Source organism: Serratia sp. CY32780 (assembly GCF_052169135.1).
Taxonomy (GTDB): domain Bacteria; phylum Pseudomonadota; class Gammaproteobacteria; order Enterobacterales; family Enterobacteriaceae; genus Serratia; species Serratia sarumanii.
On record NZ_JBJNLI010000001.1, the window covers coordinates 2,757,681 to 2,801,861 of the forward strand.

At 60.8% G+C, this 44,181-nt stretch carries 45 protein-coding genes (1 of these 45 cut by a window edge); 18 read left to right on the forward strand and 27 right to left on the reverse strand.

The window, feature by feature from the left end; translation table 11 throughout:
- Positions 1-80, reverse strand: the start of a protein-coding gene (eutC, locus tag ACJ8HH_RS13325; protein WP_060430410.1) for an ethanolamine ammonia-lyase subunit EutC. It extends 712 nt beyond the left edge of the window; the window shows 80 of its 792 coding nt (coding positions 1-80); it begins with the start codon at positions 78-80; its stop codon lies beyond the left edge, outside the window.
- Positions 77-1,462: an ethanolamine ammonia-lyase subunit EutB gene (locus ACJ8HH_RS13330; protein WP_060451750.1), complete on the reverse strand. Its 1,386-nt coding sequence runs from the start codon at positions 1,460-1,462 to the stop codon at positions 77-79. Before ACJ8HH_RS13330 ends, eutC begins: the two co-directional genes overlap by 4 nt.
- Positions 1,463-1,621: 159 nt before the next feature.
- Between ACJ8HH_RS13330 and ACJ8HH_RS13335 the strand changes: the two genes are divergently transcribed.
- Both ACJ8HH_RS13335 and ACJ8HH_RS13340 read left to right on the forward strand, forming a co-directional pair.
- The gene (locus tag ACJ8HH_RS13335) at positions 1,622-2,170 is read left to right on the forward strand and encodes a nucleotidyltransferase family protein (RefSeq protein WP_060437707.1); all 549 of its coding nucleotides are present in this window, start codon (positions 1,622-1,624) and stop codon (positions 2,168-2,170) included.
- Between the two features lie 52 nt (positions 2,171-2,222).
- Positions 2,223-2,690: a FlxA-like family protein gene (locus tag ACJ8HH_RS13340; RefSeq protein ID WP_033649835.1), complete on the forward strand. Its 468-nt coding sequence runs from the start codon at positions 2,223-2,225 to the stop codon at positions 2,688-2,690.
- Position 2,691: 1 nt separating this feature from the next.
- Here ACJ8HH_RS13340 and ACJ8HH_RS13345 read toward each other — a convergent pair whose 3' ends face one another.
- Positions 2,692-3,612, reverse strand: a complete 921-nt coding sequence (locus tag ACJ8HH_RS13345; RefSeq protein ID WP_060451752.1) for a LysR family transcriptional regulator — start codon at positions 3,610-3,612, stop codon at positions 2,692-2,694.
- Positions 3,613-3,708: 96 nt separating this feature from the next.
- Here ACJ8HH_RS13345 and ACJ8HH_RS13350 point away from each other — a divergent pair, with 96 nt between their 5' ends.
- The gene (locus ACJ8HH_RS13350) at positions 3,709-4,707 is read left to right on the forward strand and encodes a bile acid:sodium symporter family protein (RefSeq protein ID WP_048321860.1); all 999 of its coding nucleotides are present in this window, start codon (positions 3,709-3,711) and stop codon (positions 4,705-4,707) included.
- 26 nt (positions 4,708-4,733) lie between these two features.
- Here ACJ8HH_RS13350 and ACJ8HH_RS13355 read toward each other — a convergent pair whose 3' ends face one another.
- From ACJ8HH_RS13355 to zipA, 3 genes are all read right to left on the reverse strand, one after another.
- Complete coding sequence (locus ACJ8HH_RS13355; RefSeq protein WP_004936441.1) at positions 4,734-4,949, reverse strand: DUF3820 family protein; 216 nt, start codon at positions 4,947-4,949, stop codon at positions 4,734-4,736.
- Positions 4,949-6,970 (reverse strand): NAD-dependent DNA ligase LigA, encoded by a 2,022-nt coding sequence (ligA, locus tag ACJ8HH_RS13360; RefSeq protein ID WP_033654989.1) that lies wholly within the window; start codon positions 6,968-6,970, stop codon positions 4,949-4,951. The genes ACJ8HH_RS13355 and ligA overlap by 1 nt, the downstream gene beginning before the upstream one ends.
- A 79-nt stretch (positions 6,971-7,049) precedes the next feature.
- Positions 7,050-8,066, reverse strand: coding sequence for a cell division protein ZipA (zipA, locus tag ACJ8HH_RS13365; RefSeq protein WP_033649840.1), 1,017 nt, complete (start codon positions 8,064-8,066; stop codon positions 7,050-7,052).
- Positions 8,067-8,287: 221 nt separating this feature from the next.
- On the opposite strand from zipA, the gene cysZ reads away from it, so the two are divergent.
- The 5 genes from cysZ (at position 8,288) to crr (ending at position 13,189) form a co-directional block, all read left to right on the forward strand.
- Positions 8,288-9,046, forward strand: a complete 759-nt coding sequence (gene cysZ, locus ACJ8HH_RS13370; RefSeq protein ID WP_033635453.1) for a sulfate transporter CysZ — start codon at positions 8,288-8,290, stop codon at positions 9,044-9,046.
- Between the two features lie 185 nt (positions 9,047-9,231).
- On the forward strand, positions 9,232-10,200 hold the full coding sequence (gene cysK, locus ACJ8HH_RS13375; protein WP_033635454.1) for a cysteine synthase A: 969 nt from the start codon (positions 9,232-9,234) through the stop codon (positions 10,198-10,200).
- A gap of 398 nt (positions 10,201-10,598) precedes the next feature.
- Positions 10,599-10,856 carry a phosphocarrier protein Hpr gene (gene ptsH / locus ACJ8HH_RS13380; RefSeq protein WP_033635455.1) on the forward strand — a complete coding sequence of 86 codons (258 nt, stop codon included), beginning with the start codon at positions 10,599-10,601 and terminating at the stop codon, positions 10,854-10,856.
- Between the two features lie 46 nt (positions 10,857-10,902).
- Positions 10,903-12,630 carry a phosphoenolpyruvate-protein phosphotransferase PtsI gene (ptsI, locus tag ACJ8HH_RS13385; RefSeq protein ID WP_015378671.1) on the forward strand — a complete coding sequence of 576 codons (1,728 nt, stop codon included), beginning with the start codon at positions 10,903-10,905 and terminating at the stop codon, positions 12,628-12,630.
- Between the two features lie 49 nt (positions 12,631-12,679).
- Positions 12,680-13,189 carry a PTS glucose transporter subunit IIA gene (gene crr, locus ACJ8HH_RS13390; protein WP_004936467.1) on the forward strand — a complete coding sequence of 170 codons (510 nt, stop codon included), beginning with the start codon at positions 12,680-12,682 and terminating at the stop codon, positions 13,187-13,189.
- 75 nt (positions 13,190-13,264) lie between these two features.
- Here crr and ACJ8HH_RS13395 read toward each other — a convergent pair whose 3' ends face one another.
- The 10 genes from ACJ8HH_RS13395 to ACJ8HH_RS13440 form a co-directional block, all read right to left on the reverse strand.
- Positions 13,265-14,590 (reverse strand): ATP-binding protein, encoded by a 1,326-nt coding sequence (locus ACJ8HH_RS13395; protein ID WP_041036181.1) that lies wholly within the window; start codon positions 14,588-14,590, stop codon positions 13,265-13,267.
- 6 nt (positions 14,591-14,596) lie between these two features.
- Positions 14,597-15,277 (reverse strand): response regulator transcription factor, encoded by a 681-nt coding sequence (locus tag ACJ8HH_RS13400; protein ID WP_033635459.1) that lies wholly within the window; start codon positions 15,275-15,277, stop codon positions 14,597-14,599.
- Positions 15,278-15,534: 257 nt separating this feature from the next.
- Positions 15,535-16,416: a cysteine synthase CysM gene (gene cysM, locus ACJ8HH_RS13405; RefSeq protein WP_048322112.1), complete on the reverse strand. Its 882-nt coding sequence runs from the start codon at positions 16,414-16,416 to the stop codon at positions 15,535-15,537.
- A gap of 81 nt (positions 16,417-16,497) precedes the next feature.
- Positions 16,498-17,586 carry a sulfate/thiosulfate ABC transporter ATP-binding protein CysA gene (gene cysA, locus ACJ8HH_RS13410; protein ID WP_033635460.1) on the reverse strand — a complete coding sequence of 363 codons (1,089 nt, stop codon included), beginning with the start codon at positions 17,584-17,586 and terminating at the stop codon, positions 16,498-16,500.
- On the reverse strand, positions 17,576-18,451 hold the full coding sequence (gene cysW, locus ACJ8HH_RS13415) for a sulfate/thiosulfate ABC transporter permease CysW (protein WP_033635461.1): 876 nt from the start codon (positions 18,449-18,451) through the stop codon (positions 17,576-17,578). The genes cysA and cysW overlap by 11 nt, the downstream gene beginning before the upstream one ends.
- Complete coding sequence (cysT, locus tag ACJ8HH_RS13420; RefSeq protein WP_019453852.1) at positions 18,451-19,290, reverse strand: sulfate/thiosulfate ABC transporter permease CysT; 840 nt, start codon at positions 19,288-19,290, stop codon at positions 18,451-18,453. Before cysT ends, cysW begins: the two co-directional genes overlap by 1 nt.
- The gene (locus ACJ8HH_RS13425; RefSeq protein ID WP_033635463.1) at positions 19,291-20,313 is read right to left on the reverse strand and encodes a sulfate ABC transporter substrate-binding protein; all 1,023 of its coding nucleotides are present in this window, start codon (positions 20,311-20,313) and stop codon (positions 19,291-19,293) included. It abuts the gene before it with no gap.
- Positions 20,314-20,513: 200 nt separating this feature from the next.
- Positions 20,514-21,413 (reverse strand): Dyp-type peroxidase, encoded by a 900-nt coding sequence (locus ACJ8HH_RS13430; protein WP_033649846.1) that lies wholly within the window; start codon positions 21,411-21,413, stop codon positions 20,514-20,516.
- Between the two features lie 182 nt (positions 21,414-21,595).
- The gene (locus ACJ8HH_RS13435; protein ID WP_033649847.1) at positions 21,596-22,183 is read right to left on the reverse strand and encodes an RpoE-regulated lipoprotein; all 588 of its coding nucleotides are present in this window, start codon (positions 22,181-22,183) and stop codon (positions 21,596-21,598) included.
- Positions 22,184-22,339: 156 nt separating this feature from the next.
- Positions 22,340-22,804, reverse strand: a complete 465-nt coding sequence (locus ACJ8HH_RS13440) for a DUF2919 domain-containing protein (RefSeq protein ID WP_033649848.1) — start codon at positions 22,802-22,804, stop codon at positions 22,340-22,342.
- A gap of 178 nt (positions 22,805-22,982) precedes the next feature.
- Here ACJ8HH_RS13440 and ACJ8HH_RS13445 point away from each other — a divergent pair, with 178 nt between their 5' ends.
- The gene (locus tag ACJ8HH_RS13445) at positions 22,983-23,381 is read left to right on the forward strand and encodes a YgiW/YdeI family stress tolerance OB fold protein (protein WP_004936500.1); all 399 of its coding nucleotides are present in this window, start codon (positions 22,983-22,985) and stop codon (positions 23,379-23,381) included.
- A gap of 42 nt (positions 23,382-23,423) precedes the next feature.
- Here ACJ8HH_RS13445 and ACJ8HH_RS13450 read toward each other — a convergent pair whose 3' ends face one another.
- Positions 23,424-23,849 carry a GNAT family acetyltransferase gene (locus tag ACJ8HH_RS13450; protein ID WP_004936504.1) on the reverse strand — a complete coding sequence of 142 codons (426 nt, stop codon included), beginning with the start codon at positions 23,847-23,849 and terminating at the stop codon, positions 23,424-23,426.
- 204 nt (positions 23,850-24,053) lie between these two features.
- On the opposite strand from ACJ8HH_RS13450, the gene amiA reads away from it, so the two are divergent.
- From amiA to ACJ8HH_RS13465, 3 genes are all read left to right on the forward strand, one after another.
- Positions 24,054-24,935, forward strand: a complete 882-nt coding sequence (gene amiA / locus ACJ8HH_RS13455) for an N-acetylmuramoyl-L-alanine amidase AmiA (protein ID WP_033654993.1) — start codon at positions 24,054-24,056, stop codon at positions 24,933-24,935.
- 65 nt (positions 24,936-25,000) lie between these two features.
- Complete coding sequence (gene hemF / locus ACJ8HH_RS13460; RefSeq protein WP_047571066.1) at positions 25,001-25,921, forward strand: oxygen-dependent coproporphyrinogen oxidase; 921 nt, start codon at positions 25,001-25,003, stop codon at positions 25,919-25,921.
- Positions 25,921-26,376 (forward strand): YaiI/YqxD family protein, encoded by a 456-nt coding sequence (locus ACJ8HH_RS13465; protein ID WP_041038074.1) that lies wholly within the window; start codon positions 25,921-25,923, stop codon positions 26,374-26,376. Before hemF ends, ACJ8HH_RS13465 begins: the two co-directional genes overlap by 1 nt.
- Before the next feature lie 22 nt (positions 26,377-26,398).
- Here ACJ8HH_RS13465 and ACJ8HH_RS13470 read toward each other — a convergent pair whose 3' ends face one another.
- The 4 genes from ACJ8HH_RS13470 to ACJ8HH_RS13485 form a co-directional block, all read right to left on the reverse strand.
- Complete coding sequence (locus ACJ8HH_RS13470; RefSeq protein WP_442520236.1) at positions 26,399-28,660, reverse strand: TonB-dependent receptor domain-containing protein; 2,262 nt, start codon at positions 28,658-28,660, stop codon at positions 26,399-26,401.
- Between the two features lie 122 nt (positions 28,661-28,782).
- A complete protein-coding gene (locus tag ACJ8HH_RS13475) occupies positions 28,783-30,909 on the reverse strand; it encodes a S9 family peptidase (protein WP_080289013.1) in 2,127 nt (708 codons plus the stop codon).
- Between the two features lie 54 nt (positions 30,910-30,963).
- On the reverse strand, positions 30,964-31,767 hold the full coding sequence (locus ACJ8HH_RS13480; RefSeq protein ID WP_060451754.1) for a TonB family protein: 804 nt from the start codon (positions 31,765-31,767) through the stop codon (positions 30,964-30,966).
- Positions 31,768-31,869: 102 nt separating this feature from the next.
- Positions 31,870-32,709: a ChaN family lipoprotein gene (locus ACJ8HH_RS13485; protein ID WP_060451755.1), complete on the reverse strand. Its 840-nt coding sequence runs from the start codon at positions 32,707-32,709 to the stop codon at positions 31,870-31,872.
- A gap of 177 nt (positions 32,710-32,886) precedes the next feature.
- On the opposite strand from ACJ8HH_RS13485, the gene mmuP reads away from it, so the two are divergent.
- Both mmuP and mmuM read left to right on the forward strand, forming a co-directional pair.
- Positions 32,887-34,296, forward strand: a complete 1,410-nt coding sequence (gene mmuP / locus ACJ8HH_RS13490) for an S-methylmethionine permease (protein ID WP_033649855.1) — start codon at positions 32,887-32,889, stop codon at positions 34,294-34,296.
- Positions 34,286-35,224: a homocysteine S-methyltransferase gene (mmuM, locus tag ACJ8HH_RS13495; RefSeq protein WP_060451756.1), complete on the forward strand. Its 939-nt coding sequence runs from the start codon at positions 34,286-34,288 to the stop codon at positions 35,222-35,224. The genes mmuP and mmuM overlap by 11 nt, the downstream gene beginning before the upstream one ends.
- Positions 35,225-35,274: 50 nt before the next feature.
- On the opposite strand, the gene maeB is transcribed toward mmuM, so the two are convergent.
- From maeB to ACJ8HH_RS13520, 5 genes are all read right to left on the reverse strand, one after another.
- Entirely contained in the window at positions 35,275-37,554 is a 2,280-nt protein-coding gene (gene maeB, locus ACJ8HH_RS13500; RefSeq protein WP_033635475.1) for an NADP-dependent oxaloacetate-decarboxylating malate dehydrogenase, read from the reverse strand.
- Between the two features lie 212 nt (positions 37,555-37,766).
- Complete coding sequence (lysC, locus tag ACJ8HH_RS13505; protein ID WP_195903932.1) at positions 37,767-37,940, reverse strand: Rz1-like lysis system protein LysC; 174 nt, start codon at positions 37,938-37,940, stop codon at positions 37,767-37,769.
- Positions 37,921-38,301 carry a DUF2570 family protein gene (locus tag ACJ8HH_RS13510; protein WP_033635477.1) on the reverse strand — a complete coding sequence of 127 codons (381 nt, stop codon included), beginning with the start codon at positions 38,299-38,301 and terminating at the stop codon, positions 37,921-37,923. The genes lysC and ACJ8HH_RS13510 overlap by 20 nt, the downstream gene beginning before the upstream one ends.
- Positions 38,298-38,699 carry a M15 family metallopeptidase gene (locus ACJ8HH_RS13515; RefSeq protein WP_021505638.1) on the reverse strand — a complete coding sequence of 134 codons (402 nt, stop codon included), beginning with the start codon at positions 38,697-38,699 and terminating at the stop codon, positions 38,298-38,300. The genes ACJ8HH_RS13510 and ACJ8HH_RS13515 overlap by 4 nt, the downstream gene beginning before the upstream one ends.
- Positions 38,689-39,015 carry a phage holin, lambda family gene (locus ACJ8HH_RS13520; RefSeq protein ID WP_004936551.1) on the reverse strand — a complete coding sequence of 109 codons (327 nt, stop codon included), beginning with the start codon at positions 39,013-39,015 and terminating at the stop codon, positions 38,689-38,691. The genes ACJ8HH_RS13515 and ACJ8HH_RS13520 overlap by 11 nt, the downstream gene beginning before the upstream one ends.
- A gap of 289 nt (positions 39,016-39,304) precedes the next feature.
- On the opposite strand from ACJ8HH_RS13520, the gene ACJ8HH_RS13525 reads away from it, so the two are divergent.
- Complete coding sequence (locus ACJ8HH_RS13525) at positions 39,305-40,804, forward strand: glycosyl hydrolase family 18 protein (protein ID WP_033635479.1); 1,500 nt, start codon at positions 39,305-39,307, stop codon at positions 40,802-40,804.
- A gap of 86 nt (positions 40,805-40,890) precedes the next feature.
- Here ACJ8HH_RS13525 and ACJ8HH_RS13530 read toward each other — a convergent pair whose 3' ends face one another.
- Complete coding sequence (locus tag ACJ8HH_RS13530) at positions 40,891-41,832, reverse strand: LysR family transcriptional regulator (protein ID WP_033635481.1); 942 nt, start codon at positions 41,830-41,832, stop codon at positions 40,891-40,893.
- Between the two features lie 404 nt (positions 41,833-42,236).
- On the opposite strand from ACJ8HH_RS13530, the gene ACJ8HH_RS13535 reads away from it, so the two are divergent.
- The 3 genes from ACJ8HH_RS13535 to ACJ8HH_RS13545 form a co-directional block, all read left to right on the forward strand.
- The gene (locus ACJ8HH_RS13535; RefSeq protein ID WP_033635482.1) at positions 42,237-42,830 is read left to right on the forward strand and encodes a lytic polysaccharide monooxygenase; all 594 of its coding nucleotides are present in this window, start codon (positions 42,237-42,239) and stop codon (positions 42,828-42,830) included.
- Between the two features lie 257 nt (positions 42,831-43,087).
- On the forward strand, positions 43,088-44,038 hold the full coding sequence (gene tal / locus ACJ8HH_RS13540) for a transaldolase (RefSeq protein WP_033649859.1): 951 nt from the start codon (positions 43,088-43,090) through the stop codon (positions 44,036-44,038).
- Positions 44,039-44,056: 18 nt separating this feature from the next.
- On the forward strand, positions 44,057-44,181 hold a 125-nt coding region (locus ACJ8HH_RS13545; RefSeq protein WP_144334738.1), incomplete at its 3' end, for a hypothetical protein.

Consider the following 44,181-nt stretch of genomic DNA (forward strand, 5'->3'; position numbering starts at 1 on the left):
CCGGTGCGCCCCAGCGCGATGCGCGCATCGGTAAAGGCGCGCAGCGCGTCCCAGCTGTTGGCGTGAACCGGTTTGCTCATGTGCGTTCTCCCTGCAGCGCCAGCAACAGCGGATGATTGGCGGCAGCATCGCGCAGCCGCCCGCGTTCGTCGGTGATGTTCATCGCCGCCAACCAGGCGGCGAACTCTGGCGCGTGCTTCAGTTCCAGCAGCTCGCGGATATAGAGCGCGTCATGGAACGACGTGCTTTGGTAGTTGAGCATGATGTCGTCCGCGCCCGGCACGCCGATCAGGAACGTCAACCCGGCGGCGGCCAACAGCGTCAGCAGCGTGTCCATGTCGTCCTGATCGGCTTCGGCATGGTTGGTGTAGCAGACGTCGCAGCCCAGCGGCAGCCCGAGCAGCTTGCCGCAGAAGTGGTCCTCCAGCCCGGCGCGGATAATTTGCTTGCCGTCATACAGGTATTCGGGGCCGATAAACCCTACCACGGTGTTGATCAGCAGCGGCGAGAAATGGCGCGCCACCGCATAGGCGCGCGCCTCGCAGGTTTGCTGATCGACGCCGTGATGGGCGTTGGCCGACAGGCAGCTGCCCTGCCCGGTTTCGAAATACATCACGTTGTCGCCCAGCGTGCCGCGCCTGAGGCTCAGCGCCGCCTGCTGCGTTTCCTCCAGCAGCGCCAGATTAATGCCGAAGCCGCGATTGGCCGCTTCGGTACCGGCGATCGACTGAAACACCAGATCCACCGGCGCGCCGCGCTCTATCAGCCGCAGCGTGTTGGTCACGTGGGTCAGCACGCAGGATTGGGTGGGAATGGCAAAGCGCTGGATCACGTCGTCCAGCATGTAGTTGAGCTTTTCCAGCAGCGGCAGGCTGTCGCTGGCCGGATTGATGCCGACCACCGCGTCGCCGCTGCCGTACAACAGGCCGTCCAGCATGCTGGCGGCGATGCCCTGCAGGCTGTCGGTCGGGTGATTGGGCTGCAGCCGCACGCTGAGGTGGCCCGGCAGGCCAATCGTATTGCGAAAGCGCGTCACCACCCGGCACTTCTTGGCCACCAAAATCAGATCCTGATTGCGCATGATCTTGCTCACCGCCGCCGCCATCTCCGGCGTGATGCCGGCCGCCACCTGCGCCAGCATGGCGCTGTCCGCTTGCTCGCTCAACAGCCAGTCGCGAAAATCGCCGACCGTGAGGTGCGAGATGGGCTCGAAGGCGGCGGCATCGTGGCCGTCGATAATCAGGCGCGTCACCTCGTCCTGTTCGTACGGCACCAGCGCCTGCTGCAGGAACGTCTTGAGCGGCAAGTCCGCCAGCGCGATGCGCGCCGCCATGCGCTCTTCGGCGCTGTGCGCCGCCACCTCCGCCAGATAATCGCCGGAACGCGCCGGCGAAGCCTTCGCCATCAGCTGACGCAGATCGCCGAAGCGATAGCCGCGTTGGCCCACCGTTGCCTGATACATAGCCCCCTCCCTTGCCCCGAGTGACGAGATAAAAGCCCTGCACCAAGTGTAGTCAGTGAGAGAAGAAAATTAATTTGCCTGCGATCGCCGTCATCGCGCTTCCCGCCATTTCACCCGCCGCCGCTTCGGGTTACAGTAGCCGCGAAAACAGGAGGGGTGATGGATCCGCAACGGCAAATTATCGACTGGCTGCAACAAGATGACGCGCGCATGGCCGCCCTGCGCACCGTGCGCCGGCTCGGCCTGAATGACTGGTGCCTCGGCGCCGGCTTCGTACGCAATCTGGTGTGGGATCGGCGCCACGGCTATGTGGAGCCCACGCCGCTCAACGATATCGACGTGATCCACTTCGATGCGGAGCGTGCGGACGCCGAGCGCGATCGCATGCTGGAGGCGCGGCTGCAGCAATGGCTGCCGCAGCCGTGGTCGGTCAAGAATCAGGCGCGCATGCATCTGCGCGGCGGCCGGGCGCCTTACCGCAACAGCGAAGAGGCCATCAGCTTCTGGACCGAAGTGGAAACGGCGATCGGCGCGCGCCTGAACGCCGACGACAGCCTCACGCTGGTGGCTCCCTTCGGGCTCGCGGCGCTGTTCGGCGACACCATCACCTTCAACGTGAAAAACGGCGATCGCGCTGCCTATGCCCAGCGGGTGCTCGACAAAGGCTGGCTGCAGCGCTGGCCGCACCTGCGGCAGGTAAAGATTTAGCCGCCGCTGCCGATACCCTGAACAGCGATATACCGACTCAGGGAGAGCATCCATGTCGACCAGCATCACCATGATCGTACCGATCAAAAATACCGTTCCCGGCGTCAGCAACGTCTTCAGCGCGCCGGGCCATCAGGGCGAATTGCTGATGGCCAAACCGGTCAACAACCAGCCGGAAGGCGGCAAGGCGAAGAAAAGCGAAGGCGCCAACGGCAATGACGAACCGGCAAATCTCAACGAAAGCCGCGCCTCGGCACGCATCAAGGCGCTGAACCGGCAGATTCAGGCTCTGCAGCAAAAGCTGGTGGAGCTGAAGGACTCCAGCGCCGATCCCAAAGAGATCGAGAAGCAGAAACAGCTGATCGAAGCGCAGATCAAGATGCTGCAGGCCGAGATCGCGCGCATCCAGAAAGAAGAAATGGAAAAGCAGCAGCAGGAGCAAATGGAAAAAGCCGCGGCGCAAGCCGGCGACGGCGTAAACCGCCCGACGCCGCTCAACGCGGTGGACGTCTATATCTGAGTCAATATTCCGCGTTTTCCTGCCGGCGCTGGTGCAGCAGCGCCGCCTGCTGACGCGCGACCTGCCAGATGGCCTCCGCCGCCGGCGTCAGCGAGCGATTTTTACGCCGCACCAGCATCAGCGCGCGATTGATCTCCGGCACCAGCCGCCGCACCCGGAGCCGCCCCCCTTCCGGCAGCGGCAGCGCCAACGCCGGGAAGATGCTGATGCCAATCCCTTCCGCCGCCATCGGGAACAGCGTGGCCGGATGGCCGATTTCCTGCACCACCTGCGCCTCGACGCCCTGCTGCCTCAGCGCGCTGTCGATCAACGGCCGGCTGCCCGACGCGTAATCCTGCAACACCAGGCGGCAGCCGTTTAACGCCGACCAACGCACCTCTTGCTGCGCAGCAAACGGGTGGTCGTCGCGGCACAGCAGCAGGAACGGTTCATGCAGCACCGCTTCGCACTCCAGATCCACCGCCTGCACCGGATCGACCACGATGCCGAAATCCACCTCGGCGTTGCGCACGCTGTGCAGTACCTGCTGCTGCGCCTGATCGCGCAGCATGATGCGGATCTCCGGGTATTCGCGTTCGCCGGCGGCGATGCACTGCGGCATCAGATGGGCGGAAATGGTCTGGCTGGTCGCCACCCGCACCGTGCCGCTGCGCTGTACGCCAAAGCTGCGCGCATCCAGCAACGCGGCCTGCAGTTCGTCCAGCAGCCTTTCGACCCGGTTGGCCAGCCGCAGGCCGGCGTCGGTCAACACCACTTCACGCGTAGTGCGATCCAGCAGGCGCACGCCGACCTCCGCCTCCAGCTCTTTCACGCTGTGGCTGACCGCCGATTGCGTCAGGCCGATCGCCTCGCCGGCGCGGCTGAAGCTGCCGTGGCGGGTGACAGCGACGAACACCCGCAGCTGTTTGAGTGAGTAATTCATGTGTTATATTCATAGATGAATTAAATAAATCAATTTAATTATTATATGCCCACGCGGGAGAATAGCCCCATCGATTTTCTACCCGAGCGCATCGCCATGAGATTCCTGCCCGATCGTTTTACCCTGACGCTGATCGCCACCGTGCTACTGGCGTCGTTCCTGCCGGCACGCGGCGAGTTCGTCGGCTGGCTCAACGCCCTGACCATCGCCGCTATCGCCCTGCTGTTCTTCATGCACGGCGCCAAGCTGTCGCGCGAGGCCATCCTGGCCGGCAGCAATAACTGGCGGCTGCATCTGTGGGTGATGTTCAGCACCTTCATCATTTTTCCGGCGCTGGGGATGCTGTTCGCCTGGTGGGCGCCGATCGACGTCAGCCCCGAGCTGTACGCCGGTTTCATCTACCTGTGCATTCTGCCCGCCACCGTGCAGTCGGCCATCGCCTTCACCTCGCTGGCGGGCGGCAACGTGGCGGCGGCGGTGTGCAGCGCCTCCGCCTCCAGCCTGCTGGGGATCTTCGTGTCGCCGCTGCTGGTCGGCCTGCTGATGAACGTGCACGGCGATACCGGCAGCCTGCGGCAGGTGGGCTCGATCGTGCTGCAGCTGCTAGTGCCGTTCGTCGCCGGCCACCTGCTGCGGCCGCTGATCGGCGGCTGGATCGAGCGTCATCGCCCGCTGATCGGCAAAACCGACCAGACCTCGATTCTGCTGGTGGTGTACGCCGCCTTCAGCGAGGCGGTCACACACGGCATCTGGCATCAGGTGGGGATCGGTTCGCTGGCGTTTATCGTCGGCGGCAGCATCGTGCTGCTGACGATCGTGCTGGTGGTGAACACCTATATGGCGCGCTGGCTGGGATTCAGCAAGGCGGACGAGATCACCATCGTGTTCTGCGGTTCGAAGAAAAGCCTGGCAAACGGCATTCCGATGGCCAATATCCTGTTCCCGGCGGCGACGGTGGGGATCATGGTGCTGCCGCTGATGGTGTTCCATCAGGTGCAGCTGATGACCTGTGCGGTGCTGGCGAAAAGGTATCAGCGCAAGCAGCGGGCGCAACAGGCGGTACCCAACGCCAACGCGCAGGCGTCGCGCGGGTAAAAAAAGACGGGCCGGGGCCCGTCAGTTCAACTTTTCTTCAGCGGCTTGACCAGGTGGTCAAGCCCTTCGATTTTAATCGCCAGCGTCATCTCCATCAGCATGCCGAGCTTGCCTTTGGGGAATTCGCCCTTGCGGGCGAACCACAGCAGGTACTCTTCGGGCAGATCGATCAGCACCCGCCCCTGGTACTTGCCGAACGGCATCACGGTATTGGCGATCTCCAGCAGGTTTTCCTTTTCCATCAGTCACCCAGCAGGCGGATCATCTCCGCTTCGTCGATCACGGCGATACCCAGCTCCTGCGCCTTCGCCAGCTTGGAACCGGCCGCTTCGCCGGCGATCACCAAATCGGTTTTCTTCGACACGCTGCCGCTGACCTTGGCGCCCAGCGCCGTCAGGCGATCTTTGGCCTCGTCGCGCGACAGCTGGCTCAGCGAGCCGGTCAGCACCACGGTTTTGCCGGCGAACGGGCTGTCTATCTCTTCGGCGACCACCACCACCGGTGCCGGCCAGTGAATGCCGATCTCGGCGCCCACCAGCTCGTTGATCACCTGCTGATTGAGCGCTTCATCAAGGAAATTGCGGGTGTGTTTGGCCACCACTTCGCCGACGTCCGGCACCTCTTTCAGCGCCTCGATATCGGCGGCGAACAGCTTCTCGAGCGATCCGAAATGCGCCGCCAGATTGGCGGCGGTCGCTTCGCCGACCTCGCGAATGCCCAGCGCATACAGGAAACGGGCGAAGGTGGTCTGCTTGGATTTCTCCAGCGCATTGACCAGATTCTGCGCCGATTTCGGCCCCATGCGATCCAGGCCGGTCAGAATGCCGGCGGACAAGCGGAACAGATCGGCCGGATTCTTCACGTACTCTTTGTCCACCAGCTGCTCGATGATCTTGTCGCCCATGCCTTCAACGTCCAGCGCGCGGCGGGAAACGAAGTGCTTCAACGCCTCTTTGCGCTGCGCGCCGCAGATAAGACCACCGGTGCAGCGCGCTACCGCCTCGCCTTCCACGCGCTCAACGTCGGAGCCGCACACCGGGCAGTGCAGCGGGAACACCACTTCGCGCGCATCCTGTGGCCGGCGGTCTTCCAGCACCCCCACCACCTGCGGGATCACGTCGCCGGCGCGGCGCACGATCACCGTATCGCCGATGCGCAGCCCCAAACGCTCAATTTCATCGGCGTTGTGCAAGGTGGCGTTGCTGACGGTCACCCCGGCCACCAGCACCGGCTCAAGGCGCGCCACCGGCGTAATCGCGCCGGTGCGGCCAACCTGAAACTCCACTTCGCGCACTACGGTGATCTGCTCCTGCGCCGGGAATTTGAACGCCGTCGCCCAGCGCGGCGCACGCGCCACGAAGCCCAGCGTTTCCTGCAGATCGATGTCGTCAATCTTGATCACCACGCCGTCGATGTCGAAACCGAGCTGCGCGCGGTCCTGCTCGACCTGGCGATAAAACGCCAGCACTTCCTCGCTGCCGGTGCGGCGCTGGGCGCGATCGCTGACTGGCAGGCCCCAGGCCTTGAACTGCATCAGGCGCTCAAAGTGGCTGCGCGGCAGTTCGCCGCCTTCCAGCAGGCCGACGCCGTAGCAGAAGAAGGTCAGCGGGCGTTTGGCGGTAATGCGCGGATCGAGTTGGCGCAGCGAGCCGGCGGCGGCGTTGCGCGGGTTGGCGAACACCTTGCCGTCTTTGCGCCGGGCTTCTTCGTTCATCTGTTCAAAACCGGCCTGCGGCATGAACACTTCCCCGCGCACTTCCAGCCGGCGCGGGATGTTGTCGCCGGTCAGGCGCAGCGGAATGGCGCGAATGGTGCGCACGTTGGAGGTGATGTTTTCGCCGGTGGTGCCGTCGCCGCGCGTCGCCGCGCGCACCAGCTCACCGTCTTCGTACAGCAGGCTGACCGCCAGGCCGTCCAGCTTCAGCTCGCAGCAGAAGGTCAGCGGATCGCTGCTTTTGAGCCTGTCCTGCACGCGCTTGTAAAACGCCAGGAAGCTTTCTTCGTCGAACACGTTGTCCAGCGACAGCATCGGCACTTCGTGGCGCACCTGGTCAAACGCCGCCAGCGGTGCGGCACCCACGCGCTGGGTCGGCGAATCGGCGGTGATCAACGCCGGATGCGCGCTCTCCAGCTCGCGCAGTTCGCGCATCAGGCGGTCATATTCCGCATCCGGCACTTCCGGCGCATCCAGCACATGATACTGGTATTCATGATGGCGCAATGTGGCTCGTAGTTGATTGATTTGTTGGATTATCGATTCCATGGCTCACCATCAAAGATAAAAAACCCCCGGCTAGCGGGGGCTTTGTTGTTACGGATGTTCTGTGCGCGCGGCAACCCGGTCAGGCGTTGTTTTCCAACACTTCACGGATGCGCGCTTTGTAGGTTTCCAGCTTCTGCGGCGTCATCATGCGGCGCTCGTCGTCCAGTACCACGCCGCCCACGTCGTCGGCGATGCGCTGTGCCGACTGCAGCATCAGCTTGAAGTTCTGATTGGCGTCGCCGTAAGACGGCACCATCATGAACATCGACACGCCCGGCGTGGAGAAGTCGGACATCATGTCAGGATCGAACGATCCCGGCTTGACCATGTTCGCCAGGCTGAACAGCACCGGGCCGCTGCCGGCCGGGCTGATATGACGGTGGAAGATGCCCATTTCGCCAAACTGGAAACCGGCCTGCAACACGCTCTGCAGCAGCACTTCGCCGCCGATCACGCCGCCCTGGTGGGCCGCGACGTGCAGCACCAGCACGGTCTCTTTCAGTTTAGCCTGAATTGGCGCAGCCGCCGGCTGCGGTGCAGGTTCCGGCGCAGGCTTCACTTCCGGCGCTGGCTGCACAGGAGCCGGCTCGGCGTGGAATGCCGGTTCCGCCCCCTGCGGCGCCTCATGTTCATGCGGCAGATCGTCGACGCGCGGCTCACGGCGCGCGGCCGGTTGCGGTTGCTGCGGTTCGGCCGGTTCTTCGTCCGGCGCGTAGTTGTTCAGCAGGATGTCATCATACTCCGGCCGCTGAGACAGCGGAGGCGGCGTCTGATGGGCAGCCGGCTGAACGGCGCGGGGCGCCGGCGCAGCCGCCGGAGCGGGCTTCGGCGCGGCCACGGGTTCTTCGCGTGCGGCATCGAAATGGCCGAATGACGGCTCGTCTTGCGGGTGAGCGGCGCGTACGCGCACCTCACCGACGCCTTCTTCAAGATCGTCGATCGGAGTTTGTTCACGTTCCTTTTGGGAACGTTTGGCTGGGCGATCGCGGAAGAGCGCTGACCGTTCTTTGCGACTGGTCCACAGACCGTGCAATAACAGCGCTATTATGGCGATCGCGCCAACAACGATTAATATCAGACGCAAATCCTGCATCATTGCTATCTCTGTTGTTCCAATACATTGCCACCGCGGCAAACATTCACTCTTTAACTCTATTTGCCCGCGCACACAAGTGCAAGTCCGTGCTGAACTTTATGCCAATAAAGATGATTATACTGCCTTTTTCTGCTGGTTTTTCAGCCAACCCTACCCTAGCCAGTGGAAAATCATCCCTATATGATAATGATGCCTGTTCAGACAACGAGATAACTTAAGATATGTCCTATACGCAGCCCCCTTCCCGTTCGACCAGCGGCATTCACTATTTCGCCGAGGGTTGGCGCCTGATTTCGCGCCCGGGGATTAAACGCTATGTGGTCCTGCCGTTGCTGGTCAACGTGCTGCTGATGGGTTCCGCTTTCTGGTGGCTGTTCAGCCAACTCGGCGACTGGATCCCGGCGATGATGAGCCACGTTCCCGACTGGCTGCAATGGTTGAGCTACCTGCTGTGGCCGCTGGCGGTCATTTCGGTGCTGTTGGTGTTCAGCTATCTGTTCAGCACCATCACCAACCTGATCGCCGCGCCGTTCTGCGGCCTGCTGGCCGAGCAGCTCGAAGGCAGCCTGACCGGCAAACCGCTGCCGGACACCGGCCTGCTCGGCATCGCCAAAGATTTGCCGCGCATCATGGCGCGCGAATGGCGCAAGTTGATGTATTACCTGCCACGCGCGCTGCTGCTGCTGGCGCTGTACTTCGTGCCCGGCATCGGCCAGACGGTGGCGCCGGTGCTGTGGTTCCTGTTCAGCGCCTGGATGCTGGCGATCCAGTATTGTGACTATCCGTTCGACAACCACAAGGTGAGCTTTGCCGACATGCGCCGCGCCTTGCGCCAGCACAAACCCGCTAACCTGCAGTTCGGCGCGCTGGTCAGCCTGTTCACCATGATCCCGATCCTCAACCTGGTGATCCTGCCGGTCGCCGTCTGCGGCGCCACCGCCATGTGGGTCGATCGCTACCGCTCACAGTTCGTCCGATAACCGCCGCTTTTTACCGCCGATAGCGCGGGAATTTTCGACAGGGCGCGCATTTCGCGCCCTTATCATTGTGCTTAAAACTTATTTCCTAATAACATATAGATATACCAATTCTTTACTTCCCTGCCGGTACTGTTAGCGTATGCTTTCGATGTTCCCCACATTTTCATAGAGTTAAAGGACGGGCTATGAGCAAGATATATGAAGACAACTCATTAACAATCGGCCATACGCCGCTGGTTCGTCTGAACCGTATCGGCAACGGACGCATTCTGGCCAAGGTTGAATCACGCAACCCGAGCTTCAGCGTCAAATGCCGCATCGGTGCCAATATGATTTGGGATGCGGAACAACGCGGCGTGTTGACCGCCGGCAAAGAGCTGGTGGAGCCGACCAGCGGCAACACCGGCATCGCGCTGGCCTTCGTTGCCGCCGCACGCGGTTACAAGCTGACGCTGACCATGCCGGAAACCATGAGCATCGAGCGCCGCAAGCTGCTCAAGGCGCTGGGTGCCAATCTGGTACTGACCGAAGGGGCGAAAGGCATGAAAGGCGCCATCGCCAAAGCGGAAGAGATCGTCGCCACCGACCCGAATCGTTACCTGATCCTGCAACAGTTCAGCAACCCGGCCAACCCGGCGATCCATGAAAAAACCACCGGCCCGGAAATCTGGGAAGACACCGACGGCGACGTCGACGTATTCATCTCCGGCGTCGGCACCGGCGGCACGCTGACCGGCGTCAGCCGCTACATCAAGAACACCAAAGGCAAGGCCATCACCACCGTGGCGGTCGAGCCGACCGACTCGCCGGTCATCAGCCAGGCGCTGGCCGGTGAAGAGCTGAAACCGGGCCCGCACAAGATCCAGGGCATCGGCGCCGGCTTCATTCCGGGCAACCTCGATCTGGATCTGGTGGATCGCGTCGAGAAAGTCTCCAACGATGAGGCCATCAGCATGGCGCGCCGCCTGATGGACGAAGAAGGCATCCTGGCGGGCATTTCCTCAGGCGCAGCGGTCGCGGCGGCGGTGAAACTGGCCGAAGAACCGGCGTTCGCCGACAAGACCATCGTGGTGATCCTGCCCTCTTCCGGCGAACGTTACCTGAGCACCGCGCTGTTCGCCGATCTGTTCACCGAGCAGGAATTGCAGCAGTAATTCCGCCACTGCACAAATCGCTAAAAAAGCACCCTGCGGGGTGCTTTTTTGTGGACTGGATCAAACTTTATAGCAGTCCAAGATTGCTTTTGCCCGCCGGCTTTAGTATTTAACGGTGCATTATTTCGATGCGCAAAATTAATCCCCCCTGAGCCCGGTCAAGGCTGAATCGATTTACTCATCTGTCGCCGACGCGGCGAATCGGGCATAATGGGGAGCGGATTGGAACGACGTCTAAAGCCGAGTTTTTTGATCTGAAGTGCCTAACGCGTCGTTTTCTGTTGCATCAACGTTCGCCCCTGTCCATAGTCAGGCGCTATAACCAGACAAGCTAAAGTCAGGCCCCTGGGCTAAACTTTAGCTCCACAACATTAATCCAATAAGTTGGGGAAACATCAATGTTCCAGCAAGAAGTTACTATTACCGCTCCGAATGGTCTGCATACTCGCCCTGCCGCTCAGTTCGTTAAAGAAGCCAAAGGCTTCGCGTCTGACATCACCGTGACCTCCAACGGCAAAAGCGCCAGCGCTAAAAGCCTGTTCAAACTGCAAACTCTGGGGCTGACTCAAGGGACCGTAGTGACAATCTCCGCTGAAGGTGAAGACGAGCAGAAAGCCGTTGAGCACTTGGTAAAACTGATGGCAGAGCTTGAGTAATCGGCCCGTCTTTTTAGTTAACACCAGTCAAGAGTAAGGTAGGGTTATGATTTCAGGCATTTTAGTATCACCGGGCATCGCTTTTGGTAAGGCTCTCTTGCTGAAAGAAGACGACATCGTCATCAACCGGAAGAAAATCTCTGCTGATCAAGTAGAGCAGGAAGTCTCGCGTTTTCTGGCCGGCCGCGCGAAAGCGTCCGAACAGCTGGAAGCGATCAAGACCAAAGCTGGCGAAACCTTCGGCGAAGAGAAGGAAGCTATCTTCGAAGGCCACATCATGTTGCTGGAAGACGAAGAGCTTGAGCAGGAAATCATAGCCCTAATCAAAGACGATCTGGCCTCCGCAGACGCCGCCGCCTACACCGTGATCGAAGGTCAGGCGAAAGCGCTGGAAGAGCTGGACGACGAGTACCTGAAAGAACGCGCCGCCGACGTGCGCGACATCGGTAAGCGCCTGCTGCAGAATATTCTGGGCATGCCGATCGTCGATCTGGGCTCCATTCAGGACGAAGTGATCCTGGTGGCCACCGATCTGACCCCGTCCGAGACCGCGCAGCTGAACCTGGACAAAGTACTGGGCTTCATTACCGATCTCGGCGGCCGGACTTCCCACACCTCTATCATGGCGCGCTCCCTGGAGCTGCCGGCGATCGTCGGTACCAGCGACGTGACCAAGCAGGTGAAAAACGACGACTACCTGATTCTGGATGCGGTTAACAACAAAATTTACGTTAACCCGACCGCTGACGTTATCGATCAGCTGAAAGCCGCCCAGAACCAATACATCACCGAGAAAAACGATCTGGCCAAGCTGAAGGACCTGCCGGCGATTACGCTGGACGGCCATCAGGTTGAAGTCTGCGCCAACATCGGCACCGTGCGCGACGTCGCGGGTGCAGAGCGCAACGGCGCGGAAGGCGTCGGCCTGTATCGTACCGAGTTCCTGTTCATGGACCGCGACTCGCTGCCGACCGAAGACGAGCAGTTCCAGGCTTATAAAGCCGTGGCGGAAGCCATGGGCTCGCAGGCCGTGATCGTCCGTACCATGGACATCGGCGGCGACAAAGACCTGCCGTACATGAACCTGCCGAAGGAAGAGAACCCGTTCCTCGGCTGGCGCGCCATCCGCATCGCGATGGACCGCCGTGAAATCCTGCACGCCCAGCTGCGCGCCATCCTGCGCGCCTCGGCGTTCGGCAAACTGCGCATCATGTTCCCGATGATCATCTCCGTGGAAGAAGTGCGCGATCTGAAAGGCGAAATCGAGACGCTGAAAGCGCAGCTGCGCGAAGAAGGCAAGGCGTTTGACGAGAGCATCGAAGTGGGCGTGATGGTGGAAACACCGGCTGCGGCGGTCATCGCTCACCACCTGGCGAAAGAAGTCGACTTCTTTAGTATTGGGACAAACGATCTAACCCAGTATACTCTGGCGGTAGATCGCGGCAACGAGCTGATTTCTCATCTCTATAACCCGATGTCCCCATCAGTGCTAGGCCTGATCAAACAGGTTATTGATGCATCTCACGCGGAAGGCAAGTGGACCGGCATGTGCGGCGAACTGGCTGGCGATGAGCGTGCTACACTGTTGTTATTGGGCATGGGGCTGGATGAGTTCAGCATGAGTGCGATTTCAATCCCGCGCATCAAGAAAATTATTCGTAACACGAATTTCGAAGATGTGAAGGCGTTGGCAGCGCAGGCCTTGGCACAGCCAACGGCACAAGACCTGATGAATTGCGTCAATAAATTCATCGAAGAAAAAACGCTCTGCTAAACTTCCACGACACTGGAACGCCGCCCAATTTAATGCTTAGGAGAAGATCATGGGTTTGTTCGATAAACTGAAATCTCTGGTTTCTGATGACAAGAAAGACACGGGCACTATCGAGATCGTCGCTCCCCTTTCTGGCGAAATCGTCAATATCGAAGATGTGCCGGACGTAGTGTTCGCTGAAAAAATCGTTGGCGACGGTATCGCCATCAAACCGGCCGGCAACAAAATGGTTGCTCCGGTTGACGGCACCATCGGCAAGATTTTCGAAACCAACCATGCATTCTCTATCGAATCCGACAGCGGCATTGAGCTGTTCGTCCACTTCGGCATCGATACCGTAGAACTGAAAGGCGAAGGCTTCAAACGCATCGCCGAAGAAGGCCAGCGCGTCAAGAAAGGTGACGTGGTTATCGAGTTCAACCTGCCACTGCTGGAAGAGAAAGCCAAGTCTACCCTGACGCCGGTCGTTATCTCCAACATGGACGAGATCAAAGAGCTGATCAAACTGTCCGGCAGCGTGACCGTTGGCGAAACCCCGATTATCCGCATCAAGAAGTAAGCGCGGATGAGCAAGAAAAACGGCGCCCTCGGCGCCGTTTTTTTATCCCCTTCGTCGTATCCCGATTTCGCTACGTTATGACGGCCAGCGCGGGATGCGCAGGGTAATGACAAGCCCCTCTTTATCGCCGTTGCGCGCCTCAACCTGGCCGCCGTGCGCCAGCACCACTTTGCGGGTAATCGCCAGCCCCAGGCCGTAGCCCTTGCCCGACAGCGCCGACTTCACGCGCACGAACGGATCGAAGATGCTCGACAGCTTCGCCTCCTCGACCCCCGGCCCCTGATCGCTGACCGCGATCTGAAACTGGTTATCGACGCGCGTGAGCGCCACCGTCACCCGCTGGCCGTGGCTGGAAAAGCGCAGCGCATTACGCACGATGTTGTCCACCGCTCGCCGCATCAGCTCCGCATTGCCCTTGACGGTGTACTCCACGTCCGACTCGGCCTGCAGCACGATATCCACGCCGGGCACCTGCGCCTCGTAGCGCGCATCGCTCACCACCGCATCCACCAGGCCGTACAGATCGAAATACTCCTCGTCCGGCAGGCTGCTGTGTTCGGTACGCGACAGCGCCAGCAGCTCGCCGATCATTTTGTCCAGCCGCCCCGATTCGTGTTCGATGCGCTTGAGCGAGGTTTCAACGTTGCCGGCATTCTGCCGCGCCAGGCCGATCGCCAGCTGCAGGCGCGCCAGCGGCGAACGCAGCTCGTGCGAAACGTCGTGCAACAGCTGCTCGCGGGCGCTGACCAGCAGTTCCAGCCGCTCGGCCATGGTGTCGAAATCGCGCGCCACGTCGGACAGCTCGTCATGGCGGCGCCGCATCTTCGGGAACAGCCGCACCGACAGATCGCCCTGCGCCACCCGATCCAGACCGCCGCGCAGCTGACGCATCGGCCGGGTCAGGTTCCAGGCCAGCACGGCGCTGAACAGCAAACCGCCCAGCCCGCCGACCCACAGCATCGGCGCAGGAATGTTGAAGAAGTGGGAACGCCGCTCCGGCCGATACTCTTCCCGCAACGCGCGCACGTTATAACTCAGCCAGTATCCCTGCCCTTCCCCGGTCTGCACCCAGGCAGAGATCTCTTTCGGCATCCGCCGCCCTTCAAACGCCGGCTCTTCCGGCGCGGGCGGCGGCGGTTGGGTCATCGGCGTCACGGACAGCAAACGCCTGTCGTCCTCGGGCCAGTCGCGCATCAGGGCTTCCAGCGCCGGCATGCCACCGCTGCGCAACTGGGTGGCGGCCGAGGCCAGCTGCAGGCCGATCACCCGCCGCGCCATAGCGTTCTCCGGCGGCACATAGCGATCGCCATAGAGAGAAAACGCCACCCACAGCGCCTGTGTCATGATGATGAAGGTCAGCCAAAAGCCGAGTAAAATTTTCCAGAACAGTCTTCCGCGCATGTCAGATTACCGAATGCGATAGCCGATGCTGCGCACCGTCTCGATAATGAGCTTACTGCCGGCCAACGCGCTCAGCTTCTGGCGGATATTGCTGATGTGCACGTCCACGCTGCGGTCATAGGCCTCGCGCGGGCGCCCCAGCCCCTTCTCGGACAGTTCGTCCTTCGACACCACGCGATCCGGCGCGCGCAGCAACAGCTCCAGCAGATTGAATTCCGAAGCGGTCAAATCAAACGCCTTGCCGCGCCATTCGCTGCTGCGGGTTGAAGGGTTCAGCGTCAGCTCGCCGAAGCTGATGGCGGCCTCGTCGTCCGCCTCTTGCGGCCGCTCTTCGAACCGGCGCAGCACCGCGCGCAGACGCGCCACCAGTTCGCGCGGGTAGCACGGCTTGGGCATGTAATCGTCGGCGCCCATCTCCAGGCCAATCACCCGATCGATGTTGTCGCCTTTGGCGGTCAGCATGATGATCGGCAGCCGGCTCTTTTTACGCACGTCGCGCAGCACGTCGATGCCGCTCATGTCCGGCAGCATGATATCGAGGATCATCGCGGTATAGTCGCCCGACAGCGCGCCCTCTACTCCCGCCTTGCCGGTCAGCACCAGCGTGGCGTCGAAGCCTTCGCCCGTCAGGTATTCGCTCAGCATGGTGCCAAGCTCCAGGTCATCGTCGACCAGTAAAATTTTCATGCCTTGCTCCTTCACCGATTTTCGTTATTTTCCCGCCAATTCCGCCGGCCCGCAGCCGGTTTTACTCAATCCTTACACATCGCCGTTCGCGTCTCGCCACCGTTAGTGTGGCTGCTGTCGCACGATTTCTCTACTTCTGTCAGGGCATTGGCATGCAGGCAGGCGCCAGCCGCCATGCTGGCGGGGCGGATATGCCGTCGGTCAAAAGGGAAGTGAGAGGGGGTTTCCCGGCGGAACGCGCCGCCGGGACGGAGCGCTCAGTCGAACACGCCGGTGGAGAGGTAACGGTCACCGCGATCGCAGACGATCGCCACCACGACGCTGCCGGGATGGGCCCCCGCGACGCGCAGGGCACCGGCCACCGCGCCGCCGGAGCTGACGCCGCAGAAGATGCCTTCACGCTGCGCCAGCTGGCGCATGGTCTGCTCGGCATCGCGCTGCTCGATATCCAGCACCTGATCCACCAGCTCCGGGCGGAAAATGCCCGGCAGGTAAGCGGGCGCCCAACGGCGAATGCCGGGGATGCTGCTGCCTTCAGCCGGCTGCAGGCCGATGATCTGCACCTGCGGATTCTGGCTCTTCAGGTAACCGCCTACGCCGGTAATGGTGCCGGTGGTGCCCATGCTGGAAACAAAGTGGGTGATGCGCCCTTCGGTCTGGCGCCAGATCTCCGGGCCGGTGGTGGTGAAGTGGGCGTAGGGGTTGTCGAGGTTGTTGAACTGGTCCAGCACCTTGCCCTGCCCCTGACGCTGCATCTCCAGCGCCAGATCGCGCGCCCCTTCCATTCCCTGCTCACGGCTGACCAGGATCAGCTCGGCGCCGTAGGCGCGCATCGCCGCCTGCCGCTCCAGGCTCATGTTCTCCGGCATCAGCAGCTTCAGCGTATAGCCTTTGAGCGCGGCGATCATCGCCAGCGCAATGCCGGTGTTGCCGCTGGTGGCCTCGATCAGCACGTCGCCGGGCTTGATCTCGCCGCGCAGCTCCGCCTGCTGGATCATCGCCAACGCAGCTCGATCCTTCACCGAGCCCGCCGGGTTATTGCCTTCCAGTTTGACCCATACCTCGCTGCCCGCCTGGGCGGCCAGCCGTTGCAGTTGTACCAGCGGGGTATTCCCGATGCATTGTTCGAGCGTTGTCACGATCTTTGCCTGTGTGTTGGTGTGCGTAAAGTAAAAAGGCAACCCGGGGGTTGCCTTGAATAAAAGGGCAGCTAAAACCTATCAGGCGCTTTTGGCTAACGCAACAGGTTGCAGCAGTTGATCGCCGGCATACAGCCGCGCATTGAGGCTGCCGACGTAATAACGGCCGCCGCGCACCGGGGTTGGGTTGCCTTCCGGCAACACCACGCCGATCGGCTCCTGATGCCAGCCGATTGGCTGCACCGTCAACTGCCAGAAGTGGCCACGCGGGCTGACTTCCAGCACCTGCACCGGCAGCGGGCAGCGCTCGCTGCTTTCGGTCGCCACTTCCATTTCCCACGGGCGCAGGAACAGATCGACGCTGCCCTGGTGCATCGGCTGGAACGACAGCGGCCACTGGTGCGCGCCGACGAACAGCTGGGAGCCGCGGATCTCGCCGTTCAGGCGGTTCACTTCCCCCATGAACTCCAGCACGAAGCGGCTGGCCGGTTCGCGCATGATCTCTTCCGGCGAGCCTACCTGTTCGATATTGCCCTGGCTCATCACCACGATGCGGTCGGCCACTTCCATCGCCTCTTCCTGATCGTGGGTGACGAACACGCTGGTGAACTTCAGCTCTTCGTGCAGCTGACGCAGCCAGCGGCGCAGCTCTTTGCGCACCTGCGCATCCAGCGCGCCGAACGGTTCGTCCAGCAGCAGAATTTGCGGTTCCACCGCCAGGGCGCGCGCCAACGCCACGCGCTGTTTCTGGCCGCCGGACAGCTGCGACGGATAGCGGTTGGCCAGGTGGGCCAGCTGCACCATTTCCAGCAGCTGGGTGACTTTCTGTTTGATCGCCGCGGCGTTCGGCCGCTCGCGACGCGGCAGCACGGTCAGGCCGAAGGCGATGTTGTCGAACACCGTCATATGGCGGAACAGCGCATAGTGCTGAAATACGAAGCCCACGCGCCTGTCGCGCGCGTGCATGTGGCTGACGTCGGTGCCGTGGAAGCCCAGCTTGCCGCCGCTCTGGCTTTCCAGCCCGGCGATAATGCGCAGCAGCGTGGTCTTGCCGGAACCGGACGGCCCGAGCAGCGCCACCATCTCGCCGGAAGCAATATCGAGCGAGATATCGTTCAATACCTTGGTGCGACCGAAGTACTTGTTGATGCCGTTAATCTCAATGCTCATGATTTTCCTCCCGCTCGAGACGCGCGTTTTGACGTTCCAGACGCCACTGCAGCGCGCTCTTCAAAAATAGGGTAACGATCGCCATCAGGGTCAACAGCGCGGCGGCGGTAAAGGAGCCGACGGTGTTGTAATCCTGCTGCAACAGCTCGACCTGCAGCGGCAGGCTGTAGGTTTCGCCGCGAATCGAACCGGACACCACCGACACCGCGCCGAACTCGCCGATGGCGCGCGCGTTGGTCAGCACCACGCCATACAGCAGCGCCCAGCGAATGTTGGGCAGCGTCACGCGGCGGAACATTTGCCAGCCGGACGCCCCCAGCAGAATGGCGGCCTCGTCTTCCTGGCTGCCCTGGCTGAGCATCATCGGCACCAGCTCGCGCACCACGAAGGGGCAGGTGACGAAAATGGTCACCAGCACCATGCCCGGCCAGGAGAACATGATCTGGATGTTATGCGCATCCAGCCAGCCGCCCAGCAGGCCGTTGCTGCCGTAAAACAGCAGGTAAATCAGCCCCGCCACCACCGGTGAAACGGCGAACGGGATATCGATCAGCGTCAGCAGCAGCTGGCGGCCGGGGAAAGTGAAGCGCGTCACCAGCCACGCCAGCAACGTGCCGAACACCAGGTTGAACGGCACGGTGATCAGCGCGATCAACACCGTCAGCCAAATGGCGTGCAGCATGTCCGGATCGAGCAAGTTGCTCCACATCGCTCCGAATCCTTTGGAAAAGGCCTCGGCGAAAATCGATATCATCGGCACCACCAGCAGCAGCACCGAGAACAGCGCGCCGATGGCGATCAGCGTCCACTTGCCCCAGTTGACGCGCGGGCGCTCGGCGCCGTTGAAGGCGGAGACATCAGCCATCAGTGCCCTCCTCCCAAACGTCTGCCGAAGCGGCTTTGCAAGACGTTAATGCTGAACAGCAGCAGCAGCGACGCCGCCAGGATCACCGAGGCGATGGCGCTGGCCGCCGGATAATCGAACTCCTGTAAACGCACAAAAATCATCAGCGAGGTCACTTCCGTCTTCCAGGCGATGTTGCCGGCGATGAAAATCACCGCGCCGAACTCGCCCAGGCTGCGGGTAAAGGAGATGGCGGTGCCGGCCAACAATGCCGGCGCCACCTCAGGCAATACCACGCGGCGGAAGCTCTGCCAGCGCGTGGCGCCCAGCGTCTCGGCCGCCTCTTCGTATTCCGGCCCCAGCTCTTCCAGAACCGGCTGCACGGTGCGCACCACAAACGGCAGGCTGGTGAACGCCATCGCTACCGCGATCCCAAGCCAGGTAAAGGTGACCTTGATGTCGAAGTGCGCCAGCCACTGACCGTACCAGCCGGTGGTGGAAAACAGCCCCGCCAGCGTCAGGCCGGCCACCGCGGTCGGCAGCGCGAACGGCAGATCGATCAGGCCGTCCAGCAGCGAGCGGCCGGGAAAACGGTAGCGCGTCAGGATCCAGGCCATCAGCATGCCGAACACCGCGTTGAACAGGCTGGCGACGCCGGCCGCCAGCAGCGTCACTTTATACGCCGCCACCACCTGCGGGTTGGAAATCACTTCCCAGTATTGCGCCAGGCTCATCTGCGCCAGCTGCATCACCAGCGCGGTGAGCGGCAGCAGCAGGATCAAACAGGTATAAAACAGGCTGCTGCCGAGGCTGAGGCCAAATCCGGGCAGCACCCGCTTACTGGACGACAACGCCAACATTTACTTGCGCCCTGCCGCTAACAGCTGATCCAGCTCGCCGCCGGTGGCGAAGTGGGTTTTCATCACCTGCGGCCAGCCGCCGAATTGATCTTCCACGCGGAACAGTTGGGTGTCCGGGAATTGCCCCTTCGCCGCCGCCATCGCTTTCTGGTCATACACGCGATAGTAGAAACTGGTGATCACCTGCTGCGCCGCCGGGCTGTAGAGATAGTTCAGATAGGCTTTGGCCGCCTGTTCGGTGCCGTTGCGCTCGACGTTTTTGTCGATCCAGGCCACCGGGAACTCCGCCAGAATATCGACCGGCGGCACGATCACTTCGTACTTGTCTTCACCGTATTGCTTGCGGATGTTGTTCACTTCGGACTCGAAGCTGATCAGCACGTCGCCCAAGCCGCGCTCGACGAAGGTGGTGGTCGCGCCGCGACCGCCGGTATCGAACACCAGCACGTTTTTCAGGAAGCGGGTCATGAAGGCGCGGGTCTTGGCCGCGTCGTTGCCGTCGGCCTGGCTGGCGGCGCCCCAGGCGGCCAGATAGGTGTAACGGCCGTTGCCGGAGGTTTTCGGGTTCGGGAACACCAGCTTCACGTCGTCGCGCACCAGATCGTTCCAGGTATGGATGCCCTTCGGGTTGTCCTTGCGCACCAGAAACGCCATGGTGGAATAGAACGGCGAACTGTTGTTCGGCAGACGCGCCTGCCAGTCCGCCGGGATCAGCTGCCCGCGATCGTGCAGGATTTGCACGTCGGTGACCTGGTTGTACGTCACCACGTCGGCGCGCAAACCCTGCAGGATCGCCAGCGCCTGCTTCGACGAGCCGGCATGCGATTGTTTGATGGTCAGCTTATCGTTCGGATGCTGTTGATTCCACTGCTGTTCAAAGCCGGGATTCAGCGCGACGAACAATTCACGGGAAACGTCATAAGAGCTGTTCAGCAATTCCGCCGCCGACGCGGCGCCGCTCGCCAACAGCGCAGCCGCCAGCCAACCTTTCAGCACGAGATTTTTAACCCGGTTTTGTTTCATTCTGCACCTTATCACTGAGTCATTCCTTCAGGCTTTCGCCTTATTGACGACCAGTGTATTTATAACTCGGTGCGGAGCTGTAACGCTTTTATATACCGTTTAGTGATTTACAAGCATCAAACGCTATAAGGCAGGGAATGCGAGGCGTTTTGGGGCGGGGAAACGGACCGAAGCCGGGCGAGCCGGCTTCAGCAACGGCGTCAAAGTGACAGCAGGCGCGTCAGCGATGGCGCGAAGTAGTAGCTGCCGGTCACCGCACGGCTGAAACGCAGCATCGCGTCGCGTTTGCCGTCCAGATCGCCGAACATGCTCAGCAGCTGCTGCTCAATATTGTGCAGGCGTGCGCAATAGGCGATGAAGAACAGGCCATGCTTGCCGCTGGCGGTGCCGTAAGGCAGGCTCTGGCGCAGAATTTTCAGGCCTTTGCCGTTCTCTTTCAGATCGACGCGGCTGACGTGCGAGGTATCCGGGCGCTGATCGGCCGGCAGCTCTTCGCTGTCGTGCTTGGTGCGGCCGATGATCTGCTCCTGCTGTTCGGTGGTAAAGCGCTGCCACTGGCGCAGGTTGTGCTCGTAGCGCTGCACCAGCACGTAGCTGCCGCCTGCGTCCTCTTCGCCTTCGGCGATCGTCGCCACTGCCGGGCGCTGCTCGCCCTGTGGATTTTCGGTGCCGTCGATGAAGCCGCTCAAATCGCGCTCTTCCACCCAGCGGAAACCGTGGGTTTCTTCTTCAATCTTGATGGCGTTGCCAAACGCCGCCAGCGCGGCCTGCGCCAGCGTGAAGTTGACGTCATGACGCAGCGACTGGATGTGGATCAGCATATCGCGCTGGGTGGCCGGCGCCAGCCCTTTGCCGAGCGGCGTGAACGGCTTCAGCTCTTGCGCGCCCTGGCCGCTGGAGAGATCGTGCCAAACGTCGTAGCCGAAAGCGATCACCGCGCCGAGGCGCGCATCGGGGAACTGCTGCTGCAGCTCGCTCAGCGTCTGACAAAACTGCTTGCAGCCCTGGCGCAAGTCGGCGAATTCGCCCTGTACGCTGGCTTCCATAAAAATGGCGAAACGGCAGTGCTCCAGCAGAATGCCGCTCTGAACCTGTGTCATGTTGTTATCCTCAATACCAGAATCCGGCAACAGGTAAGGTATGGCGGTTGACGCGCGGGTTCCCTGTTACAAACGCGCGCTATCATACCGCAAGCACGGGCGATTGCCTTGCAGCAGCGCAAAGAAAATAGGGGTAATGGCTTGAAAAGACAGGCGCCGCGAACCGACGCCCGTTGAACGCGTTACTGCTGCGGCTTGGCGTGCCAGATGATTTTGCTGACCGTCCAGCTTTTCAGGGTGTCGTCCGGCGGGATGATATCCTGCGCCCCGGCCCACTTGCCGCTGAAGATGTAGGTGACGTACTTGCTCTGCTCCGCCACGCACTCCACTTTACCGGCGTCTTCGCCGCTGCCCGGTTTACAGGAACCGAACGCCTTGCTGTACATGTCGCCGAACGGCGTGCCGAGCTTGTTGCCCCACTCCGTCGCCACTTGCGGATCCAGCACGTCTACCCGCTGCAGGTGCCCTTTCGGTTCGCCGGTGATCACCAGCTTCACCTCGTCGCCGGACAGCGCCTGGTAATAAGAGACGATCTGGCCGTTGCTGGTCGCCATGCCGCCGCGCAGGCGGTAGTTGCCGTCCAGCCCGTCGTTGATGGCGCTTTCCGACATCGGCGTGCCGGCGTTGAGCTTGCCGACGCCCTTGGCGCCGACCTCCAGGTTGCTGCCGAACCAGTTGAACGGCGACAGGCTGGACCAGGAAAAATTGGACATGCTCGAACAGCCGGTCAGTAACAGCGGAAGCCCTAACAGCAGGGGGCGAATATTCATCTCTAGCTCCTTAAACATCAATGGCACGGGGCGGTAACCCGCCCCCGCCGCACTCGGCATTTTGCTGCGTGCCAGCCTCTCACAACGGCCCGCACTACGCCAACGGTTGCCAGCTTGGAGTGCGGAAAATGCGAAAAGTGCCGCACTTCTCGGCAATTAGTCGGCGTGCTCCGCCGGCGCAAAGCAGGCTTTCAGGCGCGCATTCAGCAACAGATAGCTTAGCGCCAGCGCATCGAGCAGCGCCAACGCCAGCTCCAGCCCCGGCGCATCGCCGTCCTGGTGCCACAGGCTGAACAGCGAGCCGCCGAGCGACGCCAGCAGGGAGACAGCCAGCCCCCAGCGCCAGCCGCGCCACAGCCGCGGCCATTGGTGGCGGCGGCCGCTCAGCAAAAACGCCAGCGCCGCCGGCAGGCCGAGCAGCATGCCGTACCAAAAACGTTGGGTATCCGGATAAAATAGCGCCAGCAAACTTTCGCCCTGCTCGCGCGAAGCGCCGGCCATCACGAACAGCAGCCAGGTGCGCGCCTGCAAAATCAACACGGCCCAAAATCCCAGCGGCAACCGCAGCGCGCCGTGCTGGTCGTAATCGTCCGGGGAAAACCGGGGTGAGAATGGCTTCAACGATCGTTCCTTGCCAACAGAATAAAGACTATGGCTACAGATGGGCGCCGGCGGCGGGAATTTCAATGCGTCGGCTTAAGAAGCTCTTAAGATCGGTGTGTTTTAATCGTTAGCACTTAACAAGCAGCCCGATATCAGCGGGATGTGATTTTCGATAACGATGATAAGGAAGCGCAACATGAAAAAACTGACTCTGGCCGCTCTGATCGCGCTGTGCAGCGCACCGGTACTGGCGCAACAAGGCGGGTTCCTCGATCCGGCCGCGCCGCAGGCCCAAACGCAACCCGCTCCTCAGGGCGGTTTCTCCGGCCCCAGCGCGGCGCTGACCACCGTGGACAAGGTGAAATCGCTGAGCGATGACACCTGGGTGATGCTGCAGGGCAATATCGAGCAGCGCATCGGCGACGACACCTATACCTTCCGCGATGCCACCGGCACGCTGACGGTCGAAATCGATCGCAAGCGCTGGAACGGCCAAACCGTTACGCCGAAAGACAAGGTGCAGTTGGAAGGCAAAGTGGATAAAGACTGGAGCAGCGTCGAAGTGGACGTGAAAACCGTCAAAAAGCTGCCGTAATGCACTGCGGCGGGCGGTGCAACGCCGCCGCCCGCCGCCCGCTCAATATTCCTGATCTTCGATCAACCGCTTGCCCAGGCTGGTGATGCCCTGGATCTCGTAGCCGAGCTTCTCGTACATCTCGACCACCGTGTCGTTGTCTTCGCGCACCATAATCTGGATTTTCGGGCAGCCACGGGCGATCAACTTCTTCTCCAGACGGTTGATCAACGCATTGGCGATGCCGCGCCCGCGATAGTCGGGATGCACCCCGAGGTAATATGCCGAGCCGCGGTGGCCGTCATAGCCGCCCATCACCGAACCGACCACTTCGCCGCCGACTTCCGCCACCAGGAACAGCTCCGGATCGTGGTTCAGCTTGCGCTCGATGTCCATTTCCGGATCGTTCCAGGGCCGCAGCAGATCGCAGCGCTCCCACAGGGTAATGACTTCTTCAAAGTCGTCTTGTCGAAATACGCGAATTTCCATCGATGTTGGCCGCTGTTAATTAAGGTGTTTATCTGATTATCGCGTGATTATTCACTTACGCAATATCAAACTGCGATTTACCGCGCTATTTGCCCAGAAATCGCCGGTAACAGGCGTAATAAATGGAAATAGTTATCGGGTCGATTAATGATTATCAATACGATATAACGTCGCAAAATAGAAACGTCGACGGAGCGTTGCGTAATGAAAAAGCAGGGTAAACCCTTCCTCAATTTTAAACCGCTTGCCGTTTCCCCGACGCGACGCCAACTTTTGCTTTCCGGCCTGGCGGTGGCGCTGCTCGGCGTGAAAAGCCAACGCGCCAGGGCGGAAGGCCTGCTGCGCAATCAGCACAGCAAGCCGGCGGCGAAACCGGCCGGTGCCAAGAAGCTGGTGATGATCGATCCCGGCCACGGCGGCATCGACTCCGGCGCGGTCGGCCACGAAGGCTCGCAGGAAAAACACATCGTGCTGGAAATCGCCAACCACGTGCGCCGTTTCCTGCATGAGCGCGATCACGTCGAGGCGCGCCTGACGCGTGAAGAAGACGAGTTCATTCCGCTGTTCCAGCGGGTGGAGATCGCCCACCAGCACCAGGCCGACCTGTTCATTTCGATTCACGCCGACGGCTTTACCAGCCCGTCGGCCTCCGGCGCTTCGGTGTTCGCCCTGTCCAACCGCGGCGCCAGCAGCGCCATGGCGCGCTACCTGTCCAACCGTGAAAACGCCGCCGACGACGTGGCGGGCGGCAAATACAAGGATCAGGACAACTACCTGCAGCAGGTGCTGTTCGATCTGGTGCAAACCGACACCATCAACAACAGCCTGACGCTCGGCCGCCACGTGCTCGGCCAAATTCGCCCAGTACACCACCTGCACAGCGACAGCACCGAACAGGCGGCGTTTGCGGTGTTGAAATCGCCGTCCATTCCCTCGGTGCTGGTGGAAACCTCGTTCATCACCAACCCGAACGAAGAGCGGCTGCTGGGCACCACCGCGTTTCGCGAGAAGATTGCCCGCGCCATCGCGGACGGCATCGTTAACTTCTTCGACTACTTCGACGCCCACCAACGCAAACCCCGCTGATGCCGCGGGCGGCGAATAAGAGTATACTCAGCGCCTTGTTCAGCCAGACGCTATAAAGACCCCGCATGAGTTTACCTAACATCGCTGAAGTAAAATCCTTCCTGCTGGCGCTGCAGGATCACATCTGCGCGCAGCTCGCCCAGGCCGACGGCGGCGCCGCGTTCACCGAAGACCAATGGACGCGTGAAGAAGGCGGCGGTGGCCGCAGCCGCGTGCTGACCAACGGCGCGGTGTTCGAACAGGCGGGGGTCAACTTCTCGCACGTCTCCGGCGCCACCCTGCCGGCCTCGGCCACCGCGCACCGTCCGGAACTGGCCGGGCGCAGCTTCCAGGCGATGGGCGTCTCATTGGTTATCCACCCGCTCAGCCCCTACGTGCCCACCAGCCACGCCAACGTGCGCTTTTTCATCGCCGAAAAGCCGGGCGAGGCGCCGGTGTGGTGGTTCGGCGGCGGCTTTGATCTGACGCCGTTCTACGGTTTCGCAGAGGATGCCGTGCATTGGCACCGCACCGCGGCCGAGCTGTGCGCGCCGTTCGGCGACGAGGTCTACCCCAAATACAAACAGTGGTGCGACGATTACTTCTTCATCAAGCACCGCAACGAAGCGCGCGGCATCGGCGGCCTGTTCTATGACGATCTGAACACCCCGGACTTCGACCACTGTTTCGCCTTCACCCGCGCGGTGGGCCAGGGCTTCCTCGACGCCTATCTGCCGATCGTGGAAAAACGTAAGGCCTTGACCTGGGGCGAGCGCGAGCGTCAGTTCCAGCTGTATCGCCGCGGCCGCTATGTGGAGTTCAACCTGGTGTGGGATCGCGGCACGCTGTTCGGGCTGCAAACCGGCGGGCGCACCGAGTCCATTCTGATGTCGATGCCGCCGTTGGTGCGTTGGGAATATAACTACCAGCCGGACGCCGATAGCCCGGAAGCGGCGCTGGCGCGCGATTTTCTGCCGGTGCGCGACTGGCTGCAGGAGCCGAAATGATGCAGATTTGGGTCGATGCAGACGCCTGTCCGAACGTGATCAAAGAGGTGCTGTTCCGCGCCGCCGATCGTACCGCCATCACAGTGACGCTGGTGGCGAACCAGCCGCTGCGCACGCCGCCGTCGAAGTACATCCGTTCGCTGCAGGTGGCGGCCGGCTTCGACGTGGCCGACAACGAGATCGTGCGCCGCTGCGCAGCGGGCGATCTGGTGATCACCGCCGACATTCCGCTGGCGGCGGAGGTGATAGAGAAAGGCGCGGTAGCGCTGAACCCGCGCGGCGAACGCTATACGCCGGACACCATCCGCGAGCGCCTCAACATGCGCGATTTTATGGATACCCTGCGCGCCAGCGGCATCCAGACCGGCGGCCCGAACGCCCTGAACCAGCGCGACCGCCAGCAGTTCGCCAACGAGCTGGACAAATGGCTGCTGCAGGCAAAACGGGCGCAGTGACTGCACCCTGCTCTGCTGCGGTTTAGAAGCGCACCTCCCCGCCGAAGATATAGGTGCGCCCACGGGCGGTGTTGGCGGCCGTCGCGTCATCCCCCTTGATCGGCAACATATTCAGTTTGTTCAACGCCTCGGAATAGCTCTTGTTCATCACGTTTTGCACGCTGAATTTCAGCATGACGTTGCGGTTGATCTGATAAGTGCTGTACAGGTCGATAACGGTAGGAATATTCGGCATTTCCTGCTTGAGGACTTCACCGGTCGATTCACTCTGCTCGTAATCCGGCGACAGGCGACGCGTCTTGCCCGTATATTTCACGATGCTGCCGACGGTTAGCGATTCATCAAGAAAACGCACCCCGGTATCCAACGTAAAGTACATGTCCGGCAGTTCATTGATATCCCCGGCGCCGAAATAAGTGCTGGCGATGGAGGTCGGCTGCTCGGTGTGCTGCTTGCTGAAAGAGACGCGCGCGAAGGCTCGTCCGGCATCATAGTTGGCTTCAACCTCAACACCATGCATACGCACCGGCGTCAGAGAGTTGACGTAGATATACATATTGTCCGAGTAATCTTCGCTCGCATCGGCCCAATCGTTTTCCAGATTTTCGCGATAGCTGCATTTCCGTCCATTGCGGCACACCATGTAAGATTCACTGAAGATGTAATTGCGCACTTTACTGGTATAGCCCACGACCTTGAGGCGTAAAGAGTCTTCCTTCACCAGCAAATCGTGCCCGTTGGCGTTGAAGCCGGCCTGCCAGGTTTCCGCTCGTTCACCTTTGAGGAACGGGTTCATCGATGCGCCACCCGAGTTGGAATAGAACACTTCTTGAATGTTCGGCGCACGCATCGACTTGCTGTAGCTGACGAATGGCTGCAACCACGGCGTCACCTGTGCCGATAGCATTACCGAAGGATTGAACCCTTGCTCTTTCAAATTGATGCTAGCGGCCCCTTGCGGGAAGCACTCCACGCGATAATCGCATTCAGGCTTGTAACCGGTCAGCTTGTTGCTGGTGTAGTTCAGGTTGAGATCGAGCTGATAGATATCCCGGTTAAGCTGCAGGCCGGTATATAAACTGCCGATTCGCTGCTCGCCGGATGGCGCGAAGGTATTATTTTCTATTGCTTCCTGCGCCGTCTGCGAATTCTCTATAGCCGATTCTACATGCTTACGGTATTGGTTGCGCATCAGTTTGCCGCCATAGCTGAAGGCTACATCGGTATCCAGCAGGCTGAATCGGCTGGTGTTATTGATATCCAGCGCATCGGAGCGGTTTTCCGCGTTGGTGTTAAAGAAGGTGAACAGCGAACCGCCGTCGTATTTCTGATTGCCTTTACTGGTGCTGACGGTGAGGTTTAAATCCACCAACTCCGAAAACGGCGCATAGTGATATTTGAGGTAGAGGTCATGGCTATCGATATCGCGCCGAGAAAAGCGGTTTTGGTAGTTCCTGGCGGAAAACTCAATGCTATTGAACTCGTTCGGTTTGATATCCAGTTTGAACAGCTGTGACTTGGGATTTTGCTTCATAAATTCATCGTACCCAAAATCTTCGCTGCTGATACCGTCGCCATTGTTGAAGTTCGAGTAAATGGAGCTCCCACTGATCGCGGCCATCGCGCCAATGCTGCCGGTATCGGTAAACGCCTGCCCCTTACCGGCGACGGCGATCATGCCACTGCGGCCAATGCCGTTGCTGCCGACAGAGAATTTGGTTCTCACCCCGAAAGGATTGCCAGAAAAGATCACATCATCGACACCGATTGTGCGGAAGTTAGCACTGCCTGCCAACGCATTTACGCCGCTGCCGCCACTGTTCTCACCGCGCGCCACGTCCACTCCGACGATAAAATTGGGATCTATCAAGACCCCCGCCTGGTTATTGGTCGAACCGTGTGACATCACACCAGACGTGGAAGTACCGTAATAGTTCTGGGTAATGCCATCGACCATGGTATTGACCCGGCCAAAACCGCTCAGACCGCGGATATTGACGCTGACGGCCCCCTGACTGGGATCGATCTGGGTATAGGTGCCCGGCATGCTGCGCAGAATGCTGTCCACCGACTCCAGATTTTTGTTTTCATCGCGCGAGCTGAATGCACCCGGCCGGGCCAACGCGTCTTTTTCGCTGCTCTTGCCGCTGTCGGCGGCCGAGACGTTGAGCGGGCTGAACGCCACGTTGCCTTTATTATTTTCCGCCTGTTCCTGCGCGGCCGCAGCCGACCCGTACAGCGCCAGTCCCGCGCCGATCAGGCTCGCTATCATTTTGATTTTCATATATCCCCAGAAATAGCCAATAAGATTTGATGGCCGACAATGCCCAGCAAAAAGCCCGCCGAAACGCGCGGTAAAAGATTGTTATTGTTTTATTGCGCCGCAGCGTGCTGCGGCGCTAAAGGTTATTTCTGCGCCTGCCGGTCCGCCGCCAAAATAAAGGCGTACTCCAGCGCGCCGTTTTCCAGCCGCGCCAGGCGGCCCGATTTGCCGCCGTGGCCGGCGGTCATGTCGGTGGAGAGCAGCAGCAGCGAATCGCCCTGCTTGAAGCGCCGCAGCTTCGCCACCCATTTGGCCGGCTCCCAATACTGCACCTGCGAGTCGTACAAACCGCTGGTGACCAGCAGGTTCGGGTAACGCTGCTTGCGCACGTTGTCGTACGGGCTGTAGGACTTCATCAGCGCATAGGCGGCCGGCTGGTGCGGGTTGCCCCACTCCTCGTATTCCCCGGTGGTGAGCGGAATGCTGTCGTCCAGCATGGTGGTCACCACGTCGACGAACGGCACCTGCGCCACCACCGCGTTGTACAGCTGCGGCGCCTGATTGATCACCGCCCCCATCAGCAAGCCGCCGGCGCTGCCGCCCATGGCATAGATGCGCCCCGGTTGGCCGTAGCCGTCTTTGATCAGCGCCTGGGTAGCGTCGATGAAGTCGTTGAAGCTGTTCGGTTTGTGCGTCAGCTTGCCCTGCTTGTACCAGCTCTGCCCCAGCTCGCCGCCGCCGCGCACGTGGATCAACGCATAGACGAAGCCGCGATCCAGCAGGCTGATGCGGTTGGCGCTGAACGCCGGATCCATGCTCATGCCGTAAGCGCCGTAGCCGTACACCAGCAGCGGGTTATGCCCGTTTTTGAACAGCGATGTGCGGTACACCAGCGAGACAGGCACCTTCACGCCGTCACGCGCCGTTACCCAGATGCGCTCGCTGTGATACAGGCTCGGATCGACGCCTTTCACCTCCTGCTGCTTCAACAGGGTGCGCTCGCCCTTGTTCAGATCCCACTCATAGGTGCGGGTCGGCGTGGTCATCGCCGAATAGCCGTAGCGCAACCGATCGCTGTCCGGCTCCGGGTTATAGCCCAGCCAGGCCATGTAGCTGGCGTCATCGAACGGGATGGCGCGCTCGGTTTTGCCGTCCCAGCTGATTTGCCGCAGCTGCACCAGCCCGTTGGCGCGCTCCTGCACCACCAGCCAGTCGCGGAACAGGCTGAAGTTCTCCACCTCGTGCTGCGCCTGCGGCGCGATCAGCGTCTGCCAGGGATTGCCCGCCGCCGCCGTGCGGTACAGGCCAAAGTTCGGATCCTGATGGTTGGAACGCAGATAGAACTCGCCGCGGTAGTGATCGAGATAATACTCGCGGCCGTTCTGCCGGGCGGCGAACAGCTGCGGCTCGCGCTGCGGCTGGTTGGCGTCGATCAGGCGCACTTCGGAGGTGGTGTTGCCGCTGATGGTCAGAATCAGGTAATCACGCGAGGACGAGCGGCCGAGGCTGAGGTAGAACGCCGGATCGTTTTCCTGGTACACCAGCTTATCTTCCGCCGTCGGCGTACCGTACTGATGGCGATAAACCTGGTATGGCAACAGCGTTTGCGGGTGGTTGCGCACGTAGAACAGGGTTTGGTTGTCGTTGGCCCACACCATGTTGCCGGAGGTGTTTTCCAGCGTTTCCGGCGACCAGCGTTCGCTGCCTATCTCGCGCAGGGAAATGCGGTATTGGCGGCGGCCCTGCAGATCTTCGGCCACCGCCAGGCGGCGGTTGTCCTGGCTGACGTCCATCGCCCCCAGGCGATAGTAGGCGTGGCCGGCCGCGCGCTGATTGGCGTCCAGCAAGGTTTGCCACGGCGCGTCGGCGGTCAGCGCCTGGCGCTGATACCGCGCGAAATCTTTACCGGCGGCGTAGCTTTCCTGATAGCGATAGCCGTTGAGCTGATACGGCACCGAACGATCGTCAGGGTTCATGCGGCCCAGCATCTCCTGATACAGCGTGGCGCGCAGCTTCTGGTACGGCGCCATCATCTGCTCGGTGTAGCGGTTCTCCGCCTTCAGATAGTCCAGCACCTTCTGCTCTTTTCGGCTGTCGTCGCGCAGCCAGTAGTAATCGTCGGTGCGCGTCTCGCCGTGGGCGGTCAGCGCTTTCGGCGCGCGTTCCGCCAACGGCGGCTGCGGTTGCGCCAGCGCGGCGCCGGCGACGCCTAAAGAAAGCCAGAGCGCGGCCGCGATGCGACGGCGCGGGGTGGATAACAGCGGATTCATAATCCCTCACGAAGTTTGAAAAGGCGCACGACGGCGATACGGCGCCTGCGGGCATTAACGGCGGGCATTCAGCTCCGCCAGATTGAAATCGATCGGCATCGTCACCCTGACGGCCCCCTGCTGCAGCATCTCCGGCGGCGGAGGCGGCAACGGCTGAGCGCGCGACACCACCGCTACCGCTTCCCGATCCAGCGACGCAGTGCCGGAGCGCACCAGCAGCGTAACGTTCGAGACCCGCCCCTGCGCGTCGACGCTGAAACTGACCTGCGGCATGCCGCTGCGCCGGCGGCTGCGGGCATCCAAAGGGTAATCCTTGATGCGGTTCAGTTTGCCTTTCACCAGGCTCTCCCACGACAGTTTGGCCTGCGCGTTGCTGTTGGCGTCGCTGTTGATCGGTGCGGCGGTCTGGTGAGAGAGCGTCTGCGCCTGCGGCGCGGCGGCGCTGGACGCGGCGGCGTTGCGCGTCTCTTTGGCCTGTTCCTGCGGCTTAGGCTGCGGCTGCGTTTTTTGCGGGGGGCGGCGTTCGGCGCGCTTCTTCTGCGCCGTCACGATTTTCGCTTTCTCGGCGCGCGCCAGCTTGGGCAGATCCGGCTGTTGCTGCTGCTCCGCCGGCTGCGCCGCAGCGGATTCCGCCTGCTGCACGCCCAGCGGCAGCGGCTTGCTTTCCGGCGCTTCAATCTGCGCCGCCCAGCTCATCATCACCGCCGGCGGTGGCAACACCACCGGCTCCAGCGCCGTCTGCGGCCAGTAAAACAGCAGCACCAACGCCGCGTGCGCCGCCAGAGCGAGCAGCAGGCCGCGCGCCCAGCGCGGCTGCGGCAGTTCAAAGGCCGGGAGGGAGTAAGGCTGACTTAACATAGGGGCATTAGCTTGCTTAATTGCGAATGATTGCAGATCACATTTACTAATGATAATCATTTGCAACTATAATTAACACCCCTTTTCACTCTCTTAACGTATTCATTTCACTGATGGTGTGATCCACAGGTAGTCTGCGGTGTTCGCATCGACCTGTACGCCCGGCTCCGCCAGCATCAGCACCGTCAGCGCCGCCGCCGGTTGCAGATCCCGCACGTGCAGCGGCACCCCCACCGATTTGGCGGCGTGATAGCCACCGGCGATCAACAGCGCGGGCGTGGGCGCCGCCAGCAGGCGCTCAGCCATGCGCCGGTCGCGTTGCTGCTGGATCGCCAGCATCGCACGCAACTGGTCGGCCTCAATCTTGCCGCCGTGCGAAGTGCGGATGGTCTCTTCCAGCGCCTTGCGCACCGCCGGCTGCGCCGATAGCTGCCCCGCCGGGAATTGCGGCTGCTGATAGAACGCCGTAATCTCGCTGCGATCCAGGTTGGCCGACCACAGCGGATAAGGCGCGCGCATCGCCGCCATCGTCACTCCGCCATACAGCGCCCACTTCCAGCCCGGCTGCCAGGCGATCAGCTCCGCTACGCGGCCGTCGCGCACCGTCGGATCGCTCTGCAACCACTGCTTGACCTTGTCGACCTGCGCCTGTTGGTTCGGGTTGATCATCTCCATCAGCACGCTGCCCTGCGGCCGCCGCTGCGGCAGCTGCTGCACCAGCCATTGCTCAATCTGATGGTGGTAAGGATTGTCATGTTTCTCACCCAGGATCACCCGCGGCTGCTGCGCCAGTCGCGTCAACAGCTGCTCCGGCGTCAGGGTCGCGCCGCTGTGCAGATCGGTGATGCTCCCCAAACTCGCGACGTCGTTGGCCGGCGCCTTCACCGGCGCCTGGCTGCAGGCGCCGAGCGCCAACGCCGCCAATAAAATCAGGTATCTCATCATGTTGCCCCATTATCGAAAATGGCGACATTATAGATAATAATTATCATTTGCATATAGATCCGGCTTAACGATTTTTTTACGCGCCGATCGCCGGCTGCGCATTGCGTTGAAAAAGCATTGCGGGTATAACCAATAGCCATTCAGATATTTAGACGTCTATACGGATAGATTATTATGCAACCATCGGCACCCGCCGCAGGACAGTTCAAACGCAGCATGAAGGCCCGGCACCTGGTGATGCTGTCGCTGGGCGGCGTGATCGGCACCGGGCTGTTTTTCAACACCGGCTACATCATCTCCACCACCGGGGCGCTCGGCACGCTGCTGGCCTACCTGATCGGTGCTCTGGTGGTGTATCTGGTGATGCTGTGCCTGGGCGAGCTGTCGGTGGCGATGCCGGAAACCGGCGCCTTTCACGTCTATGCTTCGCGCTATCTGGGGCCGGCCACCGGCTATACCGTCGCCTGGCTGTATTGGCTCACCTGGACGGTGGCGCTCGGCTCCAGCCTGACCGCCGCCGGATTCTGCATGCAGTACTGGTTCCCGCAGTCGCCGGTGTGGCTGTGGTGTTTGATCTTCTGCGTGGCCATTTTCCTGCTTAACGTGGTGACCACCCGCTTTTTCGCCGAAAGCGAATTCTGGTTTTCGCTGATCAAAGTGGTGACCATTCTGGCGTTTATCATTCTGGGCGGCGCCGCCATGTTCGGCCTGCTGCCGATGAAAGACGGTACCCCGGCGCCGTTCCTGCATAACCTGACCGCTTCCGGCTGGCTGCCGCACGGCACGCTGCCGATCTTGATGACCATGGTGGCGGTGAACTTCGCCTTCTCCGGCACGGAATTGATCGGCATCGCCGCCGGTGAAACCGAAAACCCGGAAAAAGTCGTGCCGCTGGCGATCCGCACCACGGTGATCCGCCTGATGCTGTTCTTTATCGGCACGGTCTTCGTGCTGGCGGCGTTGATCCCGATGGATCAGGCGGGGATCGTCAAAAGCCCGTTCGTGCTGGTGTTTGAACGCATCGGCGTGCCTTACGCCGCCGATATTTTCAACTTCGTGATCCTGACCGCCATCCTGTCGGCGGCCAACTCCGGCCTGTACGCCTCGGGGCGCATGCTGTGGTCGCTGGCCCACCAGCGCACCCTGCCGGCCTACTTTGCGCGCGTCAATGCGCGCGGCATTCCGATCAACGCCCTGACCTTCAGCATGCTCGGCGGCGTGCTGGCGCTGCTGACCAGCGTGATCGCGCCGGACACGGTGTTCGTCGCCCTGTCGGCGATCTCCGGTTTTGCGGTGGTGGCGGTGTGGCTGAGCATCTGCGCGGCCCACTTTGCTTTCCGCCGCGCCTACCTGCGCAGCGGCCAGCCGATAAGCGGCCTGAAATACCGCGCGCCCGGCTACCCGCTGACGCCGATCCTCGGCTTTGCTCTGTGCCTGCTGGCCTGCATCGGGCTGGCGTTCGATCCGGAACAGCGCATTGCGCTCTACTGTGGGCTGCCGTTCGTCGCCCTGTGCTACCTCACCTATTTCCTGACCCGGCGCGCCGGGCAAAAAACCGCTTTGGGAGAACAACATGTCGGTTAACAACCCCGTCGCCCGCCTGCTGGCCGAACATCCCACGCTGATCCTGGACGGCGCGCTAGCCACCGAGCTGGAAGCGCGCGGCTGCGATCTGACCGATCCGCTGTGGTCGGCCAAGGTGCTGATTGAAAATCCCGAGCTTATCTATCAGGTGCATCTCGATTATTTCAACGCCGGCGCCCACTGCGCCATCACCGCCAGCTATCAGGCCACGCCGCAGGGCTTCTTGCGCCGCGGCCTGGATCAGGAGCAATCGCTGGCGTTGATCGCCAAAAGCGTGCAGCTGGCACAACGCGCGCGCCGCGATTATCTGGCCGCGCACCCGCAGGCCGCGCCGCTGCTGATCGCCGGCTCGGTAGGCCCGTACGGCGCCTATCTGGCCGACGGCTCGGAATACCGCGGCGACTACCGGCTGGCGCAGGATGAGATGATTGCTTTCCACCGCCCGCGCCTCGCCGCACTGGCCGCCGCCGGCGTCGATCTGCTGGCCTGCGAAACGCTACCGTCGTTCGCCGAACTGCAGGCGCTGCTGACGCTGCTGCAGGAATTTCCGACGCTCGGCGCCTGGTTCGCCTTCACCCTGCGCGACAGCCAACACCTCAGCGACGACACGCCGCTGACGGAGGTCCTGTCCGCGCTGCGCGACAACCCGCAGGTGTTGGCCATCGGCATCAACTGCATCGCGCTGGACAAGGTCGCCCCGGCGCTGCGCCAACTGGGCGCGCTGGCCGACAAACCGCTGCTGGTCTACCCCAACTCCGGTGAGCACTACGATGCGGTTAGCAAAACCTGGCACGCCTGCGGCGGCGAGCACGGCAGCCTGGCCGATCAGGCGGTGGAGTGGCGCGCGCTCGGCGCACAATTGATCGGCGGCTGTTGCCGCACCACCCCGCAGGATATCCGCGCCATCGCTGCACGCTGCAAGGCATAAAAAAAGCCCCCGGCGCCAGCGTCGCAGGGGGCCAGTCACTCAACCCGGGCTTACAGCGGCTGGGTCTGGGCTTCCACCACCGCCAGCGCCACCATGTTGACGATGCGGCGCACCGAGGCGATCGGCGTCAGGATGTGCACCGGCTTGGCGACCCCCATCAGCACCGGCCCGACGGTCACCCCTTCCGAGCAGGAGACGCGCAGCAGGTTGTAGCTGATGCGCGCCGCTTCCATGTTCGGCATGATCAGCAGGTTGGCCGAGCCTTTCAGCGGGCTGTCCGGCATCAGATCGTGACGGATGCTTTCCACCAGCGCGGCGTCACCGTGCATTTCGCCGTCGATCTCCAGCTCCGGCGCCAGCTCGTTCACCAACTCCAGCGTTTTGCGCATCTTGCGCGCCGCCGGGCAGTCGGAAGAGCCGAAGCTGGAGTGAGACAGCAGCGCCACCTTCGGCTCGATACCGAAGCGGCGCACGGTTTCCGCCGCCATCAGGGTGATCTCCGCCAGCTGTTCCGGGGTCGGATCGTCGTTGACGTAGGTGTCGGCGATAAAGGTGTTGCCGCTCGGCAGCAGCAGCGCGTTCATCGCGCCGGCGACGTGCGCGCCTTCACGGAAGCCGAACACGTTCTTCACCACATCGTAATGCTCGTGGTAGCTGCCGATGGTGCCGCAGATCATCGCGTCCGCTTCGCCGCGGTGCAGCATGATGGCGGCGATCAGCGTCGGGTTGCCGATCACCGCGCGGCGCGCCTGCTCTTGCGAGACGCCGCGGCGTTTCATGATCTGGTAGTACTCGCCCCAGTATTCGTTAAAGCGCGGATCCGACTCGTTGTTTACCACTTCGAAATCCTTGCCCGGCGTCAGCTGCAGACCCAGCTTTTTCAGGCGCATTTCGATCACGCTCGGGCGGCCGACCAGGATCGGGAAGGCCAGCCCCTGTGACACCAGTTCCTGCGTGGCGTGCAGCACGCGCTCTTCCTCGCCTTCCGCCAGCACTACCCGCTTCACCTCTTTGCGCGCCTGCGAGAAGATCGGCTTCATGAACAGGTTGGTTTTGTAGACGAACTCCGCCAGCTTCTCGACGTAAGCGTCGAAGTCTTCGATCGGGCGCGTCGCCACGCCGGAGTCCATCGCCGCCTTGGCTACCGCCGGCGCGATCTTGACGATCAGGCGCGGATCGAACGGTTTCGGGATGATGTATTCCGGCCCGAAGGAGAGATCCTGGTCGTCATAGGCGGAAGCCACCACGTCGCTCTGCTCCGCCAGCGCCAGATCGGCGATGGCGTGCACGCAGGCCAGCTTCATCTCTTCGTTGATGGTGGTCGCGCCCACGTCCAGCGCGCCGCGGAAGATGAACGGGAAGCACAGGACGTTGTTCACCTGGTTCGGGTAATCGGAACGGCCGGTACAGATGATGGCGTCCGGGCGCACCGCTTTGGCCAGCGGCGGCAGAATTTCCGGTTCCGGGTTGGCCAGCGCCATGATCAGCGGATCGCGCGCCATGGTTTTCACCATATCCTGCGTCAAGACGCCCGGGCCGGAGCAGCCGAGGAAGATGTCGGCGTTCGGGATGGCGTCGCCCAGCGTGCGCTGGCCGTTATCCTCGATGGCGTAGGCGGCTTTGGTCTGCTCCATATTGGCGTCGCGGCCTTTATAGATGACGCCCTTGGAGTCGCAAACGGTGATGTTCTGTTGCCGCAGCCCCAGCGCCACCAGCAGGTTCAGGCAGGCGATGGAGGCCGCGCCGGCGCCGGACACCACTAGGCGTACGTCGGAGATATTCTTCTTCACCACGCGCAGGCCGTTGAGCACCGCCGCAGTGGTAATGATCGCCGTGCCGTGCTGGTCGTCGTGGAACACCGGGATCTTCATGCGCTCGCGCAGTTTCTGTTCGATGTAGAAACACTCCGGCGCCTTGATGTCTTCCAGGTTGATGCCGCCGAAGGTCGGTTCCAGCGCGGCGATAATGTCGATTAATTTGTCAGGGTTATGCTCATCCACTTCGATATCAAACACATCGATACCGGAAAACTTCTTGAACAAAACGCCCTTGCCTTCCATCACCGGCTTACCGGCCAACGCGCCGATATTGCCCAGACCCAGTACCGCCGTGCCGTTGGAAATCACCGCCACCAGGTTGCCGCGCGCGGTGTATTTGTAGGCTGCCAACGGATCTTCGGCGATCTCGAGGCAAGGCGCGGCGACGCCCGGCGAATAGGCCAACGCCAGATCGCGCTGGGTCGCCAACGGTTTGGTGGGGGAAACCTGGATCTTCCCTGGGACAGGAAACTGATGGAAATCAAGGGCACTCTGTTTGAGCTGTTCGTCCATTATGGATTCCTTTGTTTTTTGCTTTTATGTTGAGGTAAGGCTTTGAGGCTGCGCCCTGCCGTGGGCCGTGGCGCCCAAGTACAATGACAGGGCGCAGCCTTGAAGTATAGTGAGAGAAACATCACAAACTTTGAAGCGCGCCATAACCTTGGCCGAAAGACCGTTTTAAAAGTAAAAAAAGGATCGCGAGACGAGTCGAAGAAGCGCCGCCGTCAGCGTGGCGGCAGCGTGTCGCGCCAGGCGTTGAGCGTCTCCACCTGGCCGGCGCAAATGTGTAACGAGGTTTGTAACGCCAGGGTATAGCTTACCGCATCGCCCCAGGTCCCCCCTTGCAGCCGCGGTTGCTCACAGGGCGCGAACACCGATTCAGGGGGCAACAGCGGCACGGCCTGCGGCGCCGGCGGCCGGGCGCAGGAGCTCAAGCACAGCGCCAGGCAGAGGCTGAGCGGCGCAGGGATCGTTTTTAATCGCTTCACGGTATTTCCTCTGATAAGCCTCGTGTTGTTGGCGCAGCTGCCGTTCCTGCCGTTGCTGCGCCGCCATCAGCGCGCGGTTTTGCGCATCCTGGGTCTGCAGGGTGGCGATCAGCCCGGCCTGCTGCGCCAGGCTTTTCTGTAGCTCCGCCGCCTGTTGGCGCGCGGACGCCAACTGGTGCGACAGCAGCGAGCTGTAGCCGCCGAGGCAGATGGCCGCCAGCAACAGCAGCAGCAACCCGCCCTGCATCAGTTTTTGCAGCCAGCCGCTCATGCCGGATAGTCCCGGAACGCCAGCTGGAAGTGCGGGCCATCCTTGAGGGTTTTCCACTCGCCGCCCCATTCGACGTTGATCCCGCATTCACGCGCCGCGCGCCGCACCGCCACCGCAATCTGCGCGTAGTAATCCCACTCCCAGGAGACCACACCCGCCGGCATCGCCACCACGTCCACCGCGTGGCCGGTCAGATGGCGGCTGCGCAGCGTTTGGCTGCTGCCGGCGCGCACCATTTCCCGTTGGCGCGCCATGCTGCGCAGCCCCTCGCTGACGGAAAACGGCACCAGCGAATAACGCAGCGCCAGACGAATAACGCGCACCAGATCCGGGTGCACGCCGCGCAGGTTCTCTTCGCTGCGGGCGGTAAAACGAATCTCTTCGATGTCATTTAACATTTTTAAACCCCGTCTTTTTGCCGATGAACTTTTTAATTAAGGCGTTGATGTAATCTGCCCCCATAAAGCCAATCAGTACGCTGGCCAAATTCGCCCACTTTAATTCCAGGCCCATCAGCGCCAGCGCATCGCGCACCGTCCAGGCCAATAACGCGCACATCGCCGCATTCAATAAACGGCGCCGAATGCCCACGTTGCGGTAAGCGCCGTGCAATAGCGCCATGACGCCGGCCAAAATGGCGTTTAATACCGGCTGAAGATATTCACATACTCGCTGGACTATTAAGCCAACAGCGTCAGGCTCTATGCTGGACATAGCTCATCTCCTTTTTTTTTAATTAAATGCCAATCACGGCCGGTGGGACATCGGATAATCAGAATCTAGTTAAGGATGCTATTACAAAGCAAATGAATAAATACAGGCCCTATGGTCGAATTCATTCATGCTGAGCGTTGGCACAACGCATAAGCGCCAATATTGACGGCAATGAATAAAATTTCATTGTTATCGTGATTTATTTCGACTTTCGTTTTCACGAAAAATAAACATTAATGGCTGCGGGAAATATGTCCCATCTTAAAAACATCCACTCTGGAGAAATACCATGTCCACACGCAAAGCCGTTATTGGGTATTATTTTATTCCGACCAACCAAATCAATAATTACACCGAGTCCGATACGTCCGTCGTGCCGTTCCCGGTTTCCAACATCACGCCGGCCAAAGCCAAACAGCTGACGCACATCAACTTCTCGTTCCTGGATATCAACAGCAACCTGGAATGCGCCTGGGATCCGGCCACCAACGATGCCAAGGCGCGCGATGTGGTCAACCGCCTGACCGCGCTCAAGGCGCACAATCCCAGTCTGCGCATCATGTTCTCCATCGGCGGTTGGTACTACTCCAACGATCTGGGCGTGTCGCACGCCAACTACGTCAACGCGGTGAAAACCCCGGCCTCGCGCACCAAGTTTGCCCAATCCTGCGTGCGCATCATGAAGGATTACGGCTTCGACGGCGTGGACATCGACTGGGAGTACCCGCAAGCATCAGAAGTGGACGGTTTCATCGCCGCGCTGCAAGAGATCCGCACCCTGCTGAATCAGCAAACCGTCGCCGACGGCCGCCAGGCGCTGCCGTATCAGTTGACTATCGCCGGCGCCGGCGGCGCCTTCTTCCTGTCGCGCTATTACAGCAAGCTGGCGCAGATCGTCGCGCCGCTCGATTACATCAACCTGATGACCTACGATCTGGCCGGCCCCTGGGAGAAGATCACCAACCACCAGGCGGCGCTGTTCGGCGACGCGGCCGGGCCGACCTTCTACAACGCGCTGCGCGAAGCCAATCTGGGCTGGAGCTGGGAAGAGCTGACCCGCGCCTTCCCCAGCCCGTTCAGCCTGACGGTCGACGCCGCGGTGCAGCAGCACCTGATGATGGAAGGCGTGCCGAGCGCCAAGATCGTGATGGGCGTCCCCTTCTACGGCCGCGCCTTCAAGGGCGTCAGCGGCAGCAACGGCGGCCAGTACAGCAGCCACAGCACGCCGGGCGAAGATCCGTATCCGAGCACCGATTACTGGCTGGTGGGCTGCGAAGAGTGCGTGCGCGACAAGGATCCGCGCATCGCCTCCTATCGCCAGCTGGAGCAGATGCTGCAGGGTAACTACGGCTATCAGCGGTTGTGGAACGACAAGACCAAAACCCCTTACCTGTATCATGCGCAGAACGGGCTGTTCGTCACCTATGACGATGCCGAAAGCTTCAAATACAAAGCGAAGTACATCAAGCAGCAGCAGCTGGGCGGCGTGATGTTCTGGCATCTGGGGCAAGACAACCGCAACGGCGATCTGCTGGCCGCGCTGGATCGCTATTTCAACGCCGCGGACTACGACGACAGCCAACTGGATATGGGCACCGGCCTGCGTTACACCGGCGTCGGCCCCGGCAACCTGCCGATCATGACCGCGCCGGCCTACGTGCCGGGCACCACTTACGCGCAGGGCGCGCTGGTGTCCTATCAGGGTTACGTCTGGCAGACCAAATGGGGTTACATCACCTCGGCGCCCGGCTCCGACAGCGCCTGGCTGAAGGTGGGCCGCGTAGCGTAAACCATAAAAAAAACCCCGTAGCCGAGCGCTGCGGGGTTTTCATTGAGTTAACCGTTTGATTTTCGCGTCCCTTCGTCTCTATTCCTTCAGTTGTGGCACCAAGGATAGCCGCCATCCCGCACCACTTCGCGGCCCATCAGGCTGTAAACATCGCTTTTGCGCGTCAGCCGCTCATGCCACCAGTTAAACCCGGCGCCCTTGCTGGCCGGATGCCACGCCAGCCAAATCATTTCGTCGCCCTTTTGCATCTCCACCGGCACCGTCACCAGTTCGCCGCTGGCCAGTTCCTTTTCGATGAGCGACGGCGGCAGAAAAGCGTGGCCAATGCCGCGTTTGAGCAACGCCAGGTTGCTTTCCACGTCGCACACCACCAGTTGGCGCTGCAAAGGCAACGTGCCGTGATTGCGTTTGGGCAGTTCATGGCTGCTGTCGGCGATCGCAACCACGATGTCGTTCAAGCGCTGCTTCTTGCACACCGGCTTTTTCTGCGCCGCGAACGGATGCGAGGGCGACACGCACAGCACAAAGTTGAGCTTGCCAAGCATCAGGGTTTTGGCCTGTACGCTGTCGGGGATTTGGCCGATGGCGATGATCAGATCCGCCCGGTTGTTCTTCAGCGCATCCCAGGTGCCGTTCAGCGCTTCTCGCTGCACCGAGATATTGGCGTTCGGGCAATGCTGAATATAGTCGCGGATATCCTGTGTCAGGGTTTCCAACGGGAAGAAGGTGTCCACCGCCAGGCGGATATTATTGTCCAGCTTGGGGATGTTTCTTACCCGGCTTTCCAGATCCTGCACCGCATTTAATATCCAGCTGCCCTCCTGCAGGAGAAATTCCCCTTCATCCGTCAGGGTAATCATGGGGCCATTGCGATGAAAAAGTTTCACGCAGAGTTTGCTTTCAATATTGGAAACCCGATAAGAGATTGCCGAAGGCGTTTTATGCAGCGCCTCCGCCGCCATAGAGAAAGAGCCGGTGCTCTTAATGGTGCTGATTATTTTAATCGCGTCCAGGGATAATCTAGTCATACAAATTCCTCTTTAAAATAAAACAAGAAAAATGACACTAAATTCCCAAGGTGGTGGCGCACAAAAATCGATCAAATCGAACAAGGATACTCAAGGCAACAAGCAATATACTTCATAAATGAGAGCGCTATCTTAAATACTATTCATCACGACCTGATATAAAATTCATCATAGCGCTCTATTTTTGCATTGTGACAGTTAAATAAATTCAGCCTAACGATCAAAGATCGTCATCATAATAATTTTCGTTAATAGCCGTTAAAACATTCCGCTCTGCCGCGCGACCAGAATGATAAAAATAAAACAAGCCGACAAGAAGGGTTATTTCCAATTACGTTATTAGCCTCTCATTTTGTCGGTGAAATACGCTCAACTTACAACATAATTTCAGTCAGGAGTGACTTATGAACAAAACTTCCCGTACCCTATTCTCTCTGGGCCTGCTGAGCGCAGCCATGTTCGGCGTTTCGCAACAGGCGAATGCTCACGGTTATGTCGAATCGCCGGCCAGCCGCGCCTATCAGTGCAAACTGCAGCTCAACACCCAGTGCGGCAGCGTGCAGTATGAACCGCAGAGCGTCGAAGGCCTGAAAGGTTTCCCGCAGGCCGGCCCGGCTGACGGCCACATCGCCAGCGCCGACAAATCCACCTTCTTCGAACTGGATCAGCAAACGCCGACGCGCTGGAACAAGCTCAACCTGAAAACCGGCCCGAACTCCTTTACCTGGAAGCTGACCGCGCGTCACAGCACCACCAGCTGGCGCTATTTCATCACCAAGCCGAACTGGGACGCTTCGCAGCCGCTGACCCGCGCCTCCTTTGATCTGACGCCGTTCTGCCAGTTCAACGACGGCGGCGCCATCCCTGCCGCACAGGTTACCCACCAGTGCAATATACCGGCAGATCGCAGCGGTTCGCACGTGATCCTTGCCGTGTGGGATATAGCCGACACCGCCAACGCCTTCTATCAGGCGATCGACGTCAACCTGAGCAAATAATCGGCCAAATGAGGCCATCTTTGAGGGTTCAGCCTGGCGCTGAACCCTTCTTTTTTTGGCTCTCGCGCCACCGCCCCCCTCGCCTCCCCCGCCGTAAACCGCGCCCCGCCTGGGTTTACTCGGCATTCATTGTTATTATCCATCGCAACAATCAGAAAAAGCGCATTTTCATTCCCGACCCGATGATGCAGTGTGTTCCCCCTATGATGAAAAAGGTTCTCATTTCCCTACGTTGAGCTTGGTCAAGGAGCTTATCAATGAATCAATTAGACGCACTCAAGCAGCTGACCACGGTGGTCGCCGACAGCGGCGATATCGAATCCATCCGCCAGTTCGAACCCCAGGACGCTACCACCAACCCTTCGCTGATCCTGAAAGCCGCCGCGCTGCCGCAGTACAAGGCGCTGATCACCGAAGCGCTGGACTATGCCCGCCGCCAGGGCGGCAGCAAGGAAACCCAGCTGATCAACGCCAGCGATAAGCTGGCGGTCAATATCGGCGTCGAGATCCTCAAAAGCGTGCCGGGCCGCATCTCCACCGAAGTGGACGCCCGCCTGTCGTTCGATCGCGGCATGTGCGTCGCCAAAGCGCGCAAGCTGATCGCCATGTATCAAGAACAGGGCATCGACAAATCGCGCATCCTGATCAAACTGGCTTCCACCTGGGAAGGCATCAAAGCCGCCGAGGAGCTGGAAAAAGAAGGCATCAACACCAACCTGACGCTGCTGTTCTCCTTCGCCCAGGCCCGCGCCTGCGCCGAAGCCGGCGTGTATCTGATCTCGCCGTTCGTCGGCCGCATCTATGACTGGTATCAGGCCAAACAGCCTGCCGCCGACTACGATGCCGAGCAGGATCCGGGCGTGAAATCGGTGCGCACCATCTATGAATACTACAAGCGTCATCGTTACCAGACGGTGATCATGGGCGCCAGCTTCCGCAAGGTTGAGCAGATCCTGGCGCTGGCCGGCTGCGATCGCCTGACCATCGCGCCGAACCTTTTGGAACAGCTGAAAAACAGCGACCGGCCGGTCGAGCGCAAGCTGACCCCGTCCACCGAGGGCTTCCACCAACCGGCCCCGCTGGCCGAAGCGGAGTTCCGCTGGCTGCACAATCAGGACGCCATGGCGGTGGAGAAACTCGCCGAAGGCATTCGCCTGTTCGCCGTCGACCAGCAGAAGCTGGAAGACATGCTGGCCGCTCAACTGTAACCGTACTGGAGTTTCGTTATGTCTTCTCGTAAAGAGCTTGCCAACGCCATCCGCGCACTCAGCATGGACGCCGTACAAAAAGCCAATTCCGGCCACCCGGGTGCCCCTATGGGCATGGCGGACATCGCCGAAGTCCTGTGGCG

Bases quoted from the DNA above. Each gene is read 5' to 3' on its own strand.
- ACJ8HH_RS13330 (WP_060451750.1), bottom strand. From the start codon at position 1,462: ATGTATCAGGCAACGGTGGGCCAACGCGGCTATCGCTTCGGCGATCTG.
- ACJ8HH_RS13335 (WP_060437707.1), top strand. From the start codon at position 1,622: ATGGATCCGCAACGGCAAATTATCGACTGGCTGCAACAAGATGACGCG.
- ACJ8HH_RS13340 (WP_033649835.1), top strand. From the start codon at position 2,223: ATGTCGACCAGCATCACCATGATCGTACCGATCAAAAATACCGTTCCC.
- ACJ8HH_RS13345 (WP_060451752.1), bottom strand. From the start codon at position 3,612: ATGAATTACTCACTCAAACAGCTGCGGGTGTTCGTCGCTGTCACCCGC.
- ACJ8HH_RS13350 (WP_048321860.1), top strand. From the start codon at position 3,709: ATGAGATTCCTGCCCGATCGTTTTACCCTGACGCTGATCGCCACCGTG.
- ACJ8HH_RS13355 (WP_004936441.1), bottom strand. From the start codon at position 4,949: ATGGAAAAGGAAAACCTGCTGGAGATCGCCAATACCGTGATGCCGTTC.
- ligA (WP_033654989.1), bottom strand. From the start codon at position 6,970: ATGGAATCGATAATCCAACAAATCAATCAACTACGAGCCACATTGCGC.
- zipA (WP_033649840.1), bottom strand. From the start codon at position 8,066: ATGATGCAGGATTTGCGTCTGATATTAATCGTTGTTGGCGCGATCGCC.
- cysZ (WP_033635453.1), top strand. From the start codon at position 8,288: ATGTCCTATACGCAGCCCCCTTCCCGTTCGACCAGCGGCATTCACTAT.
- cysK (WP_033635454.1), top strand. From the start codon at position 9,232: ATGAGCAAGATATATGAAGACAACTCATTAACAATCGGCCATACGCCG.
- ptsH (WP_033635455.1), top strand. From the start codon at position 10,599: ATGTTCCAGCAAGAAGTTACTATTACCGCTCCGAATGGTCTGCATACT.
- ptsI (WP_015378671.1), top strand. From the start codon at position 10,903: ATGATTTCAGGCATTTTAGTATCACCGGGCATCGCTTTTGGTAAGGCT.
- crr (WP_004936467.1), top strand. From the start codon at position 12,680: ATGGGTTTGTTCGATAAACTGAAATCTCTGGTTTCTGATGACAAGAAA.
- ACJ8HH_RS13395 (WP_041036181.1), bottom strand. From the start codon at position 14,590: ATGCGCGGAAGACTGTTCTGGAAAATTTTACTCGGCTTTTGGCTGACC.
- ACJ8HH_RS13400 (WP_033635459.1), bottom strand. From the start codon at position 15,277: ATGAAAATTTTACTGGTCGACGATGACCTGGAGCTTGGCACCATGCTG.
- cysA (WP_033635460.1), bottom strand. From the start codon at position 17,586: ATGAGCATTGAGATTAACGGCATCAACAAGTACTTCGGTCGCACCAAG.
- cysW (WP_033635461.1), bottom strand. From the start codon at position 18,451: ATGGCTGATGTCTCCGCCTTCAACGGCGCCGAGCGCCCGCGCGTCAAC.
- cysT (WP_019453852.1), bottom strand. From the start codon at position 19,290: ATGTTGGCGTTGTCGTCCAGTAAGCGGGTGCTGCCCGGATTTGGCCTC.
- ACJ8HH_RS13425 (WP_033635463.1), bottom strand. From the start codon at position 20,313: ATGAAACAAAACCGGGTTAAAAATCTCGTGCTGAAAGGTTGGCTGGCG.
- ACJ8HH_RS13430 (WP_033649846.1), bottom strand. From the start codon at position 21,413: ATGACACAGGTTCAGAGCGGCATTCTGCTGGAGCACTGCCGTTTCGCC.
- ACJ8HH_RS13435 (WP_033649847.1), bottom strand. From the start codon at position 22,183: ATGAATATTCGCCCCCTGCTGTTAGGGCTTCCGCTGTTACTGACCGGC.
- ACJ8HH_RS13445 (WP_004936500.1), top strand. From the start codon at position 22,983: ATGAAAAAACTGACTCTGGCCGCTCTGATCGCGCTGTGCAGCGCACCG.
- ACJ8HH_RS13450 (WP_004936504.1), bottom strand. From the start codon at position 23,849: ATGGAAATTCGCGTATTTCGACAAGACGACTTTGAAGAAGTCATTACC.
- amiA (WP_033654993.1), top strand. From the start codon at position 24,054: ATGAAAAAGCAGGGTAAACCCTTCCTCAATTTTAAACCGCTTGCCGTT.
- hemF (WP_047571066.1), top strand. From the start codon at position 25,001: ATGAGTTTACCTAACATCGCTGAAGTAAAATCCTTCCTGCTGGCGCTG.
- ACJ8HH_RS13465 (WP_041038074.1), top strand. From the start codon at position 25,921: ATGCAGATTTGGGTCGATGCAGACGCCTGTCCGAACGTGATCAAAGAG.
- ACJ8HH_RS13470 (WP_442520236.1), bottom strand. From the start codon at position 28,660: ATGAAAATCAAAATGATAGCGAGCCTGATCGGCGCGGGACTGGCGCTG.
- ACJ8HH_RS13475 (WP_080289013.1), bottom strand. From the start codon at position 30,909: ATGAATCCGCTGTTATCCACCCCGCGCCGTCGCATCGCGGCCGCGCTC.
- ACJ8HH_RS13480 (WP_060451754.1), bottom strand. From the start codon at position 31,767: ATGTTAAGTCAGCCTTACTCCCTCCCGGCCTTTGAACTGCCGCAGCCG.
- ACJ8HH_RS13485 (WP_060451755.1), bottom strand. From the start codon at position 32,709: ATGAGATACCTGATTTTATTGGCGGCGTTGGCGCTCGGCGCCTGCAGC.
- mmuP (WP_033649855.1), top strand. From the start codon at position 32,887: ATGCAACCATCGGCACCCGCCGCAGGACAGTTCAAACGCAGCATGAAG.
- mmuM (WP_060451756.1), top strand. From the start codon at position 34,286: ATGTCGGTTAACAACCCCGTCGCCCGCCTGCTGGCCGAACATCCCACG.
- maeB (WP_033635475.1), bottom strand. From the start codon at position 37,554: ATGGACGAACAGCTCAAACAGAGTGCCCTTGATTTCCATCAGTTTCCT.
- ACJ8HH_RS13510 (WP_033635477.1), bottom strand. From the start codon at position 38,301: ATGAGCGGCTGGCTGCAAAAACTGATGCAGGGCGGGTTGCTGCTGCTG.
- ACJ8HH_RS13515 (WP_021505638.1), bottom strand. From the start codon at position 38,699: ATGTTAAATGACATCGAAGAGATTCGTTTTACCGCCCGCAGCGAAGAG.
- ACJ8HH_RS13520 (WP_004936551.1), bottom strand. From the start codon at position 39,015: ATGTCCAGCATAGAGCCTGACGCTGTTGGCTTAATAGTCCAGCGAGTA.
- ACJ8HH_RS13525 (WP_033635479.1), top strand. From the start codon at position 39,305: ATGTCCACACGCAAAGCCGTTATTGGGTATTATTTTATTCCGACCAAC.
- ACJ8HH_RS13530 (WP_033635481.1), bottom strand. From the start codon at position 41,832: ATGACTAGATTATCCCTGGACGCGATTAAAATAATCAGCACCATTAAG.
- ACJ8HH_RS13535 (WP_033635482.1), top strand. From the start codon at position 42,237: ATGAACAAAACTTCCCGTACCCTATTCTCTCTGGGCCTGCTGAGCGCA.
- tal (WP_033649859.1), top strand. From the start codon at position 43,088: ATGAATCAATTAGACGCACTCAAGCAGCTGACCACGGTGGTCGCCGAC.